This is a genomic window from Aeromonas sp. s1(2024), from assembly GCF_040908005.1.
GTDB lineage: Bacteria > Pseudomonadota > Gammaproteobacteria > Enterobacterales > Aeromonadaceae > Aeromonas > Aeromonas caviae.
Window position 1 is genome coordinate 1 of record NZ_JBFOCW010000001.1, and the last position, 55001, is coordinate 55001.

Annotated in this window: 54 protein-coding genes (1 of these 54 running past the window's edge); 23 read left to right on the plus strand and 31 right to left on the minus strand. The window is 63.0% G+C overall.

Features of this window, described 5'->3' with window-relative positions:
- Window positions 1-31: 31 nt before the first annotated feature.
- The 4 genes from AB5Y70_RS00005 to AB5Y70_RS00020 all read right to left on the minus strand — a co-directional run bounded on the left by AB5Y70_RS00005 (window position 32) and on the right by AB5Y70_RS00020 (window position 3978).
- On the minus strand, window positions 32-901 hold the full coding sequence (locus AB5Y70_RS00005; protein ID WP_053288131.1) for a GyrI-like domain-containing protein: 870 nt from the start codon (window positions 899-901) through the stop codon (window positions 32-34).
- A 137-nt stretch (window positions 902-1038) separates the two neighbouring features.
- On the minus strand, window positions 1039-2181 hold the full coding sequence (chrA, locus tag AB5Y70_RS00010) for a chromate efflux transporter (RefSeq protein WP_049635934.1): 1143 nt from the start codon (window positions 2179-2181) through the stop codon (window positions 1039-1041).
- Window positions 2182-2354: 173 nt separating this feature from the next.
- Entirely contained in the window at window positions 2355-2795 is a 441-nt protein-coding gene (locus tag AB5Y70_RS00015; RefSeq protein ID WP_039039391.1) for an NUDIX hydrolase, read from the minus strand.
- 178 nt (window positions 2796-2973) lie between these two features.
- Complete coding sequence (locus AB5Y70_RS00020; RefSeq protein ID WP_049635933.1) at window positions 2974-3978, minus strand: NADP-dependent oxidoreductase; 1005 nt, start codon at window positions 3976-3978, stop codon at window positions 2974-2976.
- A 175-nt stretch (window positions 3979-4153) separates the two neighbouring features.
- Here AB5Y70_RS00020 and AB5Y70_RS00025 point away from each other — a divergent pair, with 175 nt between their 5' ends.
- The 3 genes from AB5Y70_RS00025 (at window position 4154) to AB5Y70_RS00035 (ending at window position 5311) form a co-directional block, all read left to right on the plus strand.
- Window positions 4154-4579: a MarR family winged helix-turn-helix transcriptional regulator gene (locus tag AB5Y70_RS00025; RefSeq protein WP_029313694.1), complete on the plus strand. Its 426-nt coding sequence runs from the start codon at window positions 4154-4156 to the stop codon at window positions 4577-4579.
- A 35-nt stretch (window positions 4580-4614) separates the two neighbouring features.
- Window positions 4615-4845 (plus strand): hypothetical protein, encoded by a 231-nt coding sequence (locus AB5Y70_RS00030; RefSeq protein WP_029313696.1) that lies wholly within the window; start codon window positions 4615-4617, stop codon window positions 4843-4845.
- Between the two features lie 148 nt (window positions 4846-4993).
- Entirely contained in the window at window positions 4994-5311 is a 318-nt protein-coding gene (locus tag AB5Y70_RS00035; protein WP_041211026.1) for a hypothetical protein, read from the plus strand.
- A gap of 136 nt (window positions 5312-5447) precedes the next feature.
- Here the strand turns inward: AB5Y70_RS00035 and AB5Y70_RS00040 are convergent, their stop codons facing one another.
- Together AB5Y70_RS00040 and AB5Y70_RS00045 are read right to left on the minus strand one after the other, a co-directional pair.
- A complete protein-coding gene (locus AB5Y70_RS00040; RefSeq protein WP_010672894.1) occupies window positions 5448-5924 on the minus strand; it encodes an Lrp/AsnC family transcriptional regulator in 477 nt (158 codons plus the stop codon).
- A gap of 309 nt (window positions 5925-6233) precedes the next feature.
- A complete protein-coding gene (locus AB5Y70_RS00045; RefSeq protein ID WP_041214535.1) occupies window positions 6234-6857 on the minus strand; it encodes a metalloregulator ArsR/SmtB family transcription factor in 624 nt (207 codons plus the stop codon).
- 148 nt (window positions 6858-7005) lie between these two features.
- Between AB5Y70_RS00045 and AB5Y70_RS00050 the strand changes: the two genes are divergently transcribed.
- A complete protein-coding gene (locus AB5Y70_RS00050) occupies window positions 7006-8244 on the plus strand; it encodes an MFS transporter (protein ID WP_049635932.1) in 1239 nt (412 codons plus the stop codon).
- A 234-nt stretch (window positions 8245-8478) separates the two neighbouring features.
- The gene (locus tag AB5Y70_RS00055) at window positions 8479-9300 is read left to right on the plus strand and encodes a Cof-type HAD-IIB family hydrolase (protein ID WP_049635931.1); all 822 of its coding nucleotides are present in this window, start codon (window positions 8479-8481) and stop codon (window positions 9298-9300) included.
- Between the two features lie 54 nt (window positions 9301-9354).
- Here the strand turns inward: AB5Y70_RS00055 and AB5Y70_RS00060 are convergent, their stop codons facing one another.
- Complete coding sequence (locus AB5Y70_RS00060; RefSeq protein WP_010672898.1) at window positions 9355-9918, minus strand: DUF2799 domain-containing protein; 564 nt, start codon at window positions 9916-9918, stop codon at window positions 9355-9357.
- A gap of 200 nt (window positions 9919-10118) precedes the next feature.
- Between AB5Y70_RS00060 and AB5Y70_RS00065 the strand changes: the two genes are divergently transcribed.
- The 3 genes from AB5Y70_RS00065 (at window position 10119) to AB5Y70_RS00075 (ending at window position 14207) form a co-directional block, all read left to right on the plus strand.
- On the plus strand, window positions 10119-10958 hold the full coding sequence (locus tag AB5Y70_RS00065) for an isopenicillin N synthase family oxygenase (RefSeq protein ID WP_010672899.1): 840 nt from the start codon (window positions 10119-10121) through the stop codon (window positions 10956-10958).
- 209 nt (window positions 10959-11167) lie between these two features.
- On the plus strand, window positions 11168-12481 hold the full coding sequence (locus AB5Y70_RS00070; RefSeq protein ID WP_049635930.1) for a sodium-dependent transporter: 1314 nt from the start codon (window positions 11168-11170) through the stop codon (window positions 12479-12481).
- 412 nt (window positions 12482-12893) lie between these two features.
- Window positions 12894-14207: a sodium-dependent transporter gene (locus tag AB5Y70_RS00075; RefSeq protein WP_041211033.1), complete on the plus strand. Its 1314-nt coding sequence runs from the start codon at window positions 12894-12896 to the stop codon at window positions 14205-14207.
- Window positions 14208-14281: 74 nt separating this feature from the next.
- Here AB5Y70_RS00075 and AB5Y70_RS00080 read toward each other — a convergent pair whose 3' ends face one another.
- The 3 genes from AB5Y70_RS00080 to AB5Y70_RS00090 form a co-directional block, all read right to left on the minus strand.
- A complete protein-coding gene (locus tag AB5Y70_RS00080) occupies window positions 14282-15919 on the minus strand; it encodes a hypothetical protein (protein ID WP_049635929.1) in 1638 nt (545 codons plus the stop codon).
- A gap of 142 nt (window positions 15920-16061) precedes the next feature.
- Window positions 16062-16526 (minus strand): hypothetical protein, encoded by a 465-nt coding sequence (locus tag AB5Y70_RS00085; protein WP_049635928.1) that lies wholly within the window; start codon window positions 16524-16526, stop codon window positions 16062-16064.
- A gap of 29 nt (window positions 16527-16555) precedes the next feature.
- The gene (locus AB5Y70_RS00090) at window positions 16556-17929 is read right to left on the minus strand and encodes a PLP-dependent aminotransferase family protein (protein WP_049635927.1); all 1374 of its coding nucleotides are present in this window, start codon (window positions 17927-17929) and stop codon (window positions 16556-16558) included.
- Between the two features lie 116 nt (window positions 17930-18045).
- On the opposite strand from AB5Y70_RS00090, the gene AB5Y70_RS00095 reads away from it, so the two are divergent.
- From AB5Y70_RS00095 to AB5Y70_RS00110, 4 genes are all read left to right on the plus strand, one after another.
- Window positions 18046-18642 carry a LysE family translocator gene (locus AB5Y70_RS00095; RefSeq protein WP_039039402.1) on the plus strand — a complete coding sequence of 199 codons (597 nt, stop codon included), beginning with the start codon at window positions 18046-18048 and terminating at the stop codon, window positions 18640-18642.
- A 102-nt stretch (window positions 18643-18744) separates the two neighbouring features.
- The gene (locus AB5Y70_RS00100) at window positions 18745-19335 is read left to right on the plus strand and encodes a LysE family translocator (RefSeq protein WP_010672906.1); all 591 of its coding nucleotides are present in this window, start codon (window positions 18745-18747) and stop codon (window positions 19333-19335) included.
- A 135-nt stretch (window positions 19336-19470) separates the two neighbouring features.
- Window positions 19471-20163 carry an aspartate/glutamate racemase family protein gene (locus AB5Y70_RS00105; protein ID WP_043155387.1) on the plus strand — a complete coding sequence of 231 codons (693 nt, stop codon included), beginning with the start codon at window positions 19471-19473 and terminating at the stop codon, window positions 20161-20163.
- A gap of 227 nt (window positions 20164-20390) precedes the next feature.
- Window positions 20391-21605 carry an aldose 1-epimerase family protein gene (locus AB5Y70_RS00110; RefSeq protein ID WP_049635926.1) on the plus strand — a complete coding sequence of 405 codons (1215 nt, stop codon included), beginning with the start codon at window positions 20391-20393 and terminating at the stop codon, window positions 21603-21605.
- 60 nt (window positions 21606-21665) lie between these two features.
- On the opposite strand, the gene AB5Y70_RS00115 is transcribed toward AB5Y70_RS00110, so the two are convergent.
- Window positions 21666-23456 carry a long-chain fatty acid--CoA ligase gene (locus AB5Y70_RS00115; protein WP_049635925.1) on the minus strand — a complete coding sequence of 597 codons (1791 nt, stop codon included), beginning with the start codon at window positions 23454-23456 and terminating at the stop codon, window positions 21666-21668.
- 181 nt (window positions 23457-23637) lie between these two features.
- On the opposite strand from AB5Y70_RS00115, the gene AB5Y70_RS00120 reads away from it, so the two are divergent.
- A complete protein-coding gene (locus tag AB5Y70_RS00120; protein WP_039039406.1) occupies window positions 23638-24180 on the plus strand; it encodes a hypothetical protein in 543 nt (180 codons plus the stop codon).
- 72 nt (window positions 24181-24252) lie between these two features.
- On the opposite strand, the gene rimI is transcribed toward AB5Y70_RS00120, so the two are convergent.
- Both rimI and AB5Y70_RS00130 read right to left on the minus strand, forming a co-directional pair.
- Window positions 24253-24702: a ribosomal protein S18-alanine N-acetyltransferase gene (gene rimI / locus AB5Y70_RS00125; protein WP_029313700.1), complete on the minus strand. Its 450-nt coding sequence runs from the start codon at window positions 24700-24702 to the stop codon at window positions 24253-24255.
- Window positions 24703-24776: 74 nt separating this feature from the next.
- On the minus strand, window positions 24777-25214 hold the full coding sequence (locus AB5Y70_RS00130) for a DNA polymerase III subunit psi (RefSeq protein WP_049635924.1): 438 nt from the start codon (window positions 25212-25214) through the stop codon (window positions 24777-24779).
- Between the two features lie 216 nt (window positions 25215-25430).
- On the opposite strand from AB5Y70_RS00130, the gene AB5Y70_RS00135 reads away from it, so the two are divergent.
- Entirely contained in the window at window positions 25431-27044 is a 1614-nt protein-coding gene (locus AB5Y70_RS00135; protein WP_049635923.1) for an ATPase RavA domain-containing protein, read from the plus strand.
- 95 nt (window positions 27045-27139) lie between these two features.
- Complete coding sequence (viaA, locus tag AB5Y70_RS00140; protein WP_041214545.1) at window positions 27140-28594, plus strand: ATPase RavA stimulator ViaA; 1455 nt, start codon at window positions 27140-27142, stop codon at window positions 28592-28594.
- 12 nt (window positions 28595-28606) lie between these two features.
- On the opposite strand, the gene AB5Y70_RS00145 is transcribed toward viaA, so the two are convergent.
- On the minus strand, window positions 28607-29611 hold the full coding sequence (locus AB5Y70_RS00145) for a sensor domain-containing diguanylate cyclase (protein WP_049635922.1): 1005 nt from the start codon (window positions 29609-29611) through the stop codon (window positions 28607-28609).
- Window positions 29612-29806: 195 nt separating this feature from the next.
- On the opposite strand from AB5Y70_RS00145, the gene AB5Y70_RS00150 reads away from it, so the two are divergent.
- The 4 genes from AB5Y70_RS00150 to AB5Y70_RS00165 all read left to right on the plus strand — a co-directional run bounded on the left by AB5Y70_RS00150 (window position 29807) and on the right by AB5Y70_RS00165 (window position 34533).
- Window positions 29807-31669 carry a diguanylate cyclase gene (locus tag AB5Y70_RS00150; RefSeq protein ID WP_049635921.1) on the plus strand — a complete coding sequence of 621 codons (1863 nt, stop codon included), beginning with the start codon at window positions 29807-29809 and terminating at the stop codon, window positions 31667-31669.
- A gap of 244 nt (window positions 31670-31913) precedes the next feature.
- On the plus strand, window positions 31914-33503 hold the full coding sequence (gene prfC, locus AB5Y70_RS00155) for a peptide chain release factor 3 (RefSeq protein WP_102949290.1): 1590 nt from the start codon (window positions 31914-31916) through the stop codon (window positions 33501-33503).
- 168 nt (window positions 33504-33671) lie between these two features.
- Window positions 33672-34010, plus strand: a complete 339-nt coding sequence (locus AB5Y70_RS00160) for a nuclear transport factor 2 family protein (protein ID WP_043155376.1) — start codon at window positions 33672-33674, stop codon at window positions 34008-34010.
- Window positions 34011-34083: 73 nt separating this feature from the next.
- Complete coding sequence (locus AB5Y70_RS00165; protein ID WP_049635919.1) at window positions 34084-34533, plus strand: N-acetyltransferase; 450 nt, start codon at window positions 34084-34086, stop codon at window positions 34531-34533.
- Between the two features lie 181 nt (window positions 34534-34714).
- Here the strand turns inward: AB5Y70_RS00165 and AB5Y70_RS00170 are convergent, their stop codons facing one another.
- From AB5Y70_RS00170 to AB5Y70_RS00180, 3 genes are all read right to left on the minus strand, one after another.
- On the minus strand, window positions 34715-35176 hold the full coding sequence (locus tag AB5Y70_RS00170) for an acyltransferase (RefSeq protein ID WP_039039413.1): 462 nt from the start codon (window positions 35174-35176) through the stop codon (window positions 34715-34717).
- Entirely contained in the window at window positions 35173-36099 is a 927-nt protein-coding gene (locus AB5Y70_RS00175; protein WP_043155371.1) for a MarR family transcriptional regulator, read from the minus strand. The genes AB5Y70_RS00170 and AB5Y70_RS00175 overlap by 4 nt, the downstream gene beginning before the upstream one ends.
- Before the next feature lie 193 nt (window positions 36100-36292).
- Entirely contained in the window at window positions 36293-37330 is a 1038-nt protein-coding gene (locus tag AB5Y70_RS00180) for an alkene reductase (protein WP_049635918.1), read from the minus strand.
- Window positions 37331-37497: 167 nt separating this feature from the next.
- On the opposite strand from AB5Y70_RS00180, the gene AB5Y70_RS00185 reads away from it, so the two are divergent.
- Window positions 37498-38064, plus strand: coding sequence for a TetR/AcrR family transcriptional regulator (locus tag AB5Y70_RS00185; RefSeq protein ID WP_049635917.1), 567 nt, complete (start codon window positions 37498-37500; stop codon window positions 38062-38064).
- 276 nt (window positions 38065-38340) lie between these two features.
- Here the strand turns inward: AB5Y70_RS00185 and AB5Y70_RS00190 are convergent, their stop codons facing one another.
- Entirely contained in the window at window positions 38341-38718 is a 378-nt protein-coding gene (locus AB5Y70_RS00190) for an endonuclease domain-containing protein (RefSeq protein WP_080988541.1), read from the minus strand.
- Between the two features lie 376 nt (window positions 38719-39094).
- Entirely contained in the window at window positions 39095-40006 is a 912-nt protein-coding gene (locus AB5Y70_RS00195) for a LysR family transcriptional regulator (protein WP_049635915.1), read from the minus strand.
- A gap of 146 nt (window positions 40007-40152) precedes the next feature.
- On the opposite strand from AB5Y70_RS00195, the gene aguA reads away from it, so the two are divergent.
- On the plus strand, window positions 40153-41250 hold the full coding sequence (gene aguA, locus AB5Y70_RS00200) for an agmatine deiminase (RefSeq protein WP_049635914.1): 1098 nt from the start codon (window positions 40153-40155) through the stop codon (window positions 41248-41250).
- Window positions 41251-41386: 136 nt separating this feature from the next.
- A complete protein-coding gene (locus tag AB5Y70_RS00205; RefSeq protein ID WP_045523418.1) occupies window positions 41387-43090 on the plus strand; it encodes an amidase in 1704 nt (567 codons plus the stop codon).
- Between the two features lie 215 nt (window positions 43091-43305).
- Here the strand turns inward: AB5Y70_RS00205 and AB5Y70_RS00210 are convergent, their stop codons facing one another.
- Together AB5Y70_RS00210 and AB5Y70_RS00215 are read right to left on the minus strand one after the other, a co-directional pair.
- Window positions 43306-44157, minus strand: a complete 852-nt coding sequence (locus AB5Y70_RS00210; RefSeq protein ID WP_080988540.1) for an HNH endonuclease — start codon at window positions 44155-44157, stop codon at window positions 43306-43308.
- A gap of 665 nt (window positions 44158-44822) precedes the next feature.
- Window positions 44823-45323 carry a hypothetical protein gene (locus tag AB5Y70_RS00215; RefSeq protein WP_125117098.1) on the minus strand — a complete coding sequence of 167 codons (501 nt, stop codon included), beginning with the start codon at window positions 45321-45323 and terminating at the stop codon, window positions 44823-44825.
- 433 nt (window positions 45324-45756) lie between these two features.
- On the opposite strand from AB5Y70_RS00215, the gene AB5Y70_RS00220 reads away from it, so the two are divergent.
- Window positions 45757-45942 (plus strand): hypothetical protein, encoded by a 186-nt coding sequence (locus AB5Y70_RS00220; RefSeq protein WP_045523422.1) that lies wholly within the window; start codon window positions 45757-45759, stop codon window positions 45940-45942.
- Between the two features lie 144 nt (window positions 45943-46086).
- Here the strand turns inward: AB5Y70_RS00220 and AB5Y70_RS00225 are convergent, their stop codons facing one another.
- The 10 genes from AB5Y70_RS00225 to AB5Y70_RS00270 all read right to left on the minus strand — a co-directional run.
- Window positions 46087-46482, minus strand: a complete 396-nt coding sequence (locus AB5Y70_RS00225; protein WP_045523424.1) for a hypothetical protein — start codon at window positions 46480-46482, stop codon at window positions 46087-46089.
- A gap of 234 nt (window positions 46483-46716) precedes the next feature.
- Entirely contained in the window at window positions 46717-47226 is a 510-nt protein-coding gene (locus AB5Y70_RS00230) for a hypothetical protein (protein WP_049637034.1), read from the minus strand.
- A gap of 162 nt (window positions 47227-47388) precedes the next feature.
- Window positions 47389-47994, minus strand: coding sequence for a LysE family translocator (locus AB5Y70_RS00235; RefSeq protein ID WP_045523426.1), 606 nt, complete (start codon window positions 47992-47994; stop codon window positions 47389-47391).
- 16 nt (window positions 47995-48010) lie between these two features.
- Window positions 48011-48838 carry an AraC family transcriptional regulator gene (locus tag AB5Y70_RS00240; RefSeq protein ID WP_045523429.1) on the minus strand — a complete coding sequence of 276 codons (828 nt, stop codon included), beginning with the start codon at window positions 48836-48838 and terminating at the stop codon, window positions 48011-48013.
- Window positions 48839-48982: 144 nt separating this feature from the next.
- Window positions 48983-50314 (minus strand): ferric reductase-like transmembrane domain-containing protein, encoded by a 1332-nt coding sequence (locus AB5Y70_RS00245; protein ID WP_111896896.1) that lies wholly within the window; start codon window positions 50312-50314, stop codon window positions 48983-48985.
- A gap of 149 nt (window positions 50315-50463) precedes the next feature.
- Entirely contained in the window at window positions 50464-51708 is a 1245-nt protein-coding gene (locus AB5Y70_RS00250; RefSeq protein WP_045523431.1) for a DEAD/DEAH box helicase, read from the minus strand.
- 102 nt (window positions 51709-51810) lie between these two features.
- The gene (locus AB5Y70_RS00255; RefSeq protein WP_049637033.1) at window positions 51811-53286 is read right to left on the minus strand and encodes a GGDEF domain-containing protein; all 1476 of its coding nucleotides are present in this window, start codon (window positions 53284-53286) and stop codon (window positions 51811-51813) included.
- A 219-nt stretch (window positions 53287-53505) separates the two neighbouring features.
- Window positions 53506-54159 (minus strand): DUF799 domain-containing protein, encoded by a 654-nt coding sequence (locus AB5Y70_RS00260; protein WP_041214564.1) that lies wholly within the window; start codon window positions 54157-54159, stop codon window positions 53506-53508.
- Window positions 54156-54515: a DUF4810 domain-containing protein gene (locus tag AB5Y70_RS00265; protein WP_080944194.1), complete on the minus strand. Its 360-nt coding sequence runs from the start codon at window positions 54513-54515 to the stop codon at window positions 54156-54158. Before AB5Y70_RS00265 ends, AB5Y70_RS00260 begins: the two co-directional genes overlap by 4 nt.
- Window positions 54516-54526: 11 nt before the next feature.
- Window positions 54527-55001, minus strand: the 3' portion of a protein-coding gene (locus AB5Y70_RS00270) for a CsgG/HfaB family protein (protein WP_045523438.1). It continues 197 nt past the right edge of the window; only the last 475 of its 672 coding nucleotides appear in the window; its start codon lies off the right edge, out of view; its stop codon occupies window positions 54527-54529.

Consider the following 55001-nt stretch of genomic DNA (forward strand, 5'->3'; position numbering starts at 1 on the left):
GCTTTTTTATCTCCCCCTGTCAGGTGCCGGGCTATGCCAGCGGCAGGTAGATGTCGGTGACCAGCTCATGGGTGGGCACCTCGTGTACAAAGTTGTGGTAGTGGAAGAAGAGTGGAAAATCCCGCAGCTCTTCGCCGCTGGCGGGCAGCCAGTCGCGGTAGAGCGCCCGGGCACAGTCGGCCAGGAGGTCGTGGGAGCCGTGGTGGCGTACCACGGCGCAGCGCCCGGCCGGGATGAGGGCATTCTTCACGCCCCACTCATTGTCCTCGGCGACGGGGGCCTCGACGCTGCCACAGAGGGTAAAGCGAAACGCCGCACCCTCCGTCGTGGCGGGGTCGTCCGGCGCCAGGCCATAGGTCCGGCTGGTGGCGACCGGGGAGTCGCCCGTGGCCTTGCGCCACTGGATGAAGCGCGCCGCGGTGTCGTTGATGCGCTCGGGCAGGCCCTGATGGGTCAGGGCGGCGACGGCGGTCTGCGGGAACTGGATGATGTCGACTCGCATGGGGTCAATCCTCTTTGTGGGGGGCCGTGGCAGGCAGCGATGCCAGCTGGCCCAGTCCGGGTGCTGCCTGAACTGGCTGGGCGTCAGGCCGAACGTCTGCTTGAAGGCGCGACTGAAAGATTCGCCATGCTGGAAGCCGGCATCGAGGGCGATATCAGTCACCTTGTCCAGAGGCGCGAATGCCAACCGGTAAGAGGCCCGCTTCAGCCGCAGCAGCTGGATGTAACGCCCCAGCGGCACGCCGCAGTAAGCGGCAAATTGCCGATGAAAGTGAAAGGGCGAAAAGTGCGCCACGGCGCTGAGCCGCTCCAGCGACAGGTCGTCGTCGAGATGGCGCTCGATGTGCTCTGTCACCGTTTGAAAGCGTCGGCGGTAGGCCTCTGTCTGGTTGTGATCCATGGTCTCTCCTCTGTGCTGCCCACTATCGGCCAACGGGCCCGAGCTGTCCTGACGGATCTTGCTCTCTTTGCCTCCCCTCGGGGATAAGAGCCATGACCGCCAGCCCGGCGGGCGCTGCCTGACTTGTCGCGGGTTCGTCAGGCCAGCAGCAGGGCGGCCCCCGTCAGCAGGGCGGCGAGGGGCAGAACGGGGAGCCGTGGCACCCGCAGCAGGTAGAAGCCGACGGCGGCCAGCGCCAGATCGGTGGGGGAGAGCACGGCGCTCTGCCACACCGGCTGATAGAGGGCCGCCAGCAGCAGCCCCACCACGGCGGCGTTGATGCCGGCCACGGCCCCCGCCAGACGGGGGCGGGCCAGCCAGTGCTGCCAGCAGGGGCCCAGCGCCCAGAGCAGCAAGAAACCCGGCAGGAAGAGCGCCAGGGTCGCCAGCAGCGCCCCGATGAGGGGAGTGGCGGGCAACAGCACGGCGCCCAGGTAGGTGGCCAGGGTGAACATGGGGCCGGGTACCAGCTGGGCCAGGCCGTAGCCGGTCAGGAACTGCTGCTCGCTCAGGTGGTGACCCAGGCTCTCCTGCAACAGGGGCAGCACCACGTGACCACCGCCAAACACCAGGCTGCCTGCCCGGTAAAAGTCGGCCAGCAACTGGCTGACGGGGCCGCTCGCCACCAGGGGCAGGCCGACGAACAGCAGGGCGAACAGCAGCAGGGTCGGCCAGTGAGGCTGGCGATCCGGAGTGGACGCGGGGCCCTGACTCCCCGGGTGCGGCTCGCGCAGGGCACAGAGCAGGGCCGCGCCGAGCAGCATGGCGACCTGGGTCAGAAGACCGGGGGCGCACCAGAGGGCGGCGGCGGTGGCCACCATGACCCCCTGTTGCAGCGCCGTCTTGCAGAACTGGCGGCTCATGGTGAGCACGGCATCCGCCACCACGACGAGCGCCAGCAGCTTGAGGCCGTGCAGGGCGGCGTCCAGCCAGAGGTTGCCCGCAAGCTGACCCAGACCGACGGCGGCCGCCAGCAACAGCAGAAAGGAGGGGAGGGTAAAGCCGACGAAGGCGGCCAGGGCGCCGCCGATGCCGGCACGGTGGCGACCGATGGCAAAGCCGAGCTGGCTGGAGGCCGGACCCGGCAGCAGTTGGCACAGGGCCAGCAACTGGGCGAACTCCGCCTGGTTCAGCCAGCCCAGCCGCTGGACAAAGGTGCGCTGAAAATAGCCGATATGGGCGGCCGGCCCGCCAACACTGATGCACCCCAGCCACAAGAACTGCATGAATACCTGTCCCATCTTCCCCTCCTCGTCATCATCCTGGCCCGGATAATATGACAAAAAAGTGACAGTTTGGTGACGGTACGCCCTCCCGCGCTGCCTGCCATCAACAGGGGCTGGCGGGGTGGCTGGTCGCCTCCGCCAGCTGACGAGAGGTACCGGGGTGACGCGCGGCAGCCTGCCGGTGAGGGTCAGGGGGCAGGTTGTGCCTGGGGCAGGTAGCATTGTCCCGCCAGCCAGCAGGCGATGGACTGGCGACTGGCATCGAAGTGAGGCTCGGGCAGAGTGTGCGGGTCGCACCAGATCCAGCCCTCGCATTTTTCCGGCTCCAGCAGTTGCGGCTCCCCGTCCACCTCTGCCAGCAGGGTGACCGAGATGTAGTGCAGGCCGCTCTCGCGCCAGGTCTCCAGGTTGTTGGTGACGGCGATGACGCGAGGCTGGCGGATGACGAAGCCGGTCTCCTCCGCCACCTCCCGGATGGCTGCCGACTCGAAGGTCTCCCCCAATTCCAGATGACCGCCAGCGATGGACCAGTAGGGGGCATGGCTGCCCTTGCGCTTGCCAAGCAGTACCTGGCCCTGGCCATTGGTGAGAATGACGCCGACACCGACGCGGGGATAGGGGGTAGACATAGGGGAGGCTCCTTGCTGAGACGGCGGGGTGCGCCAGGGAAAACGGGCCCACCTTAGGGGGGATGGGCCCGTTGTGCAAGCCGCCTGTTCAAGGGCGATCGGATGCCGATTTTCCATCGCTTAAATGGATGGGTCTGGCGATATTCTATCTGTTAAATAGATGGGAAATGCCTCCGGATCAGGGCAGTCTGACCAGCATCTTGCCGGTATTGCGGCCCTGGAACAGTCCGATAAAGGCTTGCGGCATGCTGGCCAGCCCCTCGCTGACGGTCTCCTCGGCCTGGAGGGTGCCCGCCTCGAAGGCCGGCATGGCCTCGGCCAGGAACGCCCCGTAGTGTTGCCAGTGATCGGAGACCAGCAGCCCCTGCATCAGGATGCGCTTGCGGATCACCTGGGAGAGGTTGCGCGGGCCGCTGGCCTGGCCGTTGCTGTTGTACTGCTCGATGAGGCCGCACAGCACGATGCGCCCGTGCACCACCAGGTGGTTAAGGGCGGCATCCAGCATGGCGCCCCCCACGTTCTCGAAGTAGACGTGGATGCCTTCGGGGGCGAGGCGGGCCAGCTCGGCGTCGAGATCCGGGGTCTCCCGGTAGTTGATCACCGCATCGGCTCCCAGGGTCTTGAGGTAGGCGACCTTGTCGGCCGAGCCGGTGGAGCCGATGACCCTGGCCCCCGCCTGCTTGGCGAGCTGGACCGCCATGGTGCCGACCGCCCCGGAGGCTGCCGAGACCAGCAGGGTTTCACCGGCCTTCAGGTGTGCCACCTTGTGCAGGCCCGCCCAGGCGGTCATGCCCGGCATGCCGAGGGCGCCGAGGAAGCGCTGGGGCGGCAGGGTGGTGTCGGGCAGGCGGGTGAGCTGGGCGGCGTTTGCCACGAAGGCATCCCGCCAGCCCAGCATGCTGCTCACCTTGTCCCCCACCTTGAAATCGGGGTGGCGCGATGCCTGTACCGTGCCGATGGCGCCGCCGTCGAGGGGGCCGTTGAGGGGGAAGGGAGGAACGTAGCTTTTTGCCTCGCTCATGCGGCCGCGCATGTAGGGGTCCACCGACAGCCACTGGTTGGCGACCTGCACCTCTCCCTCCTGCAGGGCGGGCAGGGGCACGTCCCGGAGGGCGAAGTCCTCCAGGGTGGGGAGACCGGTGGGGCGACGCAGCAGTTGGATTTGATGGCTGATGGCATTCATGGGCATTCTCCGGCAGTGGGGCCGCGCGTCGGGCGGCGGCCTGGTATTTTTGTTTGTGTGCAAACTAAAATCAGGGTAGTCCTGAACACGGGGGCTGGCAACTGTTTTGTGTGCAAACTATTCAGCCCCGAAGTTGATGGGGTATACTGCCCCCTTGTCGTCAGCGAGGTCCTCCATGAGCGAATTGAAAAAGCAGGTCTGTTTTGCCCTCTACAGCGCCTCCAATGCGGTGATGCGTGCCTATCGGCCGCTGCTGGACAAGCTGGATCTCACCTATACCCAGTACCTGGTGATGCTCTCGCTCTGGGCCCGGGACGAGGTCAGCCTCAAGGAGATAGGGCAGGAGACCGGACTGGATGCGGGCACCCTGACCCCCATCGTCAAGCGGCTGGAGAGCAAGGGGTGGCTGACCCGAACCGTCTCCCACGAGGATGAGCGGCAAAAGTGCATCAGTCTGACCGAGGCGGGACGCCAGTTGCAGCAGGAGGTCAGGGAGTGCTGTCTGGCGGACAGCTTGCGCAATCAGGTGGATCTGGCCGATGCTGAGTTGGCCCAGCTCAAGCAGCTTTGCGATCGCGTGGCGGCGCAGCTGGGGCGCTGATCCCTTTCCCCGTCAGGAGTGACCCGATGAAACCCATGCAATCCCTGCTCCCTCTGTTTGCCATCCTGCTGTGCGCCTGCGCCGATACCTCCTATCCCCGTTCCGAGCTGCAGATCGACGATGCCGATGCCTGGCAGGCCATCTGCAAGGACGGGGTCCGGGTGCGGGCGGTCACCGACGAGGGGATCTGTGCGGATCACCGCGGGGTGGCCATGTGGACAAATAAACCAAGGGCTGCACGGATGGCAGAAGAAGCGGCCAAGTAGTGTGACCTGTACGACATAAAATGACATGACCGGCCATGGGGCCGGTTTTTTTCGCGATCTTGCCAGCACTTTGGCACCTTGTTCATGGTGCACTCATTTTTCTCTTCCCATACTGGCCCTCAAGGTAGCAAACCAACAGGAGAGAGAGATGCAATCATCCATCGTCGGGCTCTCCATTCTGTGGGGGCTGGCCAGCTTTGGTGTTCAGGGGGATTTCATCGAGAGCCGTGATACCGCCTCCCCCTCCTGGCAGGCCGAGTCCAGAGTGGAGATGGAAGGGTACTTGATGGAGTCGTTGGGCGCCGATCGCTGGGTGTTCGACAACGGCAGCGAGAGCCTGGAAATATCTCTGCCCAAAGGGCAGTGGGTGTCGACCGGTGAGCGGCTGCGGCTGCGCGGCGAACCCCTGCAGGAGCAGAGCGGCTGGTTGCTGCAGGTGCAGGACGTCAGCCAGGTCGAGGCATGACGAGGCGTCCACCACCTGGCGGCGCGAGGGCGCCCGGGGGCTGTGTTGACCGCGAATGCCCTTGATAGCAGAGACAAGAAGAGGAGGCCCTGGCCTCCTCTTGCTTTTGGTGCATCCCCGGATGCGGGGTGGGTTGTCAGCCCAGGTGGTTGAGGGGCAGGGCGGTCTTGTGCTTGATGCGGCGCAGCACGAAGCTCGAACGCACCCCGGTCACGCCGGAGATGTGGGTCAGCTTGTCCAGCAGGAAGTGCTGGTAGTGCTCCATATCCCGCACCACCACCTTGAGCTGGTAATCCGCATCGTTGCCGGTGATGAGGTCGCACTCCAGCACCTCGGGCAGATCCTTGACGGCGCGATCGAAGTTCTCGAACCGCTCCGGAGTGTGCCTGTCCATGGAGATGTGAATGTAGGCGGTGAGGGTCAGCCCCAGCTGGCGGGCATTGAGCAGGGTGACATGGGTATCGATGAGACCGGCATCCTCCAGCGCCTTGACCCGGCGCGAGCAGGGGGAAGGAGAGAGCCCGACCAGCTCGGCCAGCTCCAGGTTGCTGATGCGGCCATTTTCCTGCATCAGCTCCAGAATATGCCTGTCTATACGATCAAGTTTCAGCATTCTCCGTACCTCTTCGCAATTACTAATCCACTTTTCCTAGATTAAGGGTGAACTATTGCAAAAACAACTGAAAATACCTGCTACTTCACAACCACTCACCGCATCGCGGGGAGTAACATGGTTACATCTTCCGGTGGCAAGACAGGCGCCCGACCAGGCACCTGTGGTGAAGGACCTTACCGGGTCAAGAGCCCCATCAGCCGTTCGACCTTATCGGGAAACAACGGGCTGGAACGAGAGCACCCCCTCCCCGAAGGCAACAAAGCAGGCATCCCGGCGCCTGCTTTGTTGTTTTTGCGTTCCGCCCGCTCAGGGGCGGGGCGGCCGGATGCGATAGAGGCAGCGGCTGTCCCCCTCCAGCAGATACTGCTCCCGCTCCACCTCGGCCGGCGCCAGCAACCGGCGAAACAGCGCCAGCTCGCTGCGGCAAAAGCCCCGACAGGCTCTGGCCGCACTGCAGATGGGGCAGTGACTCTCCCACCACAGCCAGCTGCCGTCCTCCTCCTGCGACATGTCCGCCATATACCCCTCCTGGGTGCGCAGTGCCTTGAGCGTCATCAGCCTGTCTGCCAGCGCCGGCTGGGTCAGCCTGGATTCATAGCGTGCCTGCATCTGCTGCTCCCGCCGCGTGATGAGCTGCTCCATGCCCGCGTCGCCAAACACCTGCCGGATGTCGTCGATCAGCTGCAGGGTCAGATCGCCATGGGTGTCGGGGAAGCGTTGCCAGGCCTGGTCGGTGAGGTGCCACAGGCGCACCGGGCGACCGCGGCCGCGGGCCTCGTCGCTAAACCCCACCCAGCCCTCGGACTCCAGGGCCATCAGGTGCTGGCGCGCCCCCATGGACGTCATCTGCAACTGGTCGCCGAGTTCGGCGGCGCTCTGGGGGCCGCGGGTTTTCAGCAGATAGAGGATCTTGTCGGTACTGGCGTTCATGGGGGCTCCGGTGGTGGGTATCGGTGCGGTGACCGCCTGGATGAGGTCATTATGGGTAGCAGGGCGATTTAAATCAACAATCTGCTTTACTTAATGGACGACCCCTCACAATATAAATAAACCGATGACTTTATTTAATGAGGCGAAGATGGAAGGGATCAAGGGACAGGGGACCCTCTGGGTATTGGTGATGACGGTGACGCTGGCGGTGGCGGGGTTCAGCCTGCCTTCCCCCGTCCTGGCGCCGCTGCTGCTGGATCCGGCCCAGGGCATGTTGACGCCACAGGCGTCGGACTGGAGCCGCAAGGTGTGGCTTGGCGTCATCATGGGGCTCTATCCACTGTTTCAACTGCTGGGGGCCCCCTTGCTTGGCCGCCTCTCCGATCGCCATGGGCGCAAGCCGGTGCTGACCCTCTGTCTGGTGGGGGTGCTGGCGGGGTATGTGCTGATGGCTCTCGGCATCGCCTGGCGTTCCCTGCCGCTCTTGCTGCTGAGCCGGGTGGTGGAGGGCTTCTTCAACGGCGACATCGCCATCGTGCAGGCGATGGCGGCGGACATGAGCACGGCCAGGACCAAGGCCCGCAACTTCGCCCGCATCAACATCGGCATGAACCTGGGCTGGGTGGTGGGTCCCATGATCGGAGGCTATGCGGCCGTGGTCTCGGGAGATTACAGCCTGGCGGCCTGGCTGGCGGTGGGGATGACGGTGATCAACCTGCTGCTGGTGCTCTGGCTGCTGCCCAATCGTCCCCCGGTGCCGGCGACCCGGGATGAGGTTCCTCTCTCGACCCGCCAACTGCTGCTGCAACCTCGTCTCCTGCCCTACTTTGCCCTGACCCTGGCAAGCTATGGGGCGGTACAGCTCTACTTCACCTACTTCAATGTCTGGCTGGTGGAGCGGCTGGCATGGGATCCGGTGCAACTGGCCCAGGCCGCCGTGCTGGTGAGCGTGCCCATGATGCTGGGCTCCTGGATCGGTGAGCAGTTGGCACGGCACTGGCGCGGCAGCTCCCTTGGCATCGTCGGCCACCTGGTGATGGCGGCGGGCATGCTGATGTTCATCCTGCCGACCCAGTGGTGGGGGCTCGCGCTCACCTTCATCCCGGCCGGCATCGGCATGAGTCTGGGGGAGCTGGCCACCTCGGTGGCGGTCTCCAACCGCAGCCATGCCAGCCAGCAGGGGCAGGCGATGGGGCTCTACCGCGGTCTGGCGGTGGGCAGCGAGATCCTGGCGGTGGTGCTGGGCAGCCTGGTGCTGCTGGCGGGGACCGAGTGGCCCTTCTACCTGGCCGGCCTCTGCGGCGTGATCTGTGCCCTCGGTTTCTACGGATTGCGCAGACGGGCGGACAGGCGAAACGCCGTGGCCGGGTGCGCCGAGGCGGGCTGACGAAGGGCGCGGGGATCACAGTTCGGCGACGGGATGGCGGGCCGGACTTGCATCGCGGCGCCGAGTCTGGGACGGTATGGCTCTTTGCTCCGCTGTTCCCGCCCCCCGGCGAGCGCGTCTCCCATCATGGGCCTTGCGATGCCCAGTCCGCATTCCCGGCGGTGAGATGTGTCGTCATGGCACTGGAAACGGGAGGGATGGCGCCGCACCCGTCTCGACATTCTTGGAGGTGATATGAGTCGTTATCAGGCCATTGCATTGGACATGGACGGTACCCTGCTGAACCGGGATCACAAGATCTCGTCCGCTACCCGGGCGGCCCTGGCCCAGGCCCGGGCCCACGACATCAAGGTGCTGCTGGTGACGGGTCGCCACTTCATGACGGCCCGTCCCTTCCACCACGAGCTGGCCCTCGACACCCCCATCATCTGCAGCAACGGTGCCTACCTCTATGATCCGGTGCAGGAGAGGATCCTCGCCGGGGATCCCCTGGCCGTGGCGCCTCTCACCACCCTGCTGGAGGAGGTGCAAGCCCAGCAGATGGGGGCGCTGTTCCACCTGGGGGACGGCATCGGCTACCTGGGCTGCGAGGAGCACGTGGGCCGGATGCGGCGCTGGTCGGCAACCCAGCCGGATCACCTCAAGGTCTCCCTGCTGCCCGCCGAGGATATCGAGTCCTGGTTGCAGTCCCCCATCTGGAAGCTGGAGTTGTTCAACCAGGATCCCGGCCGGTTGCACCGTTTCGTCGGGGAGGTGGTGGAGAGATTGCCCTTCACCCGTGACTGGGCGGCCCCCTATGCGGTGGAGCTGGTGCAGCCAGGTTGCAGCAAGGGCAACCGGCTGGCCCAGTGGGCCGCGAGGGAGGGGATCGCCATGGAGAACCTGGTGGCCTTTGGCGACAACAACAACGACATCAGCATGTTCGAGCAGGTGGGGCTGGCGGTGGCCATGGGCAATGCGGCGCCCCAGATCCAGGCCCATGCAGACCGGGTCACCGCGGATCACAACGAGGATGGCATCGCCCTGGCGTTGCAGCGCTGGGTCCTGCCGGCCTGAGGGGAAAAACAGTCTGCGGCATAAACAGAAAGGGGCCATGTCGGCCCCTTTTTGTCAGCTCCCGAAGGAGAACTGGATCACCCGATCCGGGAAGCGCAGCCGGTTGTAGTCCCGGTATACTCCTTCGTAGTGACGGATGGCGCGCTCGCGCTGGGCACGGTAGTAGTCGCGCTGGCGGCTGTCGCTCTCGCCCCGGATCTGCTGATCCAGCTGGTGGATGCTCCGCTCGGTGCGCTCCAGCTCCTGCTGCAATTCGCCGAGGCGCTGCTCCAGCAGGTACTCCTTGCGGCCGCGCTCGAACTGGGTGAGGAAGCTGGTGTCGTTGGGGCAGACCCCCAGGTATTCGCTCCCCTCCCGTCCCTTGCTGTAGGCAAGCTCGGGGATGCAATAGAGCTCCAGCCCCTTGGCGTAGCCGCGCTGCCACTCCGCCTCATCCACCTTGAGGCCGTACTCCCCGCAGGTCTTCTGATAGTCGCGGGTGGCGCTCCGGGTCTTGCCCTGCTCCCCGTCCTGATAGCCTTGGTTGTACCAGCTCATGGCACGGCACTCCTCCTCCGAGAGGGAACTGCACCCGGCGAGCAGGAAGGGAAGGGTCAACAACAGGATCTTGGGGGACATGAGGGGGCTCCGACAGCAAAGGGGGTGGGGCATTCTAGAAGAGGAGGCCCGTCCGGGACAAGCACCGGGCGAGGGGGCCGTATCATGATGTTTTTATCAGTATTTTCAAGCCGTTGTAGACGGGCTTCCGGCAGCCTTTTCTTGCCCGGGGAGGCAGGGTAAACTGCGCCTACTTTTAACTGGCATGTAACATAAAAACAATGAAAGTCCTGACCGTCGATTATCGCTCCCCCGATGCGGCCGAGCGCTTCACCGAATCCCTGCGCACCACCGGCTTCGGGGTGCTGACTCACCACCCCATCCCGAAGGAGCTGGTGCAGTCCATCTATGACAACTGGTATCGCTTCTTCATGAGCGAACAGAAGCAGGATTTCCTGTTCAATCGCGAGACCCAGGACGGCTACTTCCCGCCCTCGGTGTCCGAGGTGGCCAAGGGCCACAGCCAGAAGGACATCAAGGAGTACTTCCACATCTATCCCTGGGGCCAGATGCCGGCAGAGCTGAAAGAGCAGGCGATGGAGTACTACCGCCTGGCCAACGATCTGGCCGCCGAGCTGCTGGGCTGGGTGGAGCAACACACCCCGGGCGACATCGCCGCCCATTACAGCTGCCCGCTCTCCTCCATGATCGAAGAGAGCCACAAGACCTTGCTGCGGGTGCTGCACTACCCGCCCTTCGACGGCACCGAGGAGCCGGGTGCCATCCGCGCCGCCGCCCATGAAGACATCAACCTGCTGACCATTCTGCCCGCCTCCAACGAGCCGGGCCTGCAGGTGAAAGGTTCAGACGGGGAGTGGATGGATGTGCCCTGCGATTTCGGCACCCTCATCATCAACATCGGTGACATGCTGCAGGAGGCCTCCCGCGGCTATTACCCCTCCACCACCCACAGGGTCATCAACCCGACCGGGGGCAGTGCCGCCAAGTCCCGCATCTCCTTGCCGCTCTTCCTGCACCCCCGTCCGGATGTGGTGCTCTCGGAGCGTCACACCGCCCACAGCTATCTGATGGAGCGGCTGCGGGAGCTGGGGGTGATCTAATCCCGCCAGACCCGGGCAGACAACAAACCGGAGCATCCCCGCTCCGGTTTTTATTTTGTGGCACGATTGGTTGGTTATCCGAATTTTATTGGTTAATGATGCTAAAAACTAAGTTTTATATCGGATATACGCCGAGTGATTGCGCGCCCGCGGGCGTACTCTGAGCGCCATTTCGGGCCTCGCTGGCAGGCCCTTCCCGTGGAGTTCTTATGAAGCAGTCCCAATGGTCATCCCGGCTCGGTTACATCCTGGCCGCCGCAGGTTCCGCGGTCGGTCTCGGCGCCATCTGGAAGTTCCCCTATGTCACCGCCGCCAACGGTGGCGGCGCCTTCCTGCTGGTCTTTCTGCTGTTCAGCTTCACCCTGGGGGTGGCGGTGCTGATGGGGGAGACCCTGATCGGCAGCCTGACCCGGCGCGGGGTGGTGGGAGCCTTTGGTGAACTGATGGGCAGGCGCTGGCGCTGGGTCGGTGCCATGGGTTTGCTGTGCAGCCTGCTCATCTTCTGTTTCTACAGCGTGGTGGGCGGCTGGACCCTGGGGTACACGGGCATGGCCCTGGCGGGGGAGCTGCAACAGGGGGACGGCGCGGCACTGACCGCCCGTTTCAACGACTACGTCGGTGATCCGTTCTGGCCGGTGCTGACCCACCTGCTGTTTGCCGGCTTGACCTGGTGGTTCGTGCGGGGCGGCGTGCAACAAGGGGTGGAGCGCACCCTGCGCTGGATGATGCCGGCCCTCTTCATCATGATCCTGCTGCTGGTGGCCTTCGGCCTCACCCTGCCGGGCGCCATGGCCGGGGTGCGCCACTTCCTGATGCCCGATTTCAGCAAGCTCGGCATGTCGGGTGTGCTGGACGCCATGGGGCTGGCCTTTTTCTCCCTCTCCATCGGCCTTGGCATCCACACCACCTATGGCGCCTACCTGCCTTCCAGCGAAGGGGTCGGTCGCTCCAGCCTCTGGGTAGTGCTGTTGGCGAGCGTCATCGCCGTGCTGGCGGGCCTGATGATCTTCCCGGTACTGGCGGCGACCGGTATTGACCCGGCCTCGGGCCCGGGCCTCACCTTCATGACCATGCCGGCGGTGTTCCAGCAACTGCCCTTCGGCCAGGGGCTGGCGGTGGTGTTCTTCTCCCTGCTGGTGGTGGCGGCGCTCTCCTCCTCCATCTCCCTGCTGGAGCACTTGCAGTGCTTCCTGTGCGAGAGCCTGGGCTGGTCCCGCCGCACGGCGTGCAACCTGGTCATTGCCCTGGTGATGGCGGGTGGCATCCCGGTGAGCCTGTCGTTCGGTCCCTGGGCCACCCTGACCCTGTTTGGCAAGAACATCTTCGAGTTGCTGGACTTCATCACCTCCAACCTGATGATGCCCCTGTTCGGGCTGGCCCTGACGCTGCTGCTGGGCTGGCGGCTCGGTCGCCAGGCGCTGCCCGAAGGGCTGGCTCCCCACTGGCGGGCACTGCTGATGGGCTGCTGGCGCTGGCTGGCTCCCCTGCTCATTGGTGGCATTCTGGTGCGCGGCCTGGTGTAGGGAGGGTTGGTCATCTGTGCCACTCCCCGGCCGGGCTGGCAGGGGAGTGGGGTGGCAGGATTGACTCTTTATAAAAATCTGTTAATTAAAAATAAATAGAGTAACGGTCTGTAATTTCGATATTTTGTTTTGGTTAAATCTGTTTTTGGTTCTGTTTTAGACTATTTCCTGTCAACTTCTCTTGCCATGGTTTAGGCTGTGGCTCCTTTTTACCGTGCAGGCGTCGCCCTCCCATGTCACCCCTTATCGCTCTCTGTGGCCGATTTAGCCCCTTCCTGGAGAGGTGACCTTGCAGGTGTCGTTTGTCTGACTGTTCATTGCAAAGGTCGCCCTCAGGCGGCCTTTTTTGTTGCGGCGCACACCGCGTCTAGCCATGGAGTATCGAACTGATGTTGTCTTGCCCGGAGGTTGTATGAGCCAGGTTCAGTGGTCTTCCCGTATTGGTCATGTGCTGGCGGCCGCCGGCTCGGCGATCGGCCTTGGCGCCATCTGGAAGTTTCCCTATGTGACAGCCACCAACGGGGGCGGTGCCTTCCTGCTGGTGTTCCTGCTCTTCAGCTTCACCCTGGGGGTCGCGGTGCTGGTGGGGGAGACCCTGCTCGGCAGCCGCAGCCAGCGCGGCGTGCTCGGCGCCTTCCACAAGTTGGTGGGGCCGAACTGGCGCTGGATGGGTTACATGGGGATCCTGTGTGGCTTCTTCATCTACAGCTTCTACAGCGTGGTGGGGGGCTGGACCGTGGGCTATGCGGCCCTGGCCGTGGGCGGTGAGCTCAACCTGAGTGAGGCGAGCACCCTCACCGCACTCTTTACCGGTTATGTGAGCGATCCCCTCTGGCCGGCCCTCACCCATCTCGTCTTCGCCGGGCTCACCTGGTGGTTCGTGCAGGGAGGGCTGCAACAAGGGGTGGAGCGGGCGCTGCGCTGGATGATGCCGGCCCTGTTCGTGATGATGCTGCTCCTGGTGGTGACCGGGCTCTCCATGCCGGGGGCCATGGCCGGGGTACGCCAGTTCCTGATGCCCGACTTTTCCCACCTGACGGGGCAGGGGGTGCTCGACGCCCTGGGGCTGGCGTTCTTCTCCCTCTCCATTGGCCTCGGGGTACACACCACCTATGGCGCCTACCTGCCGAGCAGTGACGGGGCGCTGCGCTCCGGGGTCTGGGTGGTCACCCTGGCGAGCTGCATCTCGGTGCTGGCGGGGCTGATGATCTTCCCGGTGCTGGCCTCCACCGGCATCGATCCTGCCGCCGGCCCCGGCCTCACCTTCATGACCATGCCGGCGGTGTTCAACCACCTGCCGTTCGGTCAGGGGCTGGCGGTGATCTTCTTCCTGCTGCTGCTGGTGGCGGCGCTCTCCTCCTCCATCTCCATGCTGGAGCACCTGGTGCGCTTCACCACCGAGGAGTGGGGCTGGTCGCGCCGCAATGCCTGCCGGGTGCTGACCCTGCTCATCATGGCCTGCGGCATTCCGGTCAGTCTGTCATTCGGGCCCTGGGCGGACTACACCCTGTTTGGCAAAACCCTGTTCGATCTGCTGGATTACCTCACCTCCAACCTGATGATGCCCCTGTTCGGTCTGGTGCTGACCCTGCTGCTTGGCTGGAAGCTGGGGGACAGTATTGTGCCTGCGGATCTCTCGCCGCTGATGCGTGGTGCGCTGCTCTGGTGCTGGCGGCTGGTCGCCCCCCTGCTGATCGCGGGGATCCTGGTGCGGGGCTTGTTGTAACACACCTGCCAGGGCGGCATGCACCTGCCAGGGCGGCATGCACCTGCCAGGGCGGCATGCACCGCCCTGGATGGCTATAGGCCCTGATGGGGACCGAGGGGCGGCAGTTTGGGGGCCAGGTGAGATCTCACCTGTTGCAGGGTTTCCCGATAGGCGTTCCCATGGTGTTCCAGGAAGGCGGCACTGTGGTTGAGACGCTGCTCCAGCCTGTCCACCAGGCGGGCCACCGCCGGGGCCGCCATGCCAGCGGGCCAGCACTGGGTCAGCAATACCAGCAGTTGCCAGGCATCCCCCGCCTGGGCCGGGAATCGCTCCTGCAGGGTCAGAGCGCTCTGCACGGCGAGCTGGAGCTGACCCGTGGTCATGGCCCGTTGCCGCTCCTCGCGCAGCTGGGTCAGCTGCTGCTCCCGCTGCGCCAGTTGCCGCGCCAGATCGTCGACCACCTGCAAAATGAGCCCCTGCAACAGCGGGGTCTGTGCCACCGGCCCCTGATACTGGCCGAGCTGGGCCAGATAACGCTGGGCATGGTGGGGAAGCCCGCAGAACTGGCTGACGGCCACCCCGAGCAGCTGGTTGAGGTGATTGTCCCGCGCCGCCTCCGGCGGGTGCTTGGCCAGCAGCATCAAGGCGCCATCGAATCGATAATCCAGACCCAGCATCAGGGCGCGCAGCAGCCCCTCCTCGTGGGCACGCAGGGTCACGGCCTGCTGACCGAGCTCCTCCAGAGCCTGCTGCAGCCCATGAACTCTGGCCTCTCCCGGTGGATGCCAGAGCACCGCCAGGGTCGCATCCAGCAGGCAGCGTTCAACGGAGTGGCGAAACGTCTGTTTGGGGAAGTAGCGCAGGATGAAATCGCTGGCCTGCGCCAGCACCTGACCTTCATCCCTTCGCAGCAAGGCCAGCAAAATGGCCACCTGGCGCCACTGCGGCTGCCAGGGGCAGCGGTGCAGCAAGCCTGACAAGGTTTCCCAGGCCGGATCCCACTGCGCCTCGTGCAGTTGGCAGGCGAGAACCAGCGCCTGATGGATGACGGGGGGCAGTCGCTCCCGGTTGCGGGCCAGATCCTTGTGGGCGCTCTCCACCCGGTTCAGCCCGAGCAGAGCCTGGTTCAGTCCCTGGCGTGGCCACCAGGCATCGTGCTCCGTGGTGCAGATGGCGTAGTGCTGGGCGGCCTGCACCCGTTCCCCGGCTTGCAGCAGCATGTAGCCCTTTACCCTGTCCATCTGTGCTTCCAGCCCCTTGTGGCTGGCGTGCCGGTAAAGCAGATCCTCGCACTGGGCGCAGGCGCTGCGCCACTCCCTGAGCGCCATGGGGGTGGCCAGGGGGCGGGTCACCGTGGTCAGTGCCAGCAGCGCTTGCAGGCTGTGCGCCAGCTGCTCCGTGGTGAAGGGCACGGCCAGACGCAGGGCGAAATAGAGGTCGGAGGGGGGGAACTGGCCGGTGTCCTCGTCCTGCTCCAGCAGCAGGAGCACGCAGCCGGGCGCGAGCAGGCCCAGGTGGTGTGCTTCATGCAGCAGCCTGACTCCCTCGTGGGCCTGGTGGTGATACTGGCGGCAAAGAATGGCATCGAAGGCGTGCTGGCGCAGCAGGGCGGGCAGGCTTGCAATCTCTTTGCAGTGGAACAGCTCGGTGGGGGGCAGCCCCAGATCACTCAGTCCCTGGGTGAGGGTCGAGCCCATCATGGCATCGTCTTCGATGAGGAGGATCTGCATCTTTGACGCTCCTTCGCCGGTCGGGGGTGGCGAGGTTGGATTCAAAGTTAGCCTCCACTCTCCCGCGAGAGCCAGAGGGGGTCAATACCCCACCTGGGTCAGGGATGGCTCAGTGCCGGCCTTGGGCGGGGCAAAGATAGCATCACTGAAGGCCGGGCCCCCTGGCCGAGAAGGGGCAGTCCCGCTGGGGGACACGCAGCTCCCCGGCTCCCGCCTTTCCCTGCCAGGTGAGCTCGAGCTGGCCCAGGCGCCCGAGGCGGCGCAGCTCGAACTCGTAGCGCAGGCAGGGGTTGTCGGTGGGCAGCCGTGTCATCCCGGCGGGCAGCCGGTAGTCGTAGCGCAGCTGGGGGCCATCTTGCAGTCGGCTCTGCACGGGCACCAGCCCCTCCGCCGTCGGTGCGGGGGCCTTGAGATAGCGGCGCAGCGCCACCGGGGCGTCGATGGCTTTTTGATAGTGAAGGCCGTTCATGGCTGCCAACTCCTCCTCCAGCCGCGTCAGCTCCCCCTCCAGTCCGCTCAGGGCGGCGCCAAGCTGTTGATGGGCCGGGGAGGCGCAGCCTCCCAGCAGCAGGGTTGTGATCAGCAGGGCGGGACGGGCGGCAGACATGAAGGCTCCTCGGGTGCCAGGGTCAATGACTATAGCAGGGGATTGGTGGGCGGCGTGCCCCTCAGCAGCCCGGCGAGGCGCTCCAGCCCTTCGGCGACGCGGGCGTCGGTGGCGGGCTGGCTCAGGCTGAGGCGTACTCCCTGCGGGGCGGCAAACTGGCCGGCGGCGAAGTGTTCTCCGCTGGCGACCCCCACGTCAAGGGCGTTGGCGGCCTCCGCAAACTCCTGGCTGCGCCAGGGCTCGGGCAGCGGCAGCCAGGCGTGCATGGACCCCGCCTGCCAGCGCGCTCCCGGCAGCAGGTGGCGCAGTAGCTCACCCCGGCGCGCCAGGATTTTTCGCTGGTGTTCGATGAGCGGCATGATCTGGCGCTGGCTCACCAGCTTGCAGGCCAGTTCGATGAGCAGCGGACTCACCATCCAGCTCGACAGCCGCATCGCCTGGGCGAAGCCGTTGCGAAGGGCGGGAGGGGACAACACGAAGCCGACCCGCAGGCCGCCGCAGGCGATCTTGGCGAGACTGCCAAGGTAGATGACCCGCTCCGGTGCCAGGTTGACCAGGGGAGGGATCGCACTTTCGGGCAGCAGGCCGTTGACGTCATCCTCGACGATCAGCAGATCGTGGCGACGGGCGATGGCGACGATGGCGTCGCGCCGCGCCAGGCTCATGGTGGCCGTGGTGGGGTTTTGCAGGGTGGGGGTGAGGTAGAGCAGCTTGGCCCGGCGGGTACGGCACGCGGCATCCAGCGCCTCTGGCAGCAGTCCCTCCTCATCCATCGCCAGCCCCACCACCTGATTCTTGAGCTGGCGTGCATTACCCAGCATGCCGGGGTAGCTCAGTCCCTCGCAAAACAGGGTCTCTCCCACGCAGCCGGTGGCCAGCAGGGCCAGCATGATGCCGTGCTGGGCACCATGGCTGAACAGCAGGCGATCTTCGCTCGCCGTGATGCCCTGCTCGGCGAGCCAGTCGACGAACAGCTGGCGCTGTGCGGGGCGTCCGGCCTCCTTGTCATAACCGAGCAGGCCGTTGAGATCCCCCTGCGCCAGATCGGTGAGCAGGGGCCTGATGATGGCGCCCCTGTCCAGCTGGACCGGGAGGTTCTGCCACAACTCGATGCGCTGGCTGTCTTCATTGCGGATCACCCATTCGTTGGCGGGATCCGCCGCTCCCCTGACCCAGGTGCCGTGCCCGACCCGGGCCGCCAGCAGGCCCCGTCGCTCCGCCTCGGTGTAGGCGCGGGTGACGGTGCCCACGGTGACCCCCAGCTTGTCTGCCAGAGCCCTGTGGGTCGGCAGCCGGGTCTCGGGTGAGAGGGTGCCGGTGGCGATGGCCTGCTCGATGGCTTTGACCAGTTTGAGGTAGAGGGGCCCCTCGAAAGGGGTGAGGTCGGGCGTCCAGATTGTCATGGTGACAATAAATCCATTGATCCAAGATTGTCCGCAATATAGCGTGATTATCAGTCTTTACACAACCAACAAGCACACATTGTATCGGTACAATGTGGCGAGAAAGGAGTCTCCCCATGACCATCGAATGGTATGCCACCCTGTTTGGCTTCGCCCTGCTCACCTGCGGCACGCCCGGGCCGAACAACCTGATGTTGACGGCGTCCGGCGCCAACTTCGGCGTGCGGCGCACCCTGCCCCATCTCATCGGGGTGGCGGTGGGCCAGCCTGTGTTGCAACTGGTGCTGGCGCTCGGCTTCTATCCGCTGTTCGAGCGCTGGCCCCTGCTCAAGCTGAGCCTGCAGGTGCTGGGCAGCCTCTACCTGCTCTGGCTGGCGTGGCGCATCGCGGTGGCAGGCGCCCCCGGAGATCCCGCCAGCCGTGCCCGCCCCTTGACTCTGCTTGAAGGATTGGGCTTCCAGTTCCTCAATCCCAAGGCGTGGATGATGGGGATCTCGGCCATCAGTCTGTTCAGCCTGCCGGGGAGCGACTACTGGCCGAGCATGTGGGGCATCATGAGTGTCTTCCCCATGGCGGGGTTCCCGGTCTGCTTCGCCTGGGTGATGTTTGGCCATCAGCTCAGTCGCTGGATCAACTCGGACAAGGGGTGGCGTCGTCTCAACGGCAGCCTGGGTGCCTTGACCGCCCTGTGCGTGGTGATGCTCTGGTATTAACAGCGTCTTGATTATTCATGCAAAGAAAATGCATTGCTGACCTTGTCGTCAGGGCGTCGGCTCTGCATATTAGGAGGCTTGCCGTATCTGAACGAGGTTGAGATGGATCTGAACTGGTTGCTCCCCCTGGCGGGCTTTGCCCTTATCACCTGTGGCACGCCGGGCCCCAACAACATGCTGCTCACCAGTGCCGGGGCCGCCCAGGGGTTTCGCCGCTCCGTGCCTCTGCTGGTGGGGGTGGTGGGGGGCATCAACCTGATGATCCTGGCCACGGCCCTGGGGCTTGGGGTGGTGTTCGAGCGTCTGCCCCTGCTGCACGACGGCCTCAAGCTGGTGGGGTCGGCCTACCTGCTCTGGCTGGCCTGGAAGGTGGCCAACGCCAGTGGCCCGGCGGAGGGGAACCGGCCGCTCATCCCGGCCCATCAGGGGGCCATGCTGCAACTGCTCAATCCCAAGGCCTGGATGATGGCGCTCTCCGCCATCAGCGGCTTCACCCTGGCGGGGGAGGCTTACTGGCCGTCCGCAGGCTGGGTGCTCGGCATTTTCTTCGTGACCGGCCTCTATACCGGCGCCTTCTGGGTGCTGTTCGGTGCCCAGGTGCGCCGCCTCATCCGCACCGCCACCGGCTGGCGTCGTTTCAATCTGGGCATGGGGCTCGCCACGGCGGCCTGCGTGCTGATGATCTGGGTTTAGGCCTCGGCCTGAGCCTTTACCGGCTGTCTTGTTGGCCCTTCGGGGCCTTTTTTATTGCCGGGGCGGTGCGATCAAACGCGCCCCCTGAGGGATTGCAGCATTGGTTTGCACCATCGGGTTACATAAGGAGATCCCATGAAATGTATCGGTCTGCTGGGTGGCATGAGCTGGGAGTCCACCGTCAGCTATTACCAGGCCCTCAACCGGGGGGTACGCGAGCGGCTCGGCGGTCTGCACTCGGCGCGGGTGCTGCTGAGCAGCGTGGATTTTGCCGGGATAGAGCGGTTGCAGCACGCCGGTGACTGGCCCGCCACCGCCCGTCTGCTGGCGGCCGAGGCCAGGGCCATCCAGGCCGGTGGCGCCGATTTTCTGCTGATCGGGACCAACACCATGCACAAGGTGGCGCCGGAGATCGAGGCCGCCATCGACATTCCCCTGCTCCACATCGCCGATGCCACGGCCCATCGCCTCCAGGCCGACGGGGTGACCCGGGTAGGCTTGCTCGGCACCCGCTTCACCATGGAGCAGGATTTCTACAAGGGGCGGCTCCAGGAGCGCTTCGGGCTGGAGGTGCTGGTGCCTGATGACGCTGCACGGGAGCGGGTGCACCGCATCATCTATGACGAGCTCTGCCTCGGCGATATTCGCGAGTCGTCTCAGGCCGAGTATCTGGCCATCATCGCCGATCTGGCACAGACCGGTGCCCAGGCGGTGATCCTGGGTTGCACCGAGATCGCCCTGCTGGTGGGGGCGTGCCAGGCCGCCGTGCCTCTCTATGACACCACCGCCATCCACGCCGAAGCCGCGGTGACGCTGGCCCTTGCCTGATGTGGTGCGGGCGGGGTGAGGGGGCGCCCCTCTCGGCGCCCCGCCTGTTTTTTCCTCCTTTCATAACTGTGAGTCAGCCTTCATTTCAGCAGGGCTGAAGCCGTTTTTATTGTCAATCGGCTCACATTTCCTCTTTTTGTCTCTTGAGTCCGGGGCATCAGACGCCTAGTTTTCGATCACTGAAACGATTCAGCTTTCACAAAAACAAGAGACACGAGGATAAATCCATGTTGAAGAAACTCTCCATTGCCGTGCTGCTCGCCCTGGGCGCCACCGCGGGTCACGCCGCCGAATTTCTGCTGACCGACTCCCAGCAAGGGCTGGATGTGGGTGACTGGAAGATCACCAGCGAGAAGCTCGGTATCAAGAGCCCGGTTCCCTTCACCATCGAGAAGAAACGCCTGCACGGCGGCCGCCAGGAAGGGGTGGATCTGCTCATCGTCGACAACGGCGTCATGAAGATCACCCTGGTGCCGACCCGCGGCATGGGGATCAAGGAGGTCAAGGCGGCGGATCTGCGCCTCGGCTGGGATTCACCGGTCAAGGAGGTGGTCAATCCCGCCTTCATCGATCTCGAGAGCCGTGGCGGCCTCGGCTGGCTCGACGGCTTCAACGAGATGCTGGTGCGCTGCGGCTACGAGTGGACGGGTCATCCCGGGGTGGATGACGACGGCCGCCTCAAGAGCCTGCATGGCCGGGTGCAGAACATTCCCGCCTCCGTGGTCAGCGTGACCGTGGACGAAGAGCCGCCCTATGCCATCCACGTGCTGGGCCGGGTGGACGAGCGCACCTTCAAGATGAGCGAACTGGTCACCTGGACCCAGCTGAGCGTGGTGCCCGGTCAGGCGGAGTTTGCCCTGCAGGACAAGCTGACCAACCACGCGGACTACGAGAACGAGTACCAGATCATCTATCACGGCAACTTCGGGGCCCCCATTCTGGAGGAGGGAGCCAGGGTGAGCACGCCGGTGAAGCAGATCTCCCCGTTCAATGACTACGCCAAGGCCGGACTCAAGGGCTGGCAAACCTATCTGGGGCCCACCAAGGGCTTCGACGAGATGGTGTTCAACCTGGTGCCCTACAGCGACGCCGACGGCAATACCCTGGCAGTGCTGAACAACCGGGCCGGCAACGCCGGAGTGGCGGTGGGCTACAACACCAGACAGCTGCCGGTGCTGACCCTGTGGAAGAACACCGACACCCGGGCCCAGGGCTATGTGACCGGCATCGAACCCGGTACCAGCTATGCCTACAGCACCAAGTACCAGCGCCCGCTCGGGCTGGTCCCCAAGATCCAGCCGGGGGAGACCAAGACCTTCGATCTGACCTATCGCCTGCTGCAAAATGCCGACGAGGTGAAGCAGGCCCTGGCCCAGGTGGAGAAGATCCAGGGCGGTCGGGCCACCGAGCTGCGCGCGCAACCCCTGGTCAAGCTGCCATAAGGGAGAGACGCCCAGCAAAAAGCCGCTCCATGAGCGGCTTTTTCATATCAGGCCCGTCGATCAGACGTGGCTGTACATGGCTTCTATCTCGCGCTGGTACTTGGCCTCGATGATCTTGCGGCGCAGCTTCATGGTGGGGGTGATCTCCCCGAGCTCCATGGAGAAGGCGCTCGGCAGCAGGGTGAACTTCTTCACCTGCTCGAACTTGGCCAGCTCCTTTTGCAGATCCTGAATGCGAGCCTCGAAGAACTCCATCACTCGGGAGTGGCGCAGCAGCTCGGTCTTGCACTGGTACTGCAGGTTGATGGAGCGGGCGTACTCCTCCAGGGACTCGAAGCAGGGCACGATGAGCGCCGACACGAAGTGGCGGGCATCGGCGACGATGGCAATCTGCTCGATGAAGCGATCCTTGCCGAGGGTCCCTTCGACCAGTTGCGGCGCCACGTACTTGCCGTTGGAGGTCTTCATCAGCTCCTTCAAGCGCTCGGTGAAGTAGATGTTGCCCTCGTCATCCAGCTCGCCTGCATCGCCGGTGCGCAGGAAGCCATCCTCGGTCATCACCTCGGCGGTGGCCTCCGGCTTGTTGTAGTAGCCACGCATCACGGTGGGGGCGCGCACCAGCAGTTCGTTGTTCTCGCCGAGTCTCACCTCGATGCCGTTTAGCGCCGTGCCAATGGAGCCCAGCCTGAACTGGGTGTCTTCATAGCAGCAGACGGTGGCGGTGGTCTCGGTCATGCCGTAGCCGTACTTGAGGTTGAGCCCCATGGCCTGGAAGAAGAGATTCACCTCGTCCGCGAGACGGGCGCCCGCCACCGGCAGGAAGCGGGTGCGACCGCCGAAACGGGCGCGCAGATTGCGAAACACCAGGCGCTCGGCAAGCCAGAGCTGGCCATAGAGCAGGGGAGAGGCGGACTTGCCCGCCTGACGGGTGGCGACCATCTGTTTGCCCACCCGGGTGGCCCAGCCGAACAGGGCGCGGCGCAGGCGCGGCGCCTGGGCGACCTTGGCCTGGATCATGGCGTAGGCCTTCTCGTAGAGGCGGGGCACGGCGCACATCACGGTGGGCTTCACCTCGCCGATGACATCCATCACCTTCTGCGGGTCGCGAATGTAGACGTTCTCGGCGCCGCAATAGAGCACGTAGTAGCTCCAGGCTCGCTCGAACACATGGCTCAGCGGCAGCATGCAGAGGGAGACATCCTGCTCGCTGAGGTCGAGGCGAGCGTCATGCATCTCGAAGCAGGCGGCCATGTTGGCGAAATCGAGCATGACCCCCTTGGGTTCGCCCGTGGTGCCCGAGGTGTAGATGAGGGTCAGCAGGTCGTCCATGCGGTAGTGGCGCTCGCGCTCGCGCAGCACCAGCTCGCTGGGTTGGTGGTTGCCGGAGACGAGGAAGGTCTGGAAGTGGCTGGCCGAGGCGCAGCCGCGCAGATCGACGGTGCCGTCCAGGGCGACGATGTGGCTTATCTCGCCGCTGTCGATGAGGTGCAGCGCCTGATCGAACTGGGGCTGCTCCCCCACGAACAGCATCCTGATGCCGGCATCCTTGACGATGTAGCGCAGCTGATCGAGGGTGCTGGTGGGGTAGATGGGCACGCTGACGCCGCGGGCGGCCAGGATGCCGAGGTCGGCCTGGGTCCACTCGGGCATGTTGCGGGCATAGATGCCGACCATCTCGCCGGACTGGTGGCCCGCCCGGATCAGGCCCTGGGCGCAATAATCCATGGCCTGACCCAGGGTTCGCCAGCCGATGGCGCGCCACTGGCCATCCTGCTGGACGCGCAGGGCGGCCTTGTTGCCAAGGCGGGCAATACGCTCACGCATCACTCTAACCAGATGAAACTGCGACATCTCACGCATCCTCAAGTAACAGTTGTGCGCCCGCAGGGGCACCAAAATCGGGGCTGGAGTTTAAACTCTAACATTACAGCTTACAAGTGTGCGCCATTTGTCCTGGATCACAAAGTCGTCAACCAGATGAGAGTGAGGCATGATAGGGGGCAGGGATCGGATTCATTCAGGGAGTTGCACCATGAATATCGGGATCAAGAGCCTGTTCACCGGCGTGTTGCTGCTGTTGGCGGGGGCTGGCGCCCTCTGGTATTTGCTGGGGGGCGCGGGGGAGCAGGATAATCCCTGGCTGAGTGGCGCCGAGGGCTATGAGCAGGCGCAGCGGCTGGCGCTGAGGGAAGGATACCCCTTGCTCTACGTGATCGAGCGCGCCAAGTGCCGACGCTGCAAGGCGCTGAATACCAGGCTGTGGCGTGCCCCCGAGATGCAATCCGCCCTGGCGAAGTTGGTGAAGGTGCGACTCAACCCGGATGCGGGGGATGGCAGCGAGCACATTCTGCGCCGCTTCCCCCAGGTTGCGACGGCCCCTGGCATCTATGTCCAGCGACCGGGTGAGCCGCTTCGCCCCATCAAGATCGCGGTGGATATCGAACAGATCTGGATGCCCGGCGTCACCTATGGTCGCGGCTTCTTCATGCCCCTCTCGGGAGCCGCCTTCGAGGCCGTGCTGAGGGTGACCCTGAGCCTGGAAGACCCCTCCATCGACAACGCGCCCCTGCCCTGAGGGGGGAAGCGAAGCGGGGGAGTCAGGGAGGTCAGAGGGGGGCGCCCGCTGACGGCGGTCTGCTGCGGGTTGTCAGCCGAAGTCGAACAGACGGGACATCAGCACGGCATCCTCCCTCTCCTGCCCGGTGCCATAGTAGTCGGCGCGGCGGCAATATTCGGCAAACCCCTCGCTCTCGTAGAGGTTGATGGCGGTGCGGTTGCCGGCCCTGACCTCCAGGAACCAGGCCTCGGCCTTGCCGGCCTTGCTGCGGGCCAGGTACTCCCTGAGCAGCGCCCGCCCCAGCCCCTTGCCCTGAAAATCGGGATGCACGCAGATGTTCATCAGGGAGCTGTCTCCCGCCACCAGATCCGAGATGTAGAAACCGGCCGGTCGTCCGTCCACCAGCATCAGGCCGTTGAGATAGCGCGGCCCGAAGCAGGAGAGCAGGTTGGCCTGGCTCCAGGGCTCCTGGTGGGCGGCCTGCTCGATGGGGTAGATGGCTTCGAAGTCCGATTCGAGCAGGGGGCGAAAGTGGGGCAAGAGGTCAGACATGGTCACTCCGGACGGGATTCAGGCTTGCGATGGACACCATGGCCGTGCCATGGTCGTGAGCATCAAGGGGTGTGGCGCTGCCGGCACTGCTGCCAGAGGGCGCGCTTGTGCGCCCCATCGGGCTTGAGCGGGCAGACCAGGGCATCGGGCCAGCGAGGGTCCGGCGCCGTCAGCCAGAGCAGGGGCGAAGTGGCCCCCGCGGGCAGGGAAGGCATCTCGGACAGCAGGGAGACCTCGTCTGTGCCAAGGCCGAGCCAGCGGCAGATGTCCCCGAGCAGGGAGGGCGCGGGCAGCGTCTCGGCCAGCAGCCAGAGCTTGCCGGTCGGCAGAGGGGCAGTCTCCTGCGGGGCCAGCACCTCGTCGGCGGGCGTGTTTGCCGGCTGCGCGGCGCCGTCGGGGCTGGTGCCTCCCGCCAGGAGTCGGCCTCTTTGTTGCCAGAGGGGGATGCCCATGCGGGCCAGGATGCGCTGGCGCAGCGGGTCCAGCAGGGGATCTTGCATGGCGAAGGCTCACTCTTGATCTGCGTTGGGGTAAATAATGATGCGCAGAGTACACTCTCGCGGGATTTGCTGCACCCCGGACGTGCGCTTTTCGCCCTGTGGCGATGGCAAACGAGCGCCTCCCCGGGGGCAGAGATGACAGACAATGAGAGTGGAGCGGGGCCAGAGGCCGGACCCCGTCACCACGGATGACCTATCAGCTTCGGAACTGTGCCTATGCCGCCTTTAGCCCAGAATACTGTTCGTGCCACCCCCATTCATGAGCGCCTGCCACGGCTCCTTTCCGCCCTTGGCGAGGGACTGTATGAGCGCCAGGATGCCCTGCGGCTCGGCCTGCTGGCGGCCCTGAGTGGCGAGAGCGTCTTTCTGCTGGGCCCCCCGGGCATCGCCAAGAGCCTGATCGCGCGGCGCCTCAAGCTGGCGTTTCAGGATGCCCGCCATTTCGAATACCTGATGACCCGTTTCAGTACGCCGGAGGAGGTGTTCGGCCCCCTCTCCATCCAGGCGCTCAAGGAGGATGGCAAGTACCTGCGGTTGACCAGCGGCTACCTGCCGGAGGCCGAGGTGGTCTTCCTCGACGAGATCTGGAAGGCGGGCCCCGCCATCCTCAACACCCTGCTCACCGCCATCAACGAGCGGCAGTTTCGCAACGGCGACAGCCAGCACCCCATTCCCATGCGGCTGCTGGTCACCGCCTCGAACGAGCTGCCGGCCCCGGACAGCGGGCTGGAGGCGCTCTACGACCGCATGCTGGTGCGGGTCTGGATGGACAGGGTGCAGGAGAAATCCAACTTCCAGGCCATGCTGGCGAGCGATGGCCAGTCCCATCAGAACCTGACCCCCTCGGTGCAGATTCGGGGGGAAGAGTACGACGCCTGGCAGGATGCCATCGAGCAGGTGCGCCTGCCGGACGCCTGTTTCGAACTCATCTACCAGCTGCGCCAGCAGCTCGACAGTCTACTCGGGCACGGCTGCTATGTCTCGGATCGGCGCTGGAAGAAGGCGGTGCGGCTCATCAAGGCGAGCGCCTTCTTCAATGGCCGCGACGAGGTGGCTCCCCTGGATCTGCTGCTGTTCAAGGATTGCCTCTGGCACGACGAGGCTTCCCGCACCGCGCTGCTGGAGATGATCGGCGAGTTTTCCCGCCTCTACGGTTACCAGCAACTGGCGCTGACCCGGGAGCTGCTCTCCCTGCGCGAGCAGTTCAAGCAGTTGCAGGGGGCGGTCGCCCTGCGCATCGGCTGCAAGGCTGTCAAGCGCAAGCAGTGGTTCGGCCGCCGCGCCCGCGGCACCGAACTGCCGCTGGCCAACGCCAGGCCGTTCGGCAAGCTGGTGCACTTCCAGCTGCTCACCCCGGCGCCCCTGGATGGCAGTGATCCCGAACGCCTCACCGGCACCCTCACCTTCGATCGCACCTTGCTCTCTCACTGGCACCCCACCGGGGAGGCGCTGGTGGGCTGGCCCCTCGGCAACCCCAAGGAGGGGCACTACGAGCTGGTGCTGGACGAGCAGTTGCGGCTGCACGTGCTGGATATCCAGCGCCAGCCCGTGCCCTTGATGCTGGTGGAGCGCACCCCCATCCCCGAGGTGGTGATGGCCCCCTGGCTGTCGGCCCTGGACGACCTGACGGGCCAGGTGAACCGGGTGCTGCAAAACCTCAAGGGCCAGCGCAACCTGTTCGACCGTCACCAGCCCCATCTGTTCGTGGGGGACCACTGGCTGCGTCAGGTGGAGGACAGCTTCTTCGTGCTGAGCCGGGACCTTGAGCGGCTGGGGGCCGAGCTGCAGCAGTGGCGGGATCGTCTGCCTCTTCTCGATGCACAGGGGTGACGTCGCGCCTGACGTGGGATTGGTGAAATAAACAGGATGAAAAACATGTTTCGTCAGCATGATACTCCATCACATCTCAACGTCCGGGGTGGCCCATGCTAGAGATCGGCATGATGGACCTGGGGCTGCTCATGGGGGAGGGGGAGCTGGCGGGGGAGATGGCGCTGCTGCTTGCCTCCACCCCCAAGATCTCCGAGTTCCTCAAGCGCTCGCCCCTGCAGGGGAAGCTGCTCAGAAAGCGCATCCAAACCTGGAGCGAACAGCTTGGGGAGGAGATGCGTCACAAGCCGGTGCCGGTGGCCCTCGAGCGGGAATACCTGCTCTATCAGGCCCACCGGCAACTGCCCCTGCCGGAGCTGGTGGGGCGCCTGCCCGCCTTGCTGGAAGCCCTTGAGCAGCACAGCCCCTTTGCGGGGGATGCCCGCAGCCTGGTGCGCCAGATAGTGGCCCAGCCCACCGAGGGGCTGCGCCAGCTCTTCATCGAGAAGTGGCGTGCCAGCCTGGTGGGCAGCCTGTTGCAGTTGCAGCAGCAGATAGCGGAGGCGGAGCGGGAGAAGCAGCGCCAGGAGATAGAGGATCAACTGCTGGCCAACCGGACCCTGGCCGATGCCCTGGATCCGCACCAGATCTCCGCCGGGGGGCTCTGGGATCTGGCCCAGGGGAGCTGGCACAAGCGCAGCCTGGCGCTGGTGAAGCAGTACGCCCGCATGTTGCAGCAGGAGCCTCTGCTCGCGGAGATCGCCGCCCTGCTTGGGCGCAGCGAGCGGGAGCGGCGCAGCGAGGACAGGACGCTGCCGCCGGTACCTGTGCACGAGCTGGAGGAGGTGCAAAGTGACGATGTGCCCGACGATCTGGTGGGGGTGCACCCGGCCAGCGATCTGATGCGCCTCCTGCCGAGCGAGGCGGTGATGCTGGCGCTGCCGGAGCTGGAACTGGAGTTCTATCGCCGTTATCTGGAGCGGCGCCTGCTGAGCTACCAGTCGCGGGGCACCCTGCCGCGCCAGCGTCTGATGCTGCGCTCCCCCGAGCAGGGAGGGCAGGAGGTGCAGCCGCGTGGCCCTTTCATCGTCTGCGTCGATACGTCAGGTTCCATGGGGGGCTATCCGGAGGAGTGTGCCAAGGCGCTGTTTCTCGCCCTGCTCAAGGGGGCGATGGAGGAGAAGCGGGGCTGCTATCTGATGCTCTTCTCCACCGAGGTGGCGACCCTGGAGATCACCGCCGACACCGGGCTTGAGAAGGCGGAGCGCTTTCTCTCCATGAGTTTTCACGGGGGGACCGATCTGGTGCCCTGCCTGGAGCAGGCCCTGACCCAGCTCGAACAACCCGCCTTTGCCAAGGCCGACGTGCTGGTGATCTCCGACTTCATCGCCCAGAACCTGCCCCACGCCCTGCTCGAGCGGATGAACCGGCGACGGGCGCAGCAGACACGCTTCCATGCGGTCGCCATGTCCCGTCACGCCAAGGCGGCTATTTTGCGGGTGTTCGACAACAGCTGGCTGCTCGATTGCGGCCTGCGTGGACGCCTGCTGCGGCGCTGGCAGCGCCATTGAGGGTGCTCAGGCTCAGAGAGTGGGCCTGTGGTAGAGGCCCCGTTCGTTGACCTGCTCCTGATCCAGCAGCGGCTGACCGCTTGGCTGGGCAATATAAAAACCCCGCTTGCCGCTGCGCTTGACCCTGTACATGGCCTGATCCGCCCGGGCCAGTGCCGCGCCGAAATCGTCCTGGGGCCGGATGGCCGCAATTCCCATGCTCAGTCCCACCGAGGCGTCCCCGTTGGGCAGCTCGAAGGGGGTGGCGATGGCATCGATGCACTGGCGGGCGAGGTGGCTGGTGCGGGGATCGTCGCACGCCCAGGGCAGCAGCAGCACGAACTCGTCCCCGCCGATGCGCCCCAGCCGTACCTCCTCGGCGCAGCAGTGGCGAAGGCGCTGGGCAAGGGAGACCAGCAGTTCGTCACCTGCCCGGTGGCCCAGGTTGTCGTTCACCAGCTTGAAGTCATCGAGATCGATGAAACAGATGGCCTGGTACTCCCCGGGAAAGTGGCGGTGCAGCGCGGTGCGGTTGAACAGGCCGGTGAGGGGATCCCGGTGGGCAAGCTGAGCGAGCTGCTGCTCGTACTCCTTCTCGTGGGTGATGTCGATGTGGGTGCCCATCACCCGGACGGGGTTGCCCTGATCATCCCGCTCCACCACCCGGCCCCGGTCCAGCACCCAGGTGGTCTTGCCATCCTTGCCGATCATCCGGTGCATCGCCTGATAAAACGGGCTCTTGCCCTCCAGATGGTCGAAGAAGGCCTGCAGCACCTGCTCCCTGTCCTCCGGGTGCAGGTGGGCGCGCCAGACGTCGAAGTGGGCCGACAGCTCCTTGGGCTGGTAACCGAGCATGGAGCCCCAGCGGCGGTTGAAGATGATGAGTTTGCCGGTGGGCACATGGTTCTGCCAGATGCACAGGCCGGTGCCGTCCATAGCGGCGTCCAGCTTCTCCCGCGCGTCATCCGCGATGCGTTTGAGACGCTCGTTCTCCAGCAACAACCTGTCGTAAGCCTCCCTCAGCTCCTCGTAGGTCATTCCTCATCCCTTCCCCTGTTCGAAAGCATATATAGTCGATGCACTCTCTCCTTCTGTAAAGAAGGGGATAGGGGAGGCTCTCGTCCGATATGAGGCGTTTTCCCACCCTCTGACGGCTGTGCGCCCAGAGTCTGTGGGGATATGATGACAGCGGTGAGCGCGGCGTCCGGCCAGTGAAGAGGAGAAAATGTCCGCATGAAGATCCTGATGGGAGGTGGTCTGTTGCTGGGGGTTGCCCTGGCCCAGGCGACGCCACTGGCTGGGTACGAGTTGCAACTGGCGTTGCAGCGACTGGAAGAGTCGACGATGCCGGTGCAGGTATTTCGCGAGCGCGTCGCCGCCCTGACTGCCGAACAGGCACACTATCCGCCCGAGGTGCAGGGCCGCCTTGCCCGGCTGCAGTGCTGGGCCCAGCCGAGTGAACGAGACGAGGAGTTTCGCCGCGCGGTGGCGTTTGCCGAGCAGGGGCTGGCGCAGGCCCGTGCCCGCAAGGACAGGGTCACCGAGGTGGGGTTGCTCGCCTGCCGCGGGTATCACCGGCAACTGCTCGGCAACATGGCCGGGGCGGGGGAGGATTACGACGCCGCCCTGACCCTGGCTCGCCGACTCGGGGATGAGCGTCAGCGTGCCGACATCCTGAGCCTGCGGGGGGAGATGTACTCCTACCAGGGGGAGCTGGCGGAGGGGCTGATGGATCTCATCGATGCCCACCAGCGATACGAGGCGCTCGGGCTGGAGGCCAAGGGGCGCGAGGTGCTCGCCAATATTGCCAATGCCTATCGCAGGATGGGGCTCTATGAGCGGGCCGAGAGCTATTTCAAGGAGCTGGAGCACGACTACCGGCAGCTCGGGGTCGAGGAGTACCTGGTGGACATTCACAGCCAGCAGGGGCTCCTCTACATCGACACCGAAGAGTACGACAAGGCGCTGCCCCTGATGGCCGAAGCGGAGCGTTACTATCTGGGATCAAACCAGGAAGGGGTCCTGGCCTGGAGCCGGATAGAGCTGGCCACCATCCTGCAGAAACAGGGCAAGCCGGACCAGGCCATGACCAAGCTCGATCAGGCGGCAGCCTCCCTTCATCAGGGGGAGGGGGCGGACAGCGTCACCCTGGGCCACTGGCACCTCGTCATGGCCGAGGTCCTCGAGGCCCTGAACCGACCCGGCGAGGCGCTGCGGCACCTGGACGAGGCCGAGCCCATCTTTACCCGGGAGCAGAACCTGCGTTTCCTCGCCCGGGTGCATGAGACACGGGCCCGGGTGCTGGAGCGTCAGGGGCATATCCAGTCGGCCCTCACCAGCCTCAAGACCTATGTCGAGACCCGCCAGGCCCTCGAGCTCAGATTGCGGGAACAGCGCTCCTTGCAGATGCGTTTCGAGTTCGATCTCGCCCGCAAGGAGCTGGAAAACCAGACCCTCAGGTCCCAGCAGCAGTTGCAGGCGGAGAAACTCAAGCAGTTGCAGGAGCGGCGCTACTGGCAATACCTGGTGGTGGCCCTGCTGCTGGTGGTGATGGGCACCCTGGTGGTGCACCAGCGCGGGCGCACCCGCAAGATGCAGCGCCTCGCCATGACGGACGAACTGACCGGCATCCACAACCGGCGCCAGATCCAGGCCAAGGGGCGCAAATGGTTCACCCAGGCCCGGGAGGAGGGCAAACCCCTGTGCGTGCTGCTGCTGGATGTGGATCACTTCAAGAAGGTGAACGACCAGCTGGGCCACCACGTGGGGGACAGGGTGCTCACCGCCGTGGCCCAGTGCATCGAGGAGCAGTTGCGCAGCCTCGACAGGGTGGGGCGCAACGGCGGCGAGGAGTTTCTGGTGCTGCTGCCGGATACCCTCCTGGGCGAGGCCGTCGAGGTGGCGGAGCGGATCCGCCTCGCCGTCGCCTGCCTCGAGATTGAGGGGGTGCCTGCGGATCACCCCATCCACATCAGCATCGGCTGCGCCCAGTACAAACCCGAGGATGACAACCTGGGCGAGCTGGTACGCCGGGCCGACGAGGCCATGTACCAGGCCAAGCTGGCGGGGCGCAACCGGGTGATGACGGCCCGGTGAGGTCGACCCCGGGCCCCCGTGATAGCGGGCTGGGTATTTTTCACTCGCGCGGGTATAATGCCGCGCAATTTTGCTTTGACCCGGGGCCAGACCCATGTAATGCAACGCGCTTCTCCTGTCTCCACCGGCGGTCACTGACCCGCCCGCGTGGTGTCGTTGTCTGCATGGGCGCCCTGATTCCAAGGTGCTGTCCCGCATTTTTCCCACGGTGGCTCCAGGCCGCCGCTCAATAGAAGAACGTCGAATTATGTCAGCTGAATTTCTGAGTGAAGTCTCCAAGAGACGCACTTTTGCGATCATCTCGCACCCGGATGCGGGTAAAACCACCATCACCGAAAAGGTCCTGCTGTTCGGACAGGCCATTCAGCGCGCCGGTACCGTCAAGGGCCGTGGCTCGGGCCAGCACGCCAAATCCGACTGGATGGAGATGGAGAAGCAGCGCGGTATCTCCATCACCACTTCCGTGATGCAGTTCCCCTACGCCGACTGCCTGGTCAACCTGCTCGATACCCCGGGTCACGAGGACTTCTCCGAAGATACCTACCGTACCCTCACGGCGGTCGACTGCTGCCTGATGGTCATCGACGCCGCCAAGGGTGTTGAAGACCGGACCCGCAAGCTGATGGAAGTGACCCGGCTGCGCGACACCCCCATCCTCACCTTCATGAACAAGCTGGACCGCGAAGTGCGCGACCCGATGGAGGTCATGGACGAGGTGGAGCGCGAGCTCAACATCATGTGCGCCCCCATCACCTGGCCTATTGGCTGTGGCAAATCCTTCAAGGGTGTCTATCACCTCTACAAGGACGAGACCTATCTCTATCAGAGCGGTCAGGGCCACACCATCCAGGAGAAGCGGGTGGTCAAGGGGTTGAACAACCCCGAGCTGGATGCCGCCATCGGCGACGATCTGGCTGCCCAGCTGCGTGGCGAGCTGGAGCTGGTGCAGGGCGCCTCTCCCGAGTTCGATCACGACGCCTTCATCGCCGGCGAGATGACCCCGGTCTTCTTCGGGACCGCCCTCGGCAACTTCGGTGTCGACCACATGCTGGATGGCCTGACCGACTGGGCGCCAGCCCCCATGCCGCGCAAGGCCGAGAGCCGCGAAGTGGTGGCCACCGAGGAGAAGTTCTCCGGTTTCGTGTTCAAGATCCAGGCGAACATGGACCCGAAACACCGCGACCGTATCGCCTTTATGCGTATCGTGTCAGGTACTTACAGCAAGGGCATGAAGATGCGCCACGTGCGCATCGGCAAGGACGTGAACATCTCCGACGCCGTCACCTTCATGGCCGGTGACCGCGAACAGGCGGTCGAGGCCTGTGCCGGCGACATCATCGGTCTGCACAACCACGGCACCATCCAGATCGGCGACACCTTCACCCAGGGTGAAGATCTCAAGTTCACCGGCATCCCGAACTTCGCACCTGAACTGTTCCGCCGCATCCGCCTGCGTGACCCCCTCAAGCAGAAGCAACTGCTCAAGGGGTTGGTGCAGCTCTCCGAGGAGGGGGCGGTGCAGGTGTTCCGTCCGCTCATCAGCAACGATCTCATCGTCGGTGCGGTCGGTGTGCTGCAGTTCGACGTGGTGGTTTCTCGTCTGAAGAGCGAGTACAACGTCGAGGCCATCTACGAGGCGGTCAACGTCGCCACCGCCCGCTGGGTGGAAGGGAGCGACGTCAAGAAGTTCGAGGAGTTCAAGCGCAAGAACGAGGTCAACCTGGCCCTCGATGGCGGTGACAACCTCACCTACATCGCGCCGACCATGGTCAACCTGCGCCTGGCCCAGGAGCGTCACCCGGACGTTCACTTCCGCCAGACCCGCGAACACTGATCACTCCGCCCGCACCCAGCGGGTGGCTGATGACCAGAGAGACCCCGCTTCGGCGGGGTTTTTTGTTATGGGGCGTTTCATTGGAAGGGGCGTAGATCCCCATCCGGGGCTTGATGAGTGAATAAAAATAAAGGATAAGTGATTTAAATTTCACTCATGGAGAGAGACATGTCCGTCACCCAACCCGTAGAGGCGCAGTTTGCCGCCTACAATGCCCACGATCTCGACGCCTTCGTGGCCTGCTTTGCCCCGGATTTCAAAGGCTATCGCATGCCGACCGAGACGCCGAGCACAGTCGGCAAGGGGGCGCTGCGGGCCTTCTATGCACAGCACAGATTCAACAACCCGCTGCTCAAGGCCGAGCTGCTGTCACGCACTGTCATGGGCAACAAGGTGTTCGATCACGAGCTGATCCACGGCCTCTCCCCCGAGCCCATCGAGAGCGTGGCGGTGTTCGAGGTGAAGGAGGGTCTTATCCAGACCGCCTGGTTCTATTTCCCCTCTTAAACCCGACACTGTATTTGCCATACGGCCCCATCCTATTGCACCGCTGTGCAGGGAAGGGTGACAAGGAGATGCCATGCAGATATTCAAGGCCACGTTGGCCCACATTGAAGAAACCAGCCGTCTGTTTGATGCCTATCGGCAGTTTTATGGGCAAGCGCCGGACAGTGATGAGGCAACCCGATTCATTGGGGAACGCCTTCAGGGGGCGGATTCAGTTATCTTTCTGGCACGCAACGAGGCGGGAGAGTGTGCAGGCTTTGTCCAGTTGTATCCGGCATTCTCTTCCGTCGCGATGAAGAGGATGTGGTACCTCAATGATCTTTATGTCGTCGAGTCAGCTCGCCAGCAGGGGGTGGCAAGAGCGCTGCTGAAACGGGTGGCCAGCTTTGCTAGGGAGACAGATGCCCTGACCGTCAAACTGGCGACGGCTGTCTCCAATCAACCTGCAAAATTACTTTATGAATCAGAAGGGTATCAAAAGGTAATCGCCTTTGATCACTATACCCAACGGGTTGGAGCCTGACAGGCGTTATGTGTCACTGTCCATGAGATGAATGGCAAGCGCTCTTCTGGGGAGGCGCGGTGTCAGCCTGGGGTCGTGATACGGGGTGATCGGGCTCGCGGGGTATCGACAGATTGCCTGTCCGTCCCCCCTTCTACCCTTGCGGGAGAAGGGGGGGTGAGGGGGGAATTGGCGCTTCTGGCTAGAAAGTACGCAGCAATCTGGCGGGGTTGCCGGCATAGGTGCCAGGTACAGTGATGTCCCGGGTCACCACTGCGCCGGCACCGATGACGGCTCCCTGGCATATCCGTACCGGCAAAATGGTGGCGTTTGAACCGATGGATACCCCATCCCCAATGTGGGTTCGGCCCCAACTGGCGGGATCCGGGTCGGGGGCGCCGCTTTGAAAGAGGTCATTGGCAAACATGACGCCGTGACCGATAAAACAGCGCTCACCTATGGTCACATGCTCACAGATAAAGCTGTGGGACTGGATGCGGGTTGCGCGACCTATGGAGACGTTCGACTGTATCTCCACGAAGGGGCCGACAAAGACATCGTCAGCCAGGGTACAGCCGTAGAGATTGACAGGCTCAACCAGCTTCACCCTTTCACCGAAGCTGACATCTCGTATGCCGACAGAGAGTCGGGTTGGTTCACTCATCTCCCCTCCTTCCCGTCGAGCGCCAGTACCATGCAGATCTCGCAGGCGTCGTGGCCCGTGCAGCCAAGGGGCCCAGGCAGGTGTTCGAAGCCCAGGGATTCATAGAGGGCGGTGGCTTCCCGCAGCACGGCGGTGGTCTCCAGATAGCAGCGCTGGTAACCCAGGGCGCGAGCCTCGGCCAGCGCCTGCAACACCAGCCGCCGTCCCAGCCCCAGCCCTCGCAGGGCGGGCAGGAAGTACATCTTCTGCAGCTCGCACACATCCGCTGCCCCCGCCAGCGGCGCTATGCCACCCCCGCCGAGAATGGCGCCGTCCGGTCCCTCAATCACCCAGTAGCGGCTGCGCTCCCCCTGATAGGTCTCGTGGAGAAAATCGAGGTTGGGATCCGCCACCCCGTACCCCTTGTCGGCGGTGAGGCCGTATTCGGCGGAGACGGCGCGCACCACGGCGGCGATCCGGGGATTGTCGGCCGGGGTGATGGGGCGGATGACGAAGCCCTGCTGGCGGCGGGCGCGGGAGAGGGCGCTGCGATAGAGCCGCATGCCCTCCCAGATCTGCTCGCACTCGGCGGGGGAGAGCTGGGCCAGGGCCCCCGCCATGGTCTCGTCCATCTGCCGGTGCAGCTCCTCAAGCTGTGCCTTGCCCGGCTCGGTGAGGCTCGCCTCCTTGCTGCGCCCGTCAGAGGGGTGGGGTTGCCAGGCGATAAGCTCCCGCTCGGCGAGGCGGGCCAGGGGGCGGCTGGCGTTGGATTTGTCGATGCGAAGGCGCTCGGCAAGCTGCTGGTTGGTGGCGGGACCGTTCTCCAGCTCGATGAGCAGGTGGGCCTCCAGGGGGCTCAGGGCCAGCGAGCCGCACTGCTGGGAGAGCATGCCGAGTTCGCGTACCAGTTCCCTTGACAGGGCGCGCAGGGGGCGGGGATCCATGGGGTTGTCTCCTAGTGATGGTATTTGGTTGTTGTACGCAACCAATAGCATCGTTTGGTTGTTGGTGACAACCATTTGCGTGAAAAAGGGTGAAAGGCAGGCAGAAAAAAGGGCCCGGGAGAGGGCCCAAACATTGGAAACCCGCGCGGGGGGCGCGGATCCCATCCTTGGTCAGGCAAGGCGCCGGCGAGGGTTAGACCAGCTCGGCCAGCATGGTGTCGGCATAGGGCACCAGGGCGTCGCCCTGTTTCACCTTGGCGAAGTAGTCCGGGTTGGCGATGAGGGGGCGACCGATGGCGACGAGGTCGAAGCGGTCCGCCTCGATGGCCTCGAGCGCGGTCTCTGCGCTGTAGTTGCCGACCCCCACCAGGTGGCCGTCGTAGCGGGCACGCAGGTAGTCGGAGGCGCGGCCGTCCAGGTAGTCGAAGGTGAGGCTGTCATCGAAGATGCCCAAGTGCAGATAGGCCAGAGTGCGCTGGTTCAGCTCGGCCAGCAGGTGGTCGAACACGGCGCGATCCCGGGCATCCCCCTCCAGGTGCACATAGGCGCCGGGGGAGAGACGAAGGCCGGTGCGATCCCCGCCGATGCGGGCGGCGATGGCATCCACCACCTCCAGCGCGAAGCGGCTCATGTTCTCGGGGCTGCCGCCGTAGTTGTCGGTGCGCAGGTTGCTGGCGTGGTGCAGGAACTGATCGATGAGGTAGCCGTTGGCACCGTGGATCTCCACCCCGTCAAAGCCCGCTTCGATGGCGTTGGCGGCGGCCTGGGCGTAATCCTCGACCAGCTGGGCGATTTCGCTCCCGGTCAGGGCGCGCGGCACCTGATAGACCAGCTCGCGCATGCGCGGCACCGTGCCCTCATGGGCGACGGCGGAGGGGGCCAGCACTTCGGCGTGGTGGAAGAAGGGGTGGGAGAGACGGCCCACGTGCCACAGCTGGGCGAAGATCTTGCCGCCGTTGGCATGCACGGCGCTGGTCACTTTCTTCCAGCCGGCGATCTGTTCGGCGCTGTAGAGCCCCGGGGTATTGGGGTAGCCCTGCCCGTCCGGACGGATGATGGTGGCTTCGGAGATGATGAGGCCGATGTCGGCGCGGCGGCCGTAGTAGGCGGCCATCTGTTCGGTGGGCACCAGACCCGGGCCCGCCATGCAGCGGGTGAGGGGGGCCATCATGAAACGGTTCGCGAGGGTGAGGGTGTCGTTGAGGCGATAGGGCTGAAACAGGGTATTCATGATCGTCTGTCCTGAGGGAGTGATTCTTGAACGGGCATTCAAGACGTTTTTTGGTTTGTGTGCAAGTATTTTTTGAGCAAGCATTCAACATGGATTGACGGGGGAGGCTGGGGTAAACTTGCCGCCCTGTTTTTTCCGTCCCGCGGGACCTTGCCACCGGAGACCCCATGCGCAGCGCCGAATACGATCGGGATGCCGTCTTGCGAAACGCCATGGAAGCCTTTCGCGCCAAAGGCTATGCCAAGACCACCATGCAGGAGCTGGTGGCCGCAACCGGCCTGCACCCGGGCAGCCTCTATGCCGCCTTTGGCAACAAGCGCGGCCTGCTGCTGGCGGCGGTCGATCACTATGTGGCAGAGAAGGGGGCCCTGCGCCGCCGCTGCCTGGCACAGCCCAGCCCGCTGGCGGGGCTGCACGCCTACCTCGAGCAGGTGGTGGACGATGCCCTGCAGGGCTCCTGCCTGCTGACCCGCACCCTGATGGAGCTGGCGGAGCAGGATGAGGAGCTGCACCTTCGCTTCAAGGCCATCTACGGCGAGCTGGAACAAGATCTGGCCGGGCAGCTGGCCCTGGCAAAGGCGAAGGGAGAGCTGGCAAAAGAGGGGGACATCCCCACCCTGACCGCCTTCTTGCAGGTCCATATCCAGGGACTGGTCACCTTCGCCCAGTGCCACCCCGACCGCCCTCTGCTGGCCGGTGTCGTCGCCCGGATGATGAGCGCCCTGCGGGCGTGATGGCGAGGATGGAAACAACAAAGGCTCCCGCGGGAGCCTTTGTTGTTGCTGGGAACTCCCCTCGCAGCAGGGATTTTGCCCCCTTCTCCCCTTGCGGGAGCCATGGTTGTTTCTGGGGGAGGTCGCACGCCGCTTGGTTGTTTGTTCCCTTCTCCCCTTGCGGGAGCCATGGCTGTTTCTGGGGGAAGCCACACGCCGCTGGGTTGTTTGCTCCCTTCTCCCACTTATTTACAAAAGAATGGGAGAAGGGCTGGGGATGAGGTGGAGGGCTCGTGCTCAGCGCAAAGAGAGCAAAAGAAGTTTCAGTACGGCCTCCATCCGACTCAACACATCGTTATTCCACACCCGGATCACCCGAAAGCCCTGCTGATTGAGGTAGGCCGTTCTTGCGCCATCATGTTGCCGTCCGGCCGGTTCGTTGTGCTGTGACCCGTCTACCTCGATGATCAACCTCTGCTCAAGAGAGATGAAATCGACAATGTAGGGCCCGATGGGCATCTGGCGACGGAATTTCACCCCGGCCAGACGGCGGTCGCGCAATTGCAGCCACAGCTTCTGTTCGGCAAGGGTGGCTTCTCGCCTCATGCGCTTGGCAAACGGATGGGTTCTCTTGGTGCCTATCCAGAGCTGTTTGACCCTATTAGATATAGCCATTCCCCGGTCTGGTGACTGAGTGGGTGGCGTCCCCTCACCCTGGCCCTCTCCCCAGAGGGAGAGGGGACAGATCGAGTGACAGTTGTCATCTTGTTGGTCATCTCGGGGCCATCGTGGTGTGGTGTGACATTGAACTGATGAATCGACAGGTCGATGTGCTGGTGGGATGTATTCCGCCCTAGCAGACAGGTTGTTTGCGATGCTGCCAGTGGCGCAGATCCGCTCCCTTCTCCCCTTGCGGGAGAAGGGTTGGGGATGAGGGGGGGAGTCACACGCCGTCGGGTTTTTCAGGAGTCACCAGCTCTTTCATCAGATGCTTGAGCCACACCTGGGCCGGCTGCTGCGCATGGTGCTTTGGTATGCCAGCCGCTGCCGCTTAGCCCGGATTCACCAGATCCTTCATCAACGCCTTCAACCAGGTCAACGCCGGTTGCTGGGCGTGGACCGGGTGCCAGACGCAGTTGAGGTGATAGTCCGGCACGTCGTCGGGCAGGGGCAGGCTTTTCAGCGGCCAGTGGCTGGCGAGCAGCTCGGCCACCATGCTGGGCAGTACCAAGAGGTGATCGCTCTGGCTCACGATGGCGGCGGCGGACATATAGCTCTGGCTGTTGACCGAGATGGTGCGGCTATGGCCCAGGCTCTGCAAATAGCGGTCGAGGCTCGCCTCCGAGGTGCCGAGCGGCGAGTGGAACACATGGGGCATCTCGATTAGCTGGTCGAGGGTGATGCGCTCCTCCTCCAGCTCCAGGGTGGCACGCACCAGCCCGGCCAGGGGTTCGGTGAGCCAGGTCTCCTTGCCCAGATACCCCGGCACCTGCATGTACTCGTCAAACCCCAGCACGAGATCTATCTCGCCGCTCGCCAGCTCGGCTTCGGGCAGGGTATCGCGCAGGATGCGGATCTCGATGGTGACGCCGGGGGCCAGCTTCCTGAGGCGCTGGATAAGGGGCGGGATCAGCACGCACTCCACGTAATCCGTGGTGCAGAGTACGAAGCGGCGCTTCGACTGGCGCGGCGCGAACTCGTCCTCCTCCCAGAGCTGCTGCTCCAGCAGCCGCAGCGCCTGCTGCACCCCCAGATGCAGGCGCTGGGCCCGGGGAGTCGGCAACATCCCCTGGGGCGTGCGCACCAGCAGCGGGTCGCCGAGAAAGGCCCGCAACCGGCCGAGGGAGTGGCTCATGGCGGGCTGGCTGATAAAGAGCGATTCGGCGGCGCGGGTCACGCTCCCTTGCGTCATCAGGGCGTCAAAGGCGAGCAGCAGATTGAGGTCGAGCTGGTGCAGTTTCATGGGGGGATTATTCGCCGTGTTTATGGGACAATTAATCCTATTCATTTGATGGATGGGCGCGCAACTTCTTACACTGCGACCCACTCTTATTTTTTTCAGGGTTCCCAGGCAAATCGGGGGCCTCAATCCATGCAAGGAGCCTTGCGATGAGCATCAAGACCATGAACACCACGCCGGCCGCCGACGGCTTCACCATGCCCGCCGAGTGGGCTCACCAGCAGGCCGTCTGGATGATCTGGCCGTTCCGCCCGGACAACTGGCGGGAAGCCGGTCGCTTCGCCCAGGCCACCTTCGCCAAGGTGGCGGATGCCATCGGTGGCGCGACGCCGGTCTTTATGGGGGTGCCGGCCCAGTTTATGGAGCAGGCCCGTGGCATCATGCCCGCCCACGTTACCCTGGTTGAGATGGCCAGCGATGACTGCTGGGCCCGCGACACTGGCCCCACCATCGTCACCAACGCCGCAGGCGAGTGCCGTGGGGTGGATTGGGGCTTCAACGCCTGGGGCGGTCACAAGGGGGGTCTCTACTACCCGTGGAACCAGGATGAAGAGGTCGCTGCCCGGATGCTGGAACAGCACGGCATGGGTCGTTACGACGCGCCGCTCATTCTGGAAGGGGGCTCCATCCATGTGGATGGCGAAGGCACCTGCCTGACCACCGCCGAGTGCCTGCTCAACGAAAACCGCAACCCGCACCTGACCAAAGAGCAGATCGAAGCTCACCTGCGCGACTATCTGGGTGTCACCAGTTTTATCTGGCTGGACGAAGGGGTCTACATGGACGAGACCGACGGCCACATCGACAACATGTGCTGCTTCGTGCGCCCGGGTGAAGTGGCCCTGCACTGGACCGATGATGAGACAGATCCCCAGTACGCCCGCTCCCTGGCCGCCCTCCAGGTGCTGGAAGCGGCGGTCGACGCCAAGGGTCGCAAGCTGAAAGTGTGGAAGCTGCCCCAGCCGGGCCCGCTCTACTGCACAGAGGAAGAGTCTGCCGGCGTCGAGAGCGGCAGCGGTGTGCCGCGCGAGGCAGAAGGCCGTCTGGCCGGTTCCTACGTGAACTTCCTTATCACCAACGATCGCATCGTCTACCCGCTGCTGGATGCCGCCACCGACGGCGAAGCCCAGCGCATTCTGGAAGAGATCTTCCCGGAGCATAAGGTCGTCGGCGTACCGGCCCGCGAGATCCTGCTGGGCGGTGGCAATATCCACTGCATTACCCAGCAAATTCCTTCTGGCAAGTAAGAACCTGTTCCAAGCCAGCCAAGGTTGGTATTCAAAACCCCACGCCGTGGGGTTTTATCTCTTGATAACGTGATGGCCGCAGGCGCCGATGCGGCGATCATCATGACAAACAGTCACCCTTTTACAGGAGATCCCCATGATCGAAGTGACCGAGGTTTCCATTGTCGAGCTGCGTGCTGCGCTCGAATCAGGCCGCACCACCGCGGTCGAACTGGTCGAGGCCTATCAGGCCCGGATCGCCGCCTATGACGGCCCCGAGACACCAACCCGCCTCAATGCCGTCGTGGTGCCCAACCCCGATGCCCTGAAAGAGGCGCAAGCTTCCGATGCGCGCCGCGCCCGTGGGGAAACCCTGGGGCCGCTCGACGGCATCCCCTACACCGCCAAAGACAGCTATCTGGTCAAGGGGCTGACCGCCGCCTCCGGTAGCCCGGCCTTCAAGGATCTGGTGGCCCAGCGCGATGCCTTTACCGTTGAGCGCCTGCGCGCCGCCGGCGCCATCTGCCTTGGCAAGACCAATATGCCGCCCATGGCCAATGGCGGCATGCAGCGCGGCGTCTATGGTCGCGCTGAGAGCCCCTACAACGCCGACTACCTGACCGCGCCCTTTGCCTCCGGCTCCTCCAACGGGGCCGGCACTGCCACCGCCGCCAGCTTCGCCGCCTTCGGTCTGGCGGAAGAGACCTGGTCGAGCGGCCGGGGTCCTGCGTCCAACAACGGCCTGTGTGCCTACACCCCGTCCCGTGGCGTGATTTCGGTGCGCGGCAACTGGCCCCTGACCCCGACCATGGATGTCGTCGTGCCCTACGCCCGCACCATGGCCGATCTGCTGGAAGTGCTCGATGTAGTCGTCGCCGACGATGCCGACACTCGCGGTGATCTGTGGCGCATGCAGCCCTGGGTCAAGCTGCCCAAAGCCTCCGAAGTGCGTCCGGCTTCCTATCTGGAGCTGGCTGCCAAGCCCGATGCCCTCAAAGGCAAGCGCCTCGGTGTGCCGCGCATGTTTATCAACAAGGATGAACTGGCCGGCACCAGCGACAACCCCGGTATCGGCGGCCCGACCGGTCAGCGCATCCATACCCGCGAGACCGTGATCGCCCTCTGGGAAGATGCGCGCAAGGCGCTGGAAGCCGCTGGCGCAGAAGTCATCGAAGTGGACTTCCCGCTGGTCTCCAACTGCGAAGGGGACCGACCCGGCGCGCCGACCGTGTTCAATCGCGGCATCGTGAGCCCGGAGTTTCTCAACGACGAGCTGTGGGAGCTCTCCGGCTGGGCGTTCGACGACTTCCTGCGTGCCAACGGCGATCCCAAGCTCAACAAGCTGGCCGATGTCGATGGGCCGAAGATCTTCCCCCACGATCCGGGCACCCTGCCGAATCGCGAGGGCGATCTGGCGGCGGGCATGGACGAGTACGTCAATATGGCCAAGCGCGGCATCAAGCGCTTTGACGAGATCCCCACAGTGCCGGACGGCCTGCGCGGTCTGGAGAAGACTCGCAAGCTGGATCTCGAGGACTGGATGGACGGGCTCAAGCTCGACGCCGTGCTGTTCCCCACCGTCGCCGACGTCGCCCCGGCTGACGCGGATGTGAATCCGGCCTCCGCCGATATCGCCTGGAGCAACGGCATCTGGGTTGCCAACGGCAACCTCGCCATTCGTCACCTCGGCGTGCCGACCGTCACCGTCCCCATGGGGGTGATGGCCGATATCGGTATGCCGGTGGGGCTGACCTTCGCCGGTCGCGCCTATGATGACAACAACCTGCTGCGCGTCGCCTCGGCCTTCGAGTCCACCGGCAGCAAGCGGATGGTGCCGCCACGTACGCCGCCGTTGGGGTGAGGGTGATTACCAGTAGGACTAGATAGCGCGGATTGTCCGCTCATAACGATAATAAAGCCACTCACTATATGGTGGGTGGTTTTTAATTTTTGAAATTGGTTGTGGGAAAACGATTTATATTATGCACGTTTCTTGAAATATCTTTGATGCATTTTTATTCATGCTTTCTAAGATTATTCTTGGTAAAGTGCATGTGTTATATGGAATGACGTTTTTTAATACCAAGAGTGATAAAAACTTGATGTGGTTGCATCACCACCATGCTTATCGTTTTGATTGCATTCTTTACATAGTAATTGCATATTTGATATGTCATTAAAACCAAAGTTTGACAAAGGTACAATATGGTCATAGTTCGCTACATTATCCAAGTTTAATGTGCCTGAAAGATCTTTGTTACAGAGTACACAGCGTCCTCTATCTCTAAAATAAACGGCTTTTCTAACCCAGCTTGGAATGTTTTTCCTTTTTAGCTTGCCATTTTTCCTTATCAGATCATCTGATTTTGACTCAACAGTATGTTCACGTTCCAAAGCATTTGCCATCATTGTGTTAAACACAAGCATTAACACACGATTTTGAAATAGAACATGGAATACTTCTTTTGATGTATGCTCAATGAGTTGTTCAAAATTTCCATTAAGCCTTAGTTCAAGAAGATAATCATAAATATCATCTTTATCGCATGTCGTGAATTTCTTGTCTCTTTCATGCAGAAAACTTGAGAAGCTTTCGTATTCCAATCCATGAAATGTCAACGCCAGTTCAATAGGCAAAATATCCCATTTTAAATGTTTATTTATTATTGGAAGATGAGCATTGTTTTTTATTAACTGTTGTCGTTCCTCCAAATCTATATCATAGGTGTTATCCCAAGTGACATCATCTATTACAAACTCTAGAAAGTCATGAAAAACAGAGTGCTTTCTAAATGGTTGCAGCATATTTAGTATATTACCATCGCCATGAAAGTTATGAAGGTCACGTAAATATGAGTCTTGCTCCATTAGAATATTTGATATTACGTTACAGAAATAATATGTTTCATAATACTTTACATTGAGCACTTTGTTCTCCTCATATTAATTATTTTTAATAAAGTCGTATTTTAGTTTTATTTGTTAAAGTAGCTTTGGATATATAATCGCGTAGTCTACCTCAAAAGGGCTGTAGATCTGAATGACGAAGTATATTCGGACGATCGCGAATGGGGGCCGAGAAGCCGCTGACATCCGGAGTTTCCTGCCGGTCTTGCTATGACTCGGTACGCGGCGGTATGCGGACGATTACGCTGCGCTAATCGACCCTACATGATGTGGCTTATTGTTACCTCCCCCTCATCCCCGACCCTTCTCCCCTTGTTTGTGATCAAGAGTGGGAGAAGGGAGCAAACAGGCTCCGCTGATTATGCGTTGGCTCTGTGGTGCGGGTGAATATGAGTGGCTTGGTATTGGCACGGGTCATCCCCTCTCCCTCGGGAGAGGGCCAGGGTGAGGGGCCGCTATCTGTGTTGTAGGTTCGAATAGCGAAGCGTATTCGGACGATCGCGAACAGGTAGTGGCCGAGAAGCCACTGATATCCAAAGTATGCTGCCGGTTTTGCCATGATTTGCTGCGTGGCGGTATGCGGACTAATTTTTCATTTCCTTATGTTAGTTATGGTACAACTCTACAAAACAGTGGGTGCTAGAAATATAATAGAGCGTTTTTTCTAAAGTTTTTAATTATTGTTTTCATGTCGATGTCATTACAATTAACCATACATGTAGTATCTTTTTTCTTTTGAAGAAAACCTGGTAAAGGTTCGAATCCCGATACCTTGTAGTAGTCAGGGTTAATATCGGAGTAAAGAATAAATGCTCTTGTTTTAAATTGGTTGCAATACTCTTTTTTACTGCGTCTAATAGTATTCTGGCAAAGCCATTTCGCCTTTTATCAGAAACTGTAGATAGAGACCCTATACCTATGGTTGAAATGTCATAAATGGAAGGTAGTGAATAACATATAATAGAACTTAAAATACAATTGCGTTCTTCAAGAATATACCAAGTTCCTTTTTTATATTTTTCAGAATTATTACAGGAAAACAAATACTTGTTGAGTTCTAATCCATCTCCCCAAGCATCATAACCCATTGTATAGATACTGTTCATATCATCTAACGTAGCGGTTCTGATTACTAGGTCATCAAATCTAAGAAGTGGTAAATTTTCTGCGGGTGTTAAAAAAGACATAAACCACCTTTGATAAATGGGTATTGATAACTAGTTGTAAAAATACAGGTAGGGATGTGGATTAGTGTTCACAATATTATTGCGGTGGCTCGTTTGGGTCAACTTTTGTTTTTTTAAAATTAAAGTGCTGCGTTGTTATGATTTTTTGTGATCTTGTATTATTTAGAGAGGGTGGGGCGGTATTTTGTTCCGATTAGCGGCTTTGTCGGGATATTGATTTCCACTTTTTCCGTCCGAATAAAGATACGGTGAGAGAGATGCCTGCAGATTGCTCTTCATACAAACATGGAGAGAAGAGGCTATTTTCACCATCTTCACCTTGGCTTCACACAACCTCATTTTTTCCTCACAAATCCCCCCTATCTTCTGTCCACTGATAAATGGGCCTGCTTGCCACAGGAGTGGCAAGGGCCAACGAGAGGGGAGCAAGAGGATGAAATCCTGGATCAAATACGGGCTGGTCGGGGCCTTGATACTGGTGGCGAGTTTCTGGGGCGGCAGCGTGCGGGCGGTGCAGATGCCCCTTGGCCAGGATACTGCCGTGCCGGGGCAGCTAACCGCCCAGGTTGCGGTGCTCCCGAAGGAGGCCCATTTCCAGCCCCTGGGGGCTCTGCCATAGGTTGCTGCCGGACGTGGCACCTGAGGGAGTTGATACCGGTCTTTTTAACCAGACCGGGCCGGTGACGTCACGGCACAGTGCGCATCAACACGGGCCGGGCTGGCTAGTGCGCGACATAGTGAGCCTCATGCCAGACCGGGCTGGCTACTGCGCCTGATATTGGGCATCCAGCCAGGCGATGGCCTCTTGGGGGTCGTTGAATGCCTGGATATGGCCCGGGTGAGTGAGGGAGAGGCAGGAGAGGGCGATATGATGGAGCACCTTGGCCGAATAGAGGGAGGCGATGGCCACCAGGTTCTTCTGGGCGAGCCACCCATAAATATCCTGCAGATGGGGCAGGGCGGAGAGCACCACCCCCTGATGCTGGCGATGGTCCACCAGGGCGCAGAAACGCTTACCGTCCAGGCTGTTCACCACGGTCTTTATCTGTGCAATCCACGCCAGCATACCCTCTTCATTGAAAGGGCCGATCAGCTCACAGGTGACCAGGTGTTCCTGCACATTGAAGATGAACTCACCGTGTTTTTTATCAAAGGACATACAACATTCTTATCCATGACCAGGGGCGGCAAGATGATATTGATTCATTCAACCTGCATCAATATCCGAATGAGGGTTTTGGTCATGGCGTCGTATTGCTGCGTTGACGCCGGGGGTAAGGTGCTTGTCCGTGATGGCGATACGAGAACAACAGGCGGCGCCAGTGTATTTCATCCGGATGCCGGGTAGTCCGGTCTGCATCCAGGGTGGCAATGCTCCTGTTTGCCCGGGCCCTTATCCCGGGGTGTCTTGCCCGGAAGGGGGGACTGCCTTGGTGAGGGCGTCGATGGCATTGGGGACGAATCGCTCGGAAAAACCGGCGATAAAGGCCCAGATGACGGCTTTGGCGGCATCCAGATTGGTTGCAGGAGAGGCCAGGGTCAGCAGAGTCTGCAAGGAGACATAGGGGTGCTCCATGTGTTTGAACTTGGGAAACAGGTCCCCCTGGAGCAGGCTGCTGGCAAAGAGCCCGTAGGCGATAAAGCCGAGAATGCCGGAAAAGAGCAGGGAAACATAAAACTGCGTCACGATCACCCGGGGTTGGCTGATGTGGGCGATGGCACCGCTGTCGTGCAGCCTGGCGAGGCGGTAATAGTTGTTGATGACGGCCCCCACCGATCCGGCAAAGAAGATGGCGGTCATGATGTTGGACATGAGGGGGATGGTTTGTAGCAGCAGTACCAGAGCAAGGCCTCCGAAGGAGATGAGGCCGCTGATGGCCAGGTGTTTGTAGTAGCGATCCATGGGTAGCTCCACTTCGGGCACAAGACCCTGTTGAGGATAGTCAGCCTATGGCGAAAATGACCCGAAAAGGCCGGTGAAGCAGTGCCCGGCCTGTGTCTTCTCAGTTGCAGTGCCATTTCATCGGTGGTGTTTCACCGTTTTTGGCGTGGGCAATTGACCTGCTCAGCCAGCCAGCGGCAGGTAGACATGCTGGTAGGCCAGGGCCATGGCGCTGTAGAGCAGCAGGGCGGCCATCAGCAGGTTGAAGTACCTGAACCAGCGAGGATGTTGAAGATGACGTCCGATGAGGCTGCCCGCCATCGAGTAGCTGCCGGGGGCACCGGCGGCCAGCAGGCCGAGCAGCAGGGACCAGGGCAGCAGGCTCCATCCGTGGATCTGGGCCGCCGGGAACTGAATGCTGGTGATGGGCAGGGTGGCGATCATCGCCTTGGGGTTGAGCAGCTGGATGACGAAGCCGCTGCGCACCCCCAGAGGGCGGGTAGGCGCCTCGTTGGCACCGAGCTCGCCGCTGTCGCTGGCGATCTTGATGGCGAGGTAGGTGATATAGAGGCACCCCACCAGGCTGACATAGATCAGGGTATCTTCCCGCACCAGGCGGGTGCCCGCCCAGCCAAAGAGCAGCAGGAGCACGAACATCGCGATGCCAACCCCGAGGAAGAAGCCAAGGGAGGCACGGGTGCGGCCGCCCAGGCCTGCATTGAGGCCGATGAGGTTGACGGGGCCTGGGGTATACATGATGCCGATGGCATAGGCGAGAAGCTCAATCATGGGGTGTTCCTTGGGCTCAGCGGATCAGGCTGGCGCTGTATTGGGTGGGGGTCATGCCATAGATGCGCTTGAAGCGACGGTTGAGGTGACTGAGATCGGTGAAACCGTAGCGGTACACCAGATCCTGCGCCGACTCTCCGGCGGCCAGGGCGCGCCGGGTGGCATTGATGCGGCAGTTGATCACGTATTGATGGGGGGTGATGCCAAGCTGCTGGCGAAACAGCCGCAGGAAGTGGTACTTGGAGATGTTGGCCGCCGCGCTGATGTCGGCCAGGGAGATATCCTGCTGGAAGTGGGCGTGGATAAAGTCCCTGGCCTGCAACAGGAGGCGATCGATGCGGCTCACCCGGCCATTGGGCTCAAAACGTCCCGCCTGCTGCATCACCCGGGTGGCGAGGCGATAGAGGGCAAACTCCTGCTCTATGCTGTCGGCCTGGCCGCGCACCGCCTGGGCCAGCTCGAGGATGCAGGCGCTCAGCGCCTCATCGCGCACCAGGGGCTGCAACAACCGGTAGGTCCCCATTGCCCGCTCGCCCGCGGCATCGGCAAACAGCGGAGTGAGTTCGTGGGGTGGAATGTAGAGCATGGTGTAGTCGAGGCTGGCGTTGTCCCCGGCATGGCCGTCGTGAACATCCCCGGGATTGAACTGGATGACGCTGCCTGCCGGGCTGGAGTGGGCTCCGCCGTGGCAGAAGAAGTTCTGCCGCCCGGCCAGAGTGACCCCGAAGGAGTACTCCTCGTGGGCGTGACGGTCGTAGCGAAATTCCGTCATGTTGACACGCAGCGCAGTCAGGCTCGCCAGGTGCTGACTGTGTGCGAATATGAACTGGTTGTCCTGCGCCATCTTTCCCTCCTGTACCAGACTGCCCCCCTAATCTAGCCCCAAGGGTGTGCCTCTCGCTTGGACAATCTTGCTGTTTGCCGGCCCGCCTGCGCCCCGCACCGAGAAAAACGGCGCAGCCGATGGCTGGCTGCGCCGGCTGGCCCGTCAGCGAAAGCGAAACAGCTCCCGGTGCAGCGGGGTGGCCAGATGGGCATCCAGGGTGTGGGCCATGGGCTCGGGGCCGCAGAACCACACCGGGGTGTGCTGGCGCTCGCCCAGGGCGGCGAGATCCAGTCGGCCGCGCTCGGACTCCAGATGCAGCCGGTAGTCGATCCCGACCCGGCGGCACAGCTCGGCCAGCCGACCGTGATAGGGGGCGGCCTCGGCGCTGGGGGCGCATTGCAGCAAGGTGGTGCCGGGGCGTTGTTCACCACGGCGCACCAGGGCCTCCAGCCAGGCGACGAAGGGGGTGATGCCGATACCGGCACCGACCCAGAGCGCGGGGGCCGGATCCGGCAGGGCGAAGGCGCCATAGGGGCCGGTCACGGTGACGACATCCCCCACCTTGAGGTGGCGATGCAGCCAGCGGGTGTGATCCCCGAGGGCGCGCACCGCCAGGGTCAGGGTGCGGCCATCCGCCGAGACATTGACCAGGGTGTAGGGGTGGGGCTCGCCGCGCCCGGCAAAGTCGAAGAAGGCGAACTGCCCCGGGCGGTAGCCGGGCAGGGGAGAGGCCAGGGTGACCCTGATCTCCAGGGTGCGCTCGTCCAGAGGGGTGAGGGCGCTGACCGCTCCCTGGCGGCGTGCGTCCCGTCCCACCCGGCCAAACAGGGAGTAGAGCGCCCCCAGAGCACCCAGCCCGCCGCCGATAAGCAGGGTCAGGCCGACCGGGGTCAGGGAGCCGATGCGCGGCAGCAGGCAGAGCCCGTGCAGCCAGCCCATCAGATAGATGACCGGGGCCAGCCGGTGAACCACCTTGAAGCGCTCGTAGCGCACCACCGCCAGCAGGCTTACCACCACCAGCGCCAGCAGCAGATAGAAACTCCATTCCCCCAGGGGATTGCCGAGGCTGTGCCAGAGGGCATCGTTACCAGCACCAGCACCAGCACCAGCACCAGCACCAGCACCAGCACCAGCACCAGCACCGCGGCGCGCCGGCCGGGTCAGCCAGTCGGCGGCGACAGCCCACTTGGGGGCTTCCACCAGCAGCCAGTGGGCCACCAGGGTGCCGGTGGCCCAGAGGGCGCTGCTGCGGTGCAGGTGCAACATGCGATCCAGCCCGCCGCACCAGGCCTCGAGCCTCGGCAGGCGCAGGGCGAGCAGCAAAGAGAGGGTCATGGCGCCAAGGCCAATCAGACCGGTCAGGATCAGCAGTTCGTGGCGCCAGGGCCAGAGACCGGCGGGCCACTGGGTCAGGCCAGCAAGCCAGAGCAGGGTGAGGGTCAGGGGCAGGGCCCAGACGAGGGATGCGGGTTTCATGATGTCCTCCTTGTCCATGCCTCCATTGCACGCCTGCTTTGTGGCGAAAGTGTGCCTCGCTACTACCTCTTTTGTAGCAAGCTGTGGCAAGGGGGCTCCCTTATCAGGGAAGAGAGAACAAGGGGGAGCCCGGCTGGCCAGGGTGACCCCCGAGAGAGCCTGTCATGTCAGCGCTTGTGGCCCTTGCCGCCTGCCAGGGCCTGCTTTCTGGCCTTCTGCTTCTGGGCGCCCTTGCTGGCGCGGCGCGGCTCGGGGTCGAAGCGGGTGAGATCCGGCTCAAAGCCCGGGAACCACTGCTGGGGCAGGCGGGTATCGAGCACGGCTTCGACTTTCTCCAGCAGGGGGGCGTCTTCCGGGCTGAACAAGGTGATGGCGAGCCCCTTGTTGCCGGCGCGGCCGGTGCGCCCGATGCGGTGGACGTAATCCTCGGGCTGATGGGGGAACTCCAGATTGATCACATGGTTGAGCTCGCTGATATCGAGGCCGCGAGCCGCCACGTCGGTGGCCACCAGGGCCTGCAAGGTGCCTGCGCGAAACGCCAGCAGCACGTTTTCCCGCGCGCTCTGTGACAGATCCCCGTGGAAGGCGAGCGCATTGATGCCCCCCTTGCCAAGCTGCTGGGCCAGCTTGTCGGCCCCCTGGCGAGTGCGGCTGAAGATCAGCGCCGGCGCCCAGCCCTTCACGGTCAGCATGTGCTCGACCAGCGCCACCTTGCGATCGCTGTCCACCGCATAGACCCGCTGCTCCACCTCGGCCGCCGTGGTGTTGCGCGGTGCCACTTCCACCAGCGCCGGGTCGCGCAGCAGTACCTTGCAGAGGGCAAACAGGTTGTCATCGCAGGTGGCCGAGAACAGCAGGGTCTGGCGATCCGCCGGGATTTGCTTCAACAGCGCCTTGATCTCGTCCATAAAGCCCATGTCGAGCATCCTGTCCGCCTCGTCAAACACCAGATGGCGCAGTTCTGCCAGCGTGAGCGCCCCCTGGCGCAGGTGATCGAGCAGGCGGCCCGGGGTGGCGATGAGGATATCCACCCCGGCGTTCAGCGCCTCCACCTGTGCGGCGATGCTCACCCCGCCGTAGACCAGCGTGCTGGTGAGAGTGGTGCCCCTGGCGTAGCGAGTGACGCTCTCGGCAGCCTGCACCGCCAGCTCGCGGGTCGGCACCAGCACCAGTGCGCGGATGGGGCGGGGGCCATCGCTCGTCGGGTGTTGCAACAACAGCTCCAGCAGCGGCAGCACGAAGGCGGCGGTCTTGCCGGTGCCGGTCTGGGCGCCCGCCATCAGATCCCGCCCCGCGAGGATCAGGGGGATGGCGCTGGCCTGCACCGGGGTGGGGGCGGCGTAGCCAAGCTCGGCCAGGGTTTGCTGCAAGCGGGGGGAGAGGGCCAGTTCGGCGAAAGAGGCAATGGACATAGGGCACCAGTATGGGGTTATCCCGCCCCGTGGCCGGGACGGAAACAATCAGCGTGGCCGGGATGGTAACAGATAGCAGGGGAGCGGCAGAAGCCGGGCCGCTCAGGGGGCCGAATTGTCACCCGGATCGCGGACAAGGCGGATGGTCTGCCCCTGGTAATAGGCGATATTGCGCTTGCCGTGCTGCTTGACGTGATAGAGCAGGTCGTCGGCCAGTTGCACCGCCTCGGCCACCGTCAGGTAATCGCGAATGCGGGTTACTCCGGCGGAGAAGGTGATGGGGGCGGGCAGCTCGGGGATGCGCAATGGCCGCTCCAGCAGGCGGGCGGTGGAGTGATGCATCATTTTGTCATCGTCCATCCCCTTGAACAGCACGATGAACTCTTCCCCGCCCCAGCGAATGGCGACATCGCCCTTGCGGATATTGGTCTTGAGGTGATTGGCGAAGGCGACGAGCGCCAGGTCACCCACCCCGTGACCATGGGTGTCGTTGACGGACTTGAAGTTGTCGATGTCGAGGATCATCAGGTAGTCGTGCTCCCGCAGCAGCGCCTGATTGAGGATGTCACGGCGTGGCAGCCGGGTCAGGTGGTCGGTCTGGGCCAGGATGCGCAGACGGGTAACCAGGCTGCGCCCCGTCAGCATGATCAGCAGCAGGATGATGAGATAGAGCTTGAAGGCCGCCCCGTAGAGCACGGACCGGATGAAATCGCCGTAACTGTATGACCACTTGAGGTAGAGATCATTGCCTGCCTGAGTGCGCATCAGCGGCGTGCTCAGGCAGAGGTGGAACGGGCGGCAGGGCTCGACCTCTTCGAAGGAGAGGACGGTCCGGGTCGGATTGAGGCTCTCGAAGGGGTGCAGCACATCCTTGAACGCCCGGTCGACGGCGATGTCGATGCCCTTGAGTCCATAGCGGTAGTCCTTGATGGCGGGCTCGTAATAGACGAAGGGGAAGTAGAGGGTGATGGTATTCAGTCCGGTGAAGGTGTCGGTGTAGATCTCGGATACCCAGGCTTCATCCGTGCTGCAGGGGACATGGGTGGAGGCGAAGGAGGCGCAACCGAAAAAGTGGGTCCAGGGCTCGATGTCATTGAGGTCGGTGTTGACCGGGAGCAGCTGGCTCGGCAGCATCCCCTTGTTGGCGACCATGCCAAGCAGGCGGCGATCGTCATAGAAGGCGTAGAGGTTGAGGACCTCGGGGTTGGAGATGACGTACAGGTAGGCGAGGAGCATCTGGTTGGCCGGGGGCAACACGGGAATGACCGCCAGGCGCTTCAGGGTGGGGAGATCATAGCCATAGGCATAGGCCGCCGCATCCCCGTTCTCGCTGAAGATGGGCATCTTGATGCTGCTGTTGTCGATGAAGTCAGCCAGTTTCTCTGGCGCCAGGATGCGGGCCCGCTGATAGAACACCTCGAACAGGTTGGCTTGCTTGGCGGTAATGAGCGCCATGTCGTGCCTGATGACGAAGTAGGTGTAGTTGGCTACCAGCCCGAGCCCTGTCAGAGCCAGACATAGCCAGCCAAACCGGTAGAGCCATTGACGGGGGATGATACGCAACAGTGATCCAGCCATGCAGTGAACTCGTCCATGGTGACAGAGGCCATTCTTGTAACTGATTTTGCCGGGCATCACCAGATGAAGTTGGTGGGTCGTCACCCGGCATGCGCAAGAATGAGCCAACAATATCAAAAAGATAGACGATGAGGCGTCATTCGATGTCAGGCAGGGGAAAGGGGTGGCGACTGAAACAAGAGGGCATGGCGCCCTCTTGTGTGGACTGTGACGGGCGCCTTAGCGAGCCTGGTATTTCGGCGAGCGGGGGCCATGGAGGATGCCGTTGGGCATGTCGGCACTGAGCAGCCTGACGCTGGTGATACCGGCGATTTCATGACCCTTGTCGGTAAGGGTGTTGGCAATCTGATTGACCACCGCCACCACCAGCATGCCGATGAGGCCGCCCCCCGAATTGCCCTGCTGCTCGGCACTGCTGGCGCTGGCACTGCCTTCCCACAGCAGCTTGCCGGTGCGCAGATCCACCAGGCGGGCACTGGCGGTGACCACTGTCTCGCTGGAGATGACCAGATAGCTGGTGCCGTACTCCTTGATGTCGAGGTAGAGGGCGGTATCGGCTCCGTAGATCTCGTGGAGCTTCTTGATGGGCAGCGCCTGGATGTCGGCGGGCTCGGTCACGCCGTTCTGCCGGAACGTCTCGTTGGTGACCGCTACCGGCAGCACGTAATAGCCGGACTCGGCGAGCGGATAGGTGATCTGGGATTGCAGGCTGGGGCCCGCCTTGATGTCCGGCGAGTGATTCACCGGCGGCAGCACCAGAATGGAGGTCGGTCTGCTCTCCTTGAAGTTGCTGTAGTCGTAACCGGGGCCCTGTGCACAGCCGCCCAGGAGGAGGGCGCCCAGCGTGAGGGCAAGGAGGGTGCGCAGGGTCATTGGGTCTCTCCCTTCTTGTTGGACATCAGGAAGTTCATGAAGGGGGCCGATTCGGGGAAGAGGCGCTTCTCGGTTTCGAACTGCTCGCGAGTCTGGGCATCCTTGCCGAGCTGGGCGTACAGCATGCCGAGGTGAGCGTGAAAGCCCGGTGGCACAGCCTGCCCCTTGGCGCTCGCTTCTTGCTGGTTTTTCTCCAGTGCATCGATCTGCGCTTCGACCCCGGTGTCGTCACCCTGCATGTGCTGGTAAACCACTCCCTGATATTGATCCCAGTTGTAGAGCGTCTGCGGCCCCTGGGCGCAGGCGCTCAGCAGCAGGCCGCTGACCAGCAACAGGGAAGGACGGAACCGCGTCATCTCGTCTCTCCTCATTGGACCGGGCGCCAGGCACCGGTCTCGATGCCGTTCACCAGATTGTTGACGGCCTCGCGGATGGCGAGATCCAGCACCTTGCCGTTCAGGGTGGAGTCGTAGCTGGCGGTGCCGCCGAAGCCGACGATCTCGCGGTTGGAGAGTTCGTACTCCCCGGCACCCTGGGAAGAGAAGACCACTTCCGAGGTGGTGACGTTGACGATGTTCAGGTTGACCTTGGCATAGGCGATCTGTGACTTGCCACGACCCAGGATGCCAAACAGCTGATGATCACCGACTTCCTTGCGACCAAACTCGGTGACGTCGCCGGTGACCACGTAGTCGGCGCCCTTGAGTTGCTGAGCCTGTTGCTTGATCCCGGCTTCGGCCTGGATCTCCGCCATGTTGTCGCGATCCAGCACGCTGAAGCGGCCGGTCTGCTGCAGGTGGGTGAGCAGCACGGTTTTCGCCTGGTTGCCCAGCCGGTCCACG

Coding starts and splice junctions, on each gene's coding strand:
- AB5Y70_RS00130 (WP_049635924.1), bottom strand. CDS start 25,214: ATGCAAGATCCCCTGCTGGACCCGCTGCGCCAGCGCATCCTGGCCCGC.
- AB5Y70_RS00220 (WP_045523422.1), top strand. CDS start 45,757: ATGAAATCCTGGATCAAATACGGGCTGGTCGGGGCCTTGATACTGGTG.
- AB5Y70_RS00015 (WP_039039391.1), bottom strand. CDS start 2,795: ATGTCTACCCCCTATCCCCGCGTCGGTGTCGGCGTCATTCTCACCAAT.
- AB5Y70_RS00185 (WP_049635917.1), top strand. CDS start 37,498: ATGCGCAGCGCCGAATACGATCGGGATGCCGTCTTGCGAAACGCCATG.
- AB5Y70_RS00250 (WP_045523431.1), bottom strand. CDS start 51,708: ATGTCCATTGCCTCTTTCGCCGAACTGGCCCTCTCCCCCCGCTTGCAG.
- AB5Y70_RS00095 (WP_039039402.1), top strand. CDS start 18,046: ATGACCATCGAATGGTATGCCACCCTGTTTGGCTTCGCCCTGCTCACC.
- AB5Y70_RS00180 (WP_049635918.1), bottom strand. CDS start 37,330: ATGAATACCCTGTTTCAGCCCTATCGCCTCAACGACACCCTCACCCTC.
- AB5Y70_RS00170 (WP_039039413.1), bottom strand. CDS start 35,176: ATGAGTGAACCAACCCGACTCTCTGTCGGCATACGAGATGTCAGCTTC.
- AB5Y70_RS00085 (WP_049635928.1), bottom strand. CDS start 16,526: ATGTCTGCCGCCCGTCCCGCCCTGCTGATCACAACCCTGCTGCTGGGA.
- AB5Y70_RS00030 (WP_029313696.1), top strand. CDS start 4,615: ATGCAATCCCTGCTCCCTCTGTTTGCCATCCTGCTGTGCGCCTGCGCC.
- AB5Y70_RS00060 (WP_010672898.1), bottom strand. CDS start 9,918: ATGTCCCCCAAGATCCTGTTGTTGACCCTTCCCTTCCTGCTCGCCGGG.
- aguA (WP_049635914.1), top strand. CDS start 40,153: ATGAGCATCAAGACCATGAACACCACGCCGGCCGCCGACGGCTTCACC.
- AB5Y70_RS00035 (WP_041211026.1), top strand. CDS start 4,994: ATGCAATCATCCATCGTCGGGCTCTCCATTCTGTGGGGGCTGGCCAGC.
- AB5Y70_RS00050 (WP_049635932.1), top strand. CDS start 7,006: ATGGAAGGGATCAAGGGACAGGGGACCCTCTGGGTATTGGTGATGACG.
- AB5Y70_RS00260 (WP_041214564.1), bottom strand. CDS start 54,159: ATGACCCTGCGCACCCTCCTTGCCCTCACGCTGGGCGCCCTCCTCCTG.
- AB5Y70_RS00245 (WP_111896896.1), bottom strand. CDS start 50,314: ATGGACAAGGAGGACATCATGAAACCCGCATCCCTCGTCTGGGCCCTG.
- AB5Y70_RS00065 (WP_010672899.1), top strand. CDS start 10,119: ATGAAAGTCCTGACCGTCGATTATCGCTCCCCCGATGCGGCCGAGCGC.
- AB5Y70_RS00070 (WP_049635930.1), top strand. CDS start 11,168: ATGAAGCAGTCCCAATGGTCATCCCGGCTCGGTTACATCCTGGCCGCC.
- AB5Y70_RS00150 (WP_049635921.1), top strand. CDS start 29,807: ATGAAGATCCTGATGGGAGGTGGTCTGTTGCTGGGGGTTGCCCTGGCC.
- AB5Y70_RS00235 (WP_045523426.1), bottom strand. CDS start 47,994: ATGATTGAGCTTCTCGCCTATGCCATCGGCATCATGTATACCCCAGGC.
- AB5Y70_RS00105 (WP_043155387.1), top strand. CDS start 19,471: ATGAAATGTATCGGTCTGCTGGGTGGCATGAGCTGGGAGTCCACCGTC.
- AB5Y70_RS00135 (WP_049635923.1), top strand. CDS start 25,431: ATGCCGCCTTTAGCCCAGAATACTGTTCGTGCCACCCCCATTCATGAG.
- AB5Y70_RS00045 (WP_041214535.1), bottom strand. CDS start 6,857: ATGAACGCCAGTACCGACAAGATCCTCTATCTGCTGAAAACCCGCGGC.
- AB5Y70_RS00230 (WP_049637034.1), bottom strand. CDS start 47,226: ATGGATCGCTACTACAAACACCTGGCCATCAGCGGCCTCATCTCCTTC.
- AB5Y70_RS00195 (WP_049635915.1), bottom strand. CDS start 40,006: ATGAAACTGCACCAGCTCGACCTCAATCTGCTGCTCGCCTTTGACGCC.
- AB5Y70_RS00160 (WP_043155376.1), top strand. CDS start 33,672: ATGTCCGTCACCCAACCCGTAGAGGCGCAGTTTGCCGCCTACAATGCC.
- AB5Y70_RS00110 (WP_049635926.1), top strand. CDS start 20,391: ATGTTGAAGAAACTCTCCATTGCCGTGCTGCTCGCCCTGGGCGCCACC.
- chrA (WP_049635934.1), bottom strand. CDS start 2,181: ATGGGACAGGTATTCATGCAGTTCTTGTGGCTGGGGTGCATCAGTGTT.
- AB5Y70_RS00040 (WP_010672894.1), bottom strand. CDS start 5,924: ATGCTGAAACTTGATCGTATAGACAGGCATATTCTGGAGCTGATGCAG.
- viaA (WP_041214545.1), top strand. CDS start 27,140: ATGCTAGAGATCGGCATGATGGACCTGGGGCTGCTCATGGGGGAGGGG.
- AB5Y70_RS00115 (WP_049635925.1), bottom strand. CDS start 23,456: ATGTCGCAGTTTCATCTGGTTAGAGTGATGCGTGAGCGTATTGCCCGC.
- AB5Y70_RS00165 (WP_049635919.1), top strand. CDS start 34,084: ATGCAGATATTCAAGGCCACGTTGGCCCACATTGAAGAAACCAGCCGT.
- AB5Y70_RS00240 (WP_045523429.1), bottom strand. CDS start 48,838: ATGGCGCAGGACAACCAGTTCATATTCGCACACAGTCAGCACCTGGCG.
- AB5Y70_RS00175 (WP_043155371.1), bottom strand. CDS start 36,099: ATGGATCCCCGCCCCCTGCGCGCCCTGTCAAGGGAACTGGTACGCGAA.
- AB5Y70_RS00080 (WP_049635929.1), bottom strand. CDS start 15,919: ATGCAGATCCTCCTCATCGAAGACGATGCCATGATGGGCTCGACCCTC.
- AB5Y70_RS00190 (WP_080988541.1), bottom strand. CDS start 38,718: ATGGCTATATCTAATAGGGTCAAACAGCTCTGGATAGGCACCAAGAGA.
- AB5Y70_RS00255 (WP_049637033.1), bottom strand. CDS start 53,286: ATGGCTGGATCACTGTTGCGTATCATCCCCCGTCAATGGCTCTACCGG.
- AB5Y70_RS00145 (WP_049635922.1), bottom strand. CDS start 29,611: ATGACCTACGAGGAGCTGAGGGAGGCTTACGACAGGTTGTTGCTGGAG.
- AB5Y70_RS00090 (WP_049635927.1), bottom strand. CDS start 17,929: ATGACAATCTGGACGCCCGACCTCACCCCTTTCGAGGGGCCCCTCTAC.
- AB5Y70_RS00265 (WP_080944194.1), bottom strand. CDS start 54,515: ATGACGCGGTTCCGTCCTTCCCTGTTGCTGGTCAGCGGCCTGCTGCTG.
- AB5Y70_RS00120 (WP_039039406.1), top strand. CDS start 23,638: ATGAATATCGGGATCAAGAGCCTGTTCACCGGCGTGTTGCTGCTGTTG.
- AB5Y70_RS00005 (WP_053288131.1), bottom strand. CDS start 901: ATGGATCACAACCAGACAGAGGCCTACCGCCGACGCTTTCAAACGGTG.
- AB5Y70_RS00100 (WP_010672906.1), top strand. CDS start 18,745: ATGGATCTGAACTGGTTGCTCCCCCTGGCGGGCTTTGCCCTTATCACC.
- AB5Y70_RS00205 (WP_045523418.1), top strand. CDS start 41,387: ATGATCGAAGTGACCGAGGTTTCCATTGTCGAGCTGCGTGCTGCGCTC.
- AB5Y70_RS00025 (WP_029313694.1), top strand. CDS start 4,154: ATGAGCGAATTGAAAAAGCAGGTCTGTTTTGCCCTCTACAGCGCCTCC.
- AB5Y70_RS00075 (WP_041211033.1), top strand. CDS start 12,894: ATGAGCCAGGTTCAGTGGTCTTCCCGTATTGGTCATGTGCTGGCGGCC.
- AB5Y70_RS00215 (WP_125117098.1), bottom strand. CDS start 45,323: ATGTCTTTTTTAACACCCGCAGAAAATTTACCACTTCTTAGATTTGAT.
- AB5Y70_RS00055 (WP_049635931.1), top strand. CDS start 8,479: ATGAGTCGTTATCAGGCCATTGCATTGGACATGGACGGTACCCTGCTG.
- AB5Y70_RS00020 (WP_049635933.1), bottom strand. CDS start 3,978: ATGAATGCCATCAGCCATCAAATCCAACTGCTGCGTCGCCCCACCGGT.
- AB5Y70_RS00225 (WP_045523424.1), bottom strand. CDS start 46,482: ATGTCCTTTGATAAAAAACACGGTGAGTTCATCTTCAATGTGCAGGAA.